Consider the following 57671-nt stretch of genomic DNA (forward strand, 5'->3'; position numbering starts at 1 on the left):
GAAACCGCCGGATCCTCGGGGAGAAGATCAAGAGGTTCTTCCGCCGCGGGACTTTCGGGAGCAGGATCGACTTGGGCGGCGGCGTCGGGCCCGGCCATCCAGATCATCAACACCAAGGCGGTCAAGGCCACGGCCAACGCCGACCCCTGTCGAAACCGGCGCAACCGATTTTGCGCCCCCTGCCGGTAGTCGCGCATTTGGACCCGCCCGCGCATCGAGCGCGAGCCGAGGTTCCCCCGCCGCTGTCGCGGCCGCGCGGGCTCGGATCCCCTTCGATTTCCCAAGTGAGCCGGTCGCTTCCGTCGATTGTAGGTCATCGCAGGGGCCGGCCTCCTTCCTGATCAAGACACACCTGCAACATCCGCACAGGCAGGAATGCCCGTGCCACATTGTGAAACAGACATTTCTGTCTGTCTCACTGTCGCGAGCCTTTACCGCGAGGCGTCTTCGACGGCTTCGCCGGCGCTTTGGATGTCGCGGCCCGCCCCCTCGGTGGTTTCACAAGCGGTCATCAATACGGCGAACATGATGCCGGGAACGATCAGACGGAGACGAAGAAGTATCTTTTTCATAATATAATCCTTGGTTTTGTTCTAGTTTCTTTCGACGACGGATGTCGTCACGTTTGTTTCAGTATAACCGGAAGAACCAACGAACGCCACGAACGGAATTAAAATGGGGGTCTCCCCCAGGACCATGCCATCGGGCCCAGCTGAAGCAGAATGCGGGTGAGGCGTCCCGCCTCAGCGCGTCGGCAAAGCCCAGCCTTGCGGAGCGTTACGGAACCCGAGCAACCGCACGGAGCCGGGACGGCCCCGCCACTTTGGCTTATACGCCAACGGCGTTTCGCCCTCCAGCCCAGGGTTGACGCGCGGAGCGGGGCTACCCTGGGTCTTGATCCCATAGATCGATCTACCCTGAAAAGGGTTGTGCCCGGGACTACGCGCGATGGTAGAATGAATGCGGGCGGAACCGCGTTGCGGTTCGTGGCATCGGGTATCGGTCCCCAGGGTAGGCCTCGTTTCACTCGGCACAACCCTGGGCTGGAGGGCGAAAGCCCGTTGGGCTATGGCACCTCCGGACCCGGCGTGAGCCGCCCAAAGGCGGGCGAGGCGTCCCGCCTCAGCGCGTCGGCAAAGCCCAGCCTTGCGGAACCCGAGCAAACGCACGGAGCCGGAATGGGCCCGCCACTTTATTAGAAAAGAGACTGGCGCCGGACGGGGGCGGTCCTATGATGGCGCGATTGATGATGACTGCCACCCGAACCACCGGCCTTCTCAGTGTGGAGGATGACTCGAACGACGTCTTTCTTCTGCGCGCGGCGTTGAAGTCGGCCGGTTTCCCGGGGCCGACGTCGTTCGCGTGCGACGGTCAAGAGGCGATCGAGCTGCTCGAACAAGACGACCAGCCCATTCCCGACCTGGTTTTGCTCGATCTGAAAATGCCGCGCCGGGATGGTTTCGAATGCCTCCGGTGGTTGCGCCAACAAGACCGACTGCAATCGTTGCCGGTCGTGGTTTTCACCACCTCAAGCCATAGTAACGACATTTCCAAGGCCTACTCTCTCGGCGCGGACCTCTACCTGGTGAAGCCTCTCACCTTCGACGCTTTGCTCGACCTGATGCGCATCCTTTCCGAAATCGTCAACGAGGGCGAATCGGATTTCTCTCGTCTGATGCTCCGTCCTGAATACCGTCCGCGCCCATGAAACTTTTGGCTCCAACGGGATTTCTCTCCTGTCCGGTCGCCCGGCGCAGGGCGAGATAGAAGGTCGCCCCTTCCCCCGGCACCCCTTCTCCCCAAACCCGTCCACCGTGTCGCTGAATGATCCGCTGCACGTTGGCGAGCCCGATCCCGGTTCCCGGAAAATCAGGTCCTTTGTGCAGGCGTTGAAACACCCGGAAGAGTTTATCGGAAAACTCCATGTCGAAACCGACCCCGTTGTCGCGCACGAAAACGATCGCCTCGTCGCCTTCCTCCCGCCAACCGATTTCGATTTCCGCCGGTTTGCTGTAAATCGTGTATTTGATGGCGTTCGCCAGGATATTTTCGAAAACGCGCCGCAACATCCCGGGGTCTCCGACCACCGTCGGCAATGGATTCCGCGTCCAAACGATGTCGCGGTTCGCCGTTTCCGACTCAAGTCCGGCGAGCACTTCGACCAACAGACGGTCGAGATCGACCGCCGTCGTCGACATCGCTTCCCGGCTGACTTTGGAAAATCCGATCAGATCATCCAGGAGAGTATTCATCCGTTCCGTCGACTGGGCGATCCGGCCGAGAAAAGGGACGAGATCGTCGCCCGACTTCAGTTCAGATTCTTCCTGCAGAAGATTCACGAAACCGGTGATGTGACGAAGGGGAGCCCGAAGGTCATGAGATGCTGAATACGCGAACGCCTCCAACTCCTGGTTGGCTCCTTCAAGTTCCTCCGCCCGAAGGCGAAGGCGCTCAGCCGCTTCCGCCAGTTCTTCTTCCGCCATGCGACGGCGCTCGACCTCTTCCTCCAATTTCCGGCGGGCGTTGGCCAGGCTCAGAAAGACCCCGACCTTGGCTTGCAGCACTTCGGGAACGAACGGTTTGGTGATGTAGTCGACGCCGCCCGCGGCATAACCTTCGAAGACCATCTGCTCGTCGTCCACCGCGGCGGTAAGGAAAATGATCGGAATGGTTCGGGTCCGTTTCCGTTCGCGGATCAACCGCGCGGTTTCAAACCCATCCATCACCGGCATCCGCACATCAAGCAGAACCAGCGCCACATCCCGTTCCAGAAGATGCCGGAGAGCCTCTCGGCCGGAGGAAGCCCGCAAAAAGGTATGATCTTCTCCTGTCAGAATCGCCTCCAAGGCGACGAGGTTTTCGGGCTGGTCGTCCACCAGAAGAATCACGGGTTTGTTTTCCAGCGCCCCTTCCGGCTCCGGCGGTTCGATCCGAACGTCGGTCAATGGATCGGTTGTATCTTGTTCCGTCACAGTGATGTTCATTGTTGGGGGGTTCGTCATCAGCGTTTGTAGAGCCACACCCGGAGGAGCGACCGGAGGTGTTCGATATCGACCGGTTTGGTGATGTAGTCGCTGGCTCCGGCCGCCAAACATTTCTCCCGGTCGCCTTTCATCGCTTTCGCGGTAAGCGCGATGATCGGAAGCCCCTGGAAGCGGCGTTGCGACCGGATGTGCCGGATACACTCGAATCCGTCCATCACCGGCATCATGATGTCGGTGAGAACGACGTCGACATCCGGCGATTCGGCGAGGACCTTGAGGGCCTCGCGACCGCTTTCGGCGTAGATCACTTCCATCTCCCAACCTTCCAGGGCGCTGGCCATGGCGAAGATGTTCCGGACATCGTCGTCGATCACCAACACCTTCCGTCCGGCGAGCGAACAGGCCTTCCGGCGCATCCTTTCGATGATCGACCGTTTCTCCTCGGGAAAGTTTTCATGGGTGCGGTGGAGGAACATCGCCGTTTCATCGAGGAGGCGTTCCGGGGAACACACTCCTTTGATGATGACAGCTTCGCTCAGCCGGGAAAGCTCTCCTTTCTCTTCAGCGGTCAGCTCCCGGCCGGTGTAGACAATCATCGGCAACCAGGCGTGAGGCGACATTTTCCGGATCCGATGAATGAACTCGAAGCCGCTCATTCCGGGTAGTTGCAAATCCACTACCAAACATTCAATCTGCTCCGATTCCAACAATTCAAGCGCCTTCTCGGCGCTATCCACGGAGAGAATGCGAAGATCGCCTCCGCCGAGCAACTCTTCGATGGCGTTCCGCTCGCGATCGTCATCCTCGACCAGCAACAAGGTCTTAACCGGGCGCTCGATGAAACGTTTCGCCTGGCTGATCGCTGTATCGATCTCGACCCGCGAGACCGGTTTCCGCAACGATCCGAGGGCCCCCATGTGCAGCGCCCGTTCCGCTCCTTCCTCCGAGGAAATGACTTGAATCGGAATGTGGCGGGTTTCGGGGGATCCCTTCCAGCGGTCGATCAAGACCCATCCGTTGGCGTCGGGCAGGAAGAGTTCGGTGGTGACCGCCGACGGTTGGTGAACCGCCATCAACTGGATCGCCTGCTGAGCAGTGCGGGCCACGAGACATTTGAAACCGTGGTCCCTTCCGCTTTCCATCAACAAGCGTGCGAAGGTTTCGTCGTCTTCGACAATCAAGAGGACCGCGTCCCCCGGGCGGATTTCATCCACATCATCTTCGACCGCGGAATCCGAATCGATCGGATTTTCTTCGACGAACAATGCGGCCGGCTCCTCGGTCTCCGCGAAGGTGCCGGAATGGTAGGCCGGAGTCGATTCCTCCGCCGAGGCATAGCGGAAGGCGGTGGCCGTTCCGACCGGCGAGGGACGGAACGGATTTGGACGAAGGTCCGGAGGCGGAAGAGCACCGGCGAACGGAGCCGGTTGGGGGGCGGAACGAGCGCCCCGTTTTCCGGTCGATCCGTCGGGACGGGGACGGAAAGTCGCGGGGAGATAGAGGGTGAAACGGCTCCCCTCGCCCGGCTTGCTCTTAACCCGGATCGTTCCTCCGAGCATGGTGGCGATCTCGCGGCTGATGGAGAGACCGAGACCGGTTCCTCCATGTTTGCGGGAAGCTCCGGCGTCGGCCTGTTGGAACGCTTCGAAAATAATCTTTTGTTTGTCGGGCGCGATCCCGGCCCCGGTGTCGGTCACCTCGAAGGCGACCACCGGACCGGCCAGCTTCAACGACGGATCGATGTCGCCGAGACGGTTGGCCGGACGCATCTTCAAATCGACCCGCCCGAAGTCGGTAAACTTGAAGGCGTTCGACAGGAGATTCTTCAGGATCTGCTGCACGCGTTTTCCGTCGGTGCGCAGAATCGGCGGCAAGTTCGAATCGAGTTCGATGTGGAACTCCAAATGTTTCGATTCGGCGATCGGATGGAAGGTCCGTTCACAGAACTCGGCGAGCTCCGGACAGGAGACGTCGGCGATGTCGACGCTCATCGTGCCGGACTCGATCTTGGACAAGTCGAGGATCTCGTTGATCAGATCGAGCAAGTCGGACCCGGAGGCGTGGATCGTCCGGGAATACTCGACCTGTTTCGGCGTGAGATTCTTCTCGGGATTGTCGGTCAGGATCTTGGAAAGAATCAAGAGACTGTTGAGCGGCGTGCGCAACTCGTGGGACATATTGGCAAGGAATTCGCTCTTGTATTTGGAAGTCAACTTCAACTCCTCTGCCTGCGACTGAAGGGCCAACCGGGCGTTTTCGACCTCCCCGTTCTTGCGTTCGACCTCGGCCTTCTGTTCGGCGAGGAGCGAAGCTTTTTCCTTCAGTTCCTCGTTGGTCTGCTGCAGTTCCCCTTGTTGCTTCTTGAGGAGTTCCTCGGAAGCCTGGAGGGAGCGGGCCTGTTCTTCGAGTCGCTCGTTTTTCTCAGTCAGTTCGAGCTGCTGGCTCTGCAGTTCCTCGGTGAGCGATTGCGATTGTTTGAGCAACTCCTCCGTCCGCATGTTGGTTTGGATGGTGTTGATGACAATCGCCAGCGACTCCATCAGTTGGTCAAGGAAGACCAGGTGAATGTCGCTCAGTTTCTGGAAACTCGCCAACTCGATCGTCGCCTTGACCTTCCCTTCAAAAATGACCGGCAAAATCACCAGACTGCTCGGAGCCGCTTCGCCGAGACCGGAACCGATCCGGACGTAGTCCGGGGGAACGTCGTTGATCAGGATGCGCTGCTTTTCGAGCAGGACCTGTCCGATCAAGCCCTCGCCCGGACGGTAGACGTTGGAAATGCTCTTCCGCTCGCGGAACGCGTAGGAAGCGAGCAACATCAGTTGCGCCTCTTGGTCGTCGTCGTATTCATTAATATAGAACACGCCGTGTTGGGCGTCGACCAGCGGGGCGAGCTCGCTGAGGGTCATTTGGCAAACCGTCTGGAGATCGCGTTGGCCCTGGAGTTTGCGGGTGAACGTGGCGAGGTTGGTTTTGAGCCAATCCTGTTCGGTGTTCTTCCGGGTGGTCTCCTTGAGGTTCCGAATCATCTCGTTGACGTTGTCTTTGAGCAACGCCACTTCCCCGGCGGCCTCGACCATGATGCTTCGGCTGAGGTCGCCCTTGGTAACGGCAGTGGAGACCTCGGCGATCGCGCGCACCTGGGTGGTTAGGTTGGCGGCGAGACCGTTTACGTTGTCGGTAAGGTCCTTCCAGGTGCCGGCCGCGCCGGGGACGTTGGCCTGACCGCCGAGACGGCCCTCGACCCCCACCTCGCGGGCCACAGTGGTAACCTGATCGGCGAAGGTGGCGAGAGTCCCGATCATGTTGTTGATGGTCTCGGCCAGTTCGGCGATTTCTCCTTTGGCCTCCACGGTGAGAGTGAGGCGGAGATTACCATTCGCCACCGCTGTAACCACTCGGGCGATACCACGAACCTGGTCGGTGAGGTTGGCGGCCATCAAATTCACGTTGTCGGTGAGATCCTTCCAGGTGCCGGCCACGCCGCGCACCTCGGCCTGACCGCCGAGTTTACCTTCGGTGCCGACCTCGCGGGCGACACGGGTTACTTCCGAGGCGAAGGAGTTGAGCTGGTCGACCATGGTGTTGATGGTGTTTTTCAACTCCTGAATTTCGCCCTGGGCGTCGACCGTGATCTTGCGGGTAAGGTCGCCTCGGGCGACGGCGGTGGTCACGTCGGCGATGTTACGGACCTGGTTGGTGAGGTTGGCCGCCATGCCGTTCACGTTGTCGGTGAGGTCCTTCCAGGTGCCGGCCCCGCCGGAGACGCGGGCCTGGCCGCCGAGTTTACCGTCCGTTCCCACCTCGCGGGCCACACGGGTTACCTCGGAGGCGAAGGAGTTGAGCTGGTCGACCATGGTGTTGATGGTGTTTTTCAGCTCGAGAATCTCGCCCTTGGCGTCGACGGTGATCTTTCGGGTGAGGTCCCCCCGGGCGACGGCGGTGGTCACGTCGGCGATGTTACGGACCTGACTGGTGAGGTTGGCCGCCATGCCGTTCACCGATTCGGTGAGGTCCTTCCAGGTGCCGGCCACCCCGCGCACCTCGGCTTGACCGCCCAGTTCCCCTTCGGTGCCGACCTCCTTCGCCACGCGAGTCACCTCAGCGGCGAATGAGTTGAGGCGCTCCACCATGGTGTTGATGGTGTTTTTCAGCTCCTGGATCTCGCCCTTGGCGTCGACGGTGATCTCCTTGGAAAGGTCTCCGTTGGCGACGGCGGTGGTGACGTCGGCGATGTTACGGACCTGGTTGGTGAGGTTGGCCGCCATGCCGTTCACGTTGTCGGTAAGGTCCTTCCAGGTGCCGCCGACGCCCGGGACGATCGCCTGGCCGCCGAGTTTTCCGTCGGTTCCCACCTCGCGGGCCACACGGGTCACTTCTGAGGCGAAGGAGCTGAGCTGGTCGACCATGCTGTTGATGGTCTCTTTGATCTGTAAGATTTCCCCGGATACGCTGACGGTGATCTTCTGGCTGAGGTCGCCGTTGGCGATGGCGGTGGCGACTTTGGAAACGTCGCGGAGCTGGACAGTGAGGTTATTTCCGAGAAGGTTCACGTTATCGGTGAGGTCCTTCCAGGTGCCGGCGACGCCGGGGACGGTCGCTTGTTTACCGAGTTTTCCGTCGGTGCCGACCTCGCGGGCGACACGGGTGACTTCCGAGGCGAAGGAGTTGAGCTGGTCGACCATGGTGTTGATGGTGTTTTTCAGCTCCTGAATCTCGCCCTTGGCGTCGACGGTGATCTTGCGGGTGAGGTCGCCTCGGGCGACGGCGGTGGTCACGTCGGCGATGTTACGGACCTGGTTGGTGAGGTTGGCCGCCATGCCGTTCACGTTGTCGGTGAGATCCTTCCAGGTGCCGGCCACTCCGCGAACCTCGGCCTGACCGCCGAGTTTACCGTCGGTTCCCACCTCGCGGGCCACCCGGGTCACTTCGGAGGCGAAGGAGTTGAGCTGATCGACCATGATGTTGACGGTATTTTTCAGCTCGAGAATTTCGCCCTTGGCGTCGACGGTGATCTTCTTGGAAAGGTCGCCGTTCGCGACGGCGGTGGTGACCTGGGCGATGTTTCGCACCTGGTTTGTGAGGTTGGTCGCCATGCCGTTCACGTTTTCGGTGAGGTCGCGCCAGGTGCCGGCCACCCCGCGGACCTCCGCCTGACCGCCCAGTTTCCCCTCGGTGCCGACCTCGCGGGCCACCCGGGTCACTTCGGAGGCGAACGAGTTGAGCTGGTCGACCATGGTGTTGACCGTCTCCTTGAGCTGGAGGAACTCCCCGCGGACGTCGACGGTGATCTTCTTGGACAAGTCCCCGCTCGCGACCGCGGTCGTGACGTCGGCGATGTTACGGACCTGGGCGGTGAGGTTGGAGGCCATGGAGTTGACGCTCACGGTGAGGTCCTTCCAGGTGCCGGAGAGGCTCTTGACGCGGGCCTGGCCACCGAGTTTACCATCGGTGCCGACCTCGCGGGCGACACGGGTCACCTCCGAGGTGAAGGCGCCGAGCTGGGTGACCATGGTATTGACGGTCTTGGCGGCGCGCAGGAACTCGCCCTCGAGCGGGCGACCCTCGATTTCGAGGGAAACGTTTTGCGTGAGGTCTCCCTTGGCGACCGCGCCGATGACCCGGGACATCTCGCGGGTCGGGGTGGTGACGTCGGAGACGAGGGTGTTGATATTGTCGGCTTGTTCGCCCCAGGCACCTTCGACCCGACCGAGGTTTAGGCGGTGGGCGATCTTACCCTCCTTGCCGACCAACCGGGTCACTCGTTTGGTTTCCTCGGCCATCTTCTGGTTCAAACTCATGATCTCGTTGAACGTGTCGGCGATCTTTCCCGACATTCCCGTCCATTCCACCGGCAGGCGGGCGGAGAAATCTCCGTGGAGGACGTTGGTGAGAACCTGGAGCAACAACGTCTGATCGAGCGGGTCGCCCATGGTCTCGGTGCGGGCCGGTTGGGAGGCGGTAGGGGACGTGGCCGCCCGGGGGCGGGAATTGGTCGCGGAACGAGCGGGTTTCTTGGTGGTCGGCATAAGATAGAATGGAAAAGTTAAAAAAGAAAGAGAAGCTACGGTAAAAGGCCGGGCGCCGCTATCGGGTAAAACCTGATTCGCGGGGTGGGAAACCCTCTTTTTCCTATCTTCCCCCTTGCCACTCCCGGCGGTGCCTGAAAGGTTCGACCACTCATGGGCACTCCCCTCGAACTACCGCCCCCCGGCCAAGCGACCGGGCCGGACGCGCTCCTCGACCGGTTTCTCTCCTACGTCGGTGAAACCGGGTTGGAGCTGTATCCGGCGCAGGAAGAGGCGATTCTCGCCGTTTTTGACGATCAGAACGTCATCCTCAACACCCCGACCGGATCCGGAAAGTCGCTGGTGGCCATGGCGATGCACTTCAAATCCGCCGCCCGGGGCCGCCGCTCGATCTACACCTGTCCGATCAAAGCCCTCGTAAACGAGAAATTTCTCGCCCTCTGCCGCGACTTCGGTCCGGACCAGGTCGGGATGATGACCGGCGACGCCACCGTCAACCGGAAGGCCCCGATCCTCTGCTGCACCGCCGAAATCCTCGCCAACCTCGCCTGCGCCGAGGGACCGAACGCCGCGATCCACGACGTCATCCTCGACGAATTCCATTATTACTCCGACCGGGAACGCGGAGTCGCCTGGCAACTCCCGCTCCTGACGTTGCCCCAGGCGAAGTTTCTCCTGATGTCGGCCACCATGGGCAACCTCCAAACCTTCGCCGACCGCCTGACGGGCCTGACCGGTTCGCCCACCTCGATTGTTTCCTCCAGCGAGCGTCCGGTTCCCCTGGAGTTTTCCTACGCCGAAACTCCCCTCACCCAGACCATCGAAGAGCTGGTCGCGGGAGGCAAAGCCCCGGTCTACGTGGTCCATTTCACCCAACGCGAGGCGGCCGACAACGCCCAAAGTTTCACCAGCCTCGCCGTCTGCGGCAAAGAAGAGCGGGAGCGCATCTCCCGCGCCCTCGACGAGGTCCGTTTCAGCAGTCCCTACGGTCAGGAAATGAAACGCCTCCTTCGCCAGGGAATCGGGCTCCACCACGCCGGGTTGCTGCCCAAGTACCGGATCCTCGTGGAAAAACTGGCCCAACAAGGTCTGTTGAAACTGATCTGCGGGACCGACACCCTCGGCGTCGGGGTCAACGTCCCGATCCGCACCGTCCTCCTGACCCAACTCAGCAAATACGACGGCGAAAAAAGCCGCGTCCTCAGCGTCCGCGATTTCCAACAAATCTGCGGGCGGGCCGGACGCAAAGGATATGACGACCGCGGTTGGGTGGTCGCCCAGGCTCCGGCCCATGTGATTGAAAACCGGATACTGGAGGAGAAGGCGGCGGCGAACCCGGCCAAGCGCCGCAAAATGGTCAAACGGAATCCACCGAAGGGATTCGTCGGCTGGGACGCCAACACCTACCGCCGCCTGATCGATTCGACGCCGGAGCCGCTCACTTCCAGCTTCCAGATCACTCACGGGCTCCTCCTCCAGGTCTTGGGCCGTCCCGGGGACGGTTGCGCCGCGATGCGGTCGTTGATCCAGGATTCCCACGAACCGCCGATCGCCCAACGGGCCCACTTTCGGCGGGCCTGGCAACTTTTCCGCTCGTTGCTCGAACGCGGAATCATCGAGATCCTTCCCCGGCAAACGGGAGAGGATCGGAGTCGCCTTCGAGTTAACGTCGAGTTGCAAAACGACTTTTCCCTGCACCAAACCCTTTCGCTCTGGCTGATCGATACCCTCAACCTGCTCGATCCGGACGGTCCGGACCACGCCCTCGACGTCCTGACCCTGGTGGAATCGATCGTCGAAAACCCCGACGTGATTCTCCGCCGCCAACTCGCCCGGGCCAAAACGGAGAAGATCAACGAATTGAAGGCCGAAGGCGTCGAGTACGACAAACGAATGGAAATTTTGGATACGGTCGAGTATCCGAAACCGCGCCGCGAATTCATCTACGAGACTTTCAACACCTTCGCCGCGAAACATCCGTGGGTCGGCGAGGAAAACATTCAACCGAAATCGATCGCCCGGGAAATGTTCGAACGTTGGATGTCGTTCGCCGACTACGTCCGCGACTACGACCTGCAACGCTCCGAAGGGATCCTGCTCCGGCATTTGACCGGGGTCTACAAAACTCTTTCCCAAACCGTCCCGGACTCCGCCAAAACCGATGCGATTCTCGAAATGGAGACCTACCTCGCCGACATGATCGTCGGGATCGACTCCAGTCTCCTCGAAGAATGGGAACGGCTCCGCGACCCAAACTACCGGCCCCCCGAACCCGGTTCGGCCGAAGGTACCGCCCGGCTCCGCTCCTCGGGGCCGCGCGACATCACCGCCGACCGCCGAAGTTTTCTTCCGCTCGTTCGCACCGCCGTTTTCAACCGCCTCCGGGCCTTCGCCGCCCGCGACTGGGAGGCGATTCTGGCCGACCTCCACTCGCCCGACGACATCGACGGCGACCCGTGGACCGCCGACCGTCTCGCCCAACTCGCGGAATCATTCGCCGCCGAACACGAACGCGTTCGCCTCGATCCGGAGGCCCGCAACACCAAGCACACTTACATCAAGGAAGAGCCTCGCCGCTGGCTGGTCCAACAGGTGCTCGTCGACAGCCAGGACCTCAACGATTGGGCTCTCCTGTTCGCCATCGACCTCCCCGAAACCCGGGCTCGAGGCGAAGTCACCGTGCAACTCCTGGCGATCGGACCGGTTCCCGAAACGATGGCGTGAGGCGTGACTCTCAATCCGCGCGAAAGCGGGAGGCCTCCGCCACTTTGGCCGACGGCCTGCCCGAACGATCACCTTTCAAGTAGTCGGTCTTCGTCTTCGTCAACACCCCGGCGAGGGCCAAAAGGGCGATCAAATTCGGAATCGCCATCATCCCGTTCAAGGTATCGGCGACCGCCCAAACCAAGGTCAATCCGCCGACCGATCCGATAAAAAGAAATCCGAGGAAGACCATCCGATACGGCAGGATCACGCTTTTCCCAAACAGATATTCCCAGCTCTTTTCCCCGTAAAAGTTCCAGGTCAACATCGTGGTGTAGGAAAAGAGTATCAGGGCGACCAATACAAGCAGACCGCCCTGCCCCGGAAGGCCCCGGGTAAACGCCTCGCTCGCCAGATCGGCGCTGGTCGAACCGGTGGCGAGGGCACCGGTGACGATGATCACCAAACCGGTCATCGTGCCGACGATGATGGTGTCGATGAAAACTTCCCACATCCCCCACATTCCCTGACGCACCGGATGGTTGGTCGCCTGGGCGTGAACGATGGAGGAGGCGCCCAAACCGGCTTCGTTGGAAAAGATCCCCCGGGCGATTCCGTAACGAATCGACAAAGCCACCGCCGAGCCCGCGAAGCCACCGGCCGCTGGAGCCGGATTGAAAGCATAATAGAAGATCTGGCCGAAAGCTCCCGGAATCTCGGTCGCGTAAATCCCGAGAATCAGCAGCGCGCCCGCCACGTAGATGACCACCATCGCCGGCACGATTCGCTCCGCGATGCGACCGATTCGCTTGATCCCCCCAAGGGTAACGATCCCGACCAGAATCACCACCACCACGCCGGTCGCGGTTTCCGGCACCGCGAAACCGGTGCGCAGCGCCTGGGCCATGGTGTTCGCCTGGACCATGTTCCCGATCCCGAGAGCGGCGATCCCGGCCAAAAACGCGTAAAGGGCGGCGAGCCATTTCCACTTCGGCCCCAGGCCTTTTTCGATGTAAAACATCACCCCGCCCGAGATCCGTCCGTCCGGTCCGACTTCCCGGTATTTGACCGCCAAAGTCGCTTCGCCGAATTTCGTGGCCATTCCGACCAATGCGATCATCCACATCCAAAACAGCGCTCCCGGTCCTCCCAGGGCGATCGCGGTGCTGACTCCCGCGATATTTCCCACCCCGATCGTCCCGGCCATCGCCGACGCCACCGCCTGGAACGAACTTACCGCCCCAGCCTCTTCTTCCCGGGTCTTGCGGAAGAGCCGCCCGAAACTCTGATTCCAAGCGAACCCGAGATGGGTGAATTGGAAAAACCCGAGCCGAATCGTCAGAAACAGCCCGGTTCCCGCCAGCAGAATCATCAATGGAGGTCCCCAGACAATGTCGCCAAGCCAGCCGTTGAGGCGTTCCACAGTTTCGATCCAGGCGTTGAGTAGAGAGGTCGATTCTTCGGGTGTGTCCATAAGCAAAAGCGAGAGGCAATAGATTCTTCCCTAATGGGTTAGGCCCCCGGTCCGTCCACGTCAAGCCACCAAATCTTCCTTCGAGGCGGCCTCATGACGTCGTCGGATGCCTTTACCTCACGCCACCCTTAACCAACCGCTCCCTTCTGACGAAACGTGAAATCTTGCAACCAACTTGAGCGCGAAGCGCTTTGGAGTGCGGTGCGTCCCCGCACCGCTTTCGAATGGCCGGCGATGGCCGCAAGCCCGACACTCATTCGACGACCGAAGCTCTTCCGCGCGCTCGAAAGCTCCGCGGGGACGCGGAGCACTCCAAAGAGGCTCCGCCTCGGAAACCACGTTTTCATTCCATGTTGTTCCCCGGGTGCGGCCCGGATGTTGCCATGAATTAACTCCTCATTTTTGAGTATCTTGCCCCTTTCCGCGGCTATCCATTAATTCCCCTTCACTCCTTCACCTCCGCCTCGGTTGCCGGAAGCATCCGCGATGGTGCCAGGCGTTGGGCACGGCTGGGCAGGAACGAGATTCCCGTCCTCAACAGATCCTCCCATTCCTCCTTCGCCGTCAGCCAAATCATCGGCAGATAAATCGCGCCGGCCAGCAGCGCCGTCACCAGGATGCGGGCCATCTCCCGTCCCGCCATCTCCGGCACCATCGCCGCCACCGCCACCCCGGTGCCGCACGCGAGGAGTCCGGAGAAAATCGCCGCGGCGTAAACGCCCCACACCTGTCTCCATCCAAACCCGGCGGTCCGAATGCTGAGATACATCATGGTCGGCGAATAAACCATCATCGCCGCGGCGGCGGCCACCCCAACCGCCACCACCCCGCCATGCCGCGCGGCCAACGTGATCAATGCCATGAAGAACGCCGCCCGAAAGGCCGACACTCCGAGGTGAAATCGATACCGCCCCTGCGCTTTTAAGAAGCTCAACGTGACGATCGTCGTGATCGTGAACGCCGTCCCGACCCCCAGGGCCTGCACCACCGGTATCGCCGGGATCCACCGGGGGTCGAAGACCAATCGCACCCCCGGATCGGCCAACGCCGCCACCAGGAGCGACGCCGGGGCGCCGATGATCATCAGGAGTTTGTTTGCCCGCAGGAAAGCGGCGTGCTGCCGCACCGGATCCTCCTGCAACTTACTGAACGACGGCAGCAACACCTGCGACAGATTCAGCGAGAGGAGCGTCTGCACCTGCTGCGCCAGATGATAGGCGAAAAAGAAAATGCCGACCACCGCCGCGCTGTGGTAGATCCCCAAAACAATGTTTGCCCCTTGCGCGTTGATCCCGATGAAGAACGCCGCCGCGATCAGCAATCCGCTCGACCCGGCCAACGACGGCCAATGTTCGAATCCCGGATTCCACGCCAACGGGGGGCGGGCCAACCACCAGAGAATCGCCACCTTGATCGCGGCGATGATCGGCAACGGCAGAATGAAACTATACGCCCCGAAACCGAGCGCCGCCAGCACGACGCTGAGACCGATCTGCCCGATTCCCTGGAAAATCCCCAGCGCCGAAATCGCCCGGAACCGCATCTCGTTTTGCAACTGGGCGATCGGGATGTTCTCCAGGTTCCCGATGAAGGTGAAGACCGCCAGAACCAACAACAGCCCAACCAACTCAGGTTCCTGGTACAATCGCGCCGCCAGCGGAGCCGATGCCACAATCAGCAGCGAAACGCCTCCGCCGATCACCAGCGACATCCAAAACGCCGGGGCGGCCAAAGTCCGGTATTCCCGTTCCCGCTGGATCAGAATTTCCCGCAAACCCGACGCCTGGAAAATCGAAACCACCGTCATCACGGAATAGGAGAGCGCCACCAAACCGAAGTGTTTCGGCGCAAGCAACCAGGCCAACACGATTTGACCGGCCACCGTGGCGACTTTTACGCTCAACGTCTGAAACAACAGCCACGCGAATCCCGCGGCCGTTTTTTCTCCGAGACGGTCGAGTTTGGACGATGAATTTGCCATAAAAGGTCACGAGATGCCGGGACCGTCCTTCCAATATATCCCAAACCAGCTTCGGCCGCTATCGAGGTTTTCCCCACCCGGCCACGTGGGACAGGCATTCCTGCCTGTGTTTTCTTTCAAGAATCCCTAATAAATCCCCCTCCCCATCCGTTATTCTCGTGTTGAGCAGCCACTTCATTTGTCCATTGATGGTTTCATCCTTCGTCGATTCTTCCTCATGAAACGTCCTTCGATCTTCCTCACCTTCATCTCCGCCGCCGCCGTCGCCGCGTTCGCCCTCTCCTCGATCCTCGCCAACGATCCCGTGGCCGACGCGATCGAACGGGGTCTCCCCCGCACCGCCATCCGCGCCCTTGAGCCGATCATCGAACGGGCGCTCGCCGAAGGATCTTATCCCGAAGCGGCCGCCGCCATCGCGCAAAAAATCGTCCTCGAAGGCGCCATCCAAGGCCATCACGCCGACGAACGGATCCGACGGATGCAGGAGGTGCTCGAAACCGTGCCGCCGGAGGTCCGGCCCATTCTCCACACCTTGCAGGCCCATTGGTATTGGACCTATTTCCAGCAAAACCGGTGGCGCTTCATGCAACGCACCACCACCGGCGAACCGCCGGGCGACGACTTCACCACTTGGGACCTGGCCCGGCTTTACGCTGAAATCGACCGCCAGTTTTCCCTCGCCCTGGAAGCCCGGGACTTCCTCCGCGCCACTCCGGTGACCGATTGGGAACCGTTGCTGACTACCGGAACGGTCCCGGATCGCTACCGCCCGACGCTCTACGACTTCATCGTCCACGAGGCTTTGGAATTTTACACCTCCGGCGAACAGGCGGGGGCGAAACCGCAAGACGATTTCGAGATCTCCGCGGAAGACCCGGTATTCGCCCCGGTCGACGAATTCCTCGCTTGGGAACTCCCCGAAGAAGCCGCCGATTCTCCCAAAGCGAAGGCGGTCCGCCTCTACCAGGAACTCCTGCACTTCCATCGCGACCAGCCCGAACCGTTCGCCGACGCCGACCTCGGCCGCCTGGTTTTCGCCAAAAACACCGCCATCGGCCCGGCCGTCGAGGAGCGTTTTATCTCGGCGATGCGGAGCTTCATCGACGAATGGTCTGAAAACGAGGTCGCCGCAATGGCTCTTTTCCAACTGGCCCGCGCATTGCAGGGTCAGGACGAACTCGCCGAAGCCCACGCCATCGCCCGCCGGGCGGTCACCGCTTTCCCCAAATCACCGGGAGCCCGCATGGCCCAAAACGTGATTCGCGAGATCGAAAGCAAATCCGCCCGGATCGAGACCGAAGGAGTTTGGAACGATCCGCCGCCGACCATCGACGTCACCTACCGGAACGTCGACCACGTTTACTTCCGGGCGGTCCGCTACGATTGGGACCAACTGCTGGACGCCGAACGGGAGGTGCGCCATCTCTCGCGCACCAAACAAGCCGAGTTCCTCCGATTGCGCCCGGCCGCCGTTTGGGACCACCGGCTCCCGCCCACCTCCGATTTCCAGGAACGGACCGAATCCCTTCCCGTTCCGGTCGTCGACCAACTCAAACCCGGCTTCTATATCATCCTCGCCAGCCACGACCGCCGCTTCCAACAAAAGGATAACCAGATCGCCCTCGCCCCGGTCTGGGTAAGCAATCTTTCCCTGGTGGTCTGGCCCCGGGCCGATCGATTGGATGGAGTCGTGGTCGACGCCCGCTCCGGCGAACCGATCGACGGCGCCAAAGTCGCGATCCGCGAGATCACCCACCCCGGACGCCCGACGGTTTCCCCCGTAACCGTCTCGACCGGGTCCGACGGATTTTTCTCCCGAAAATGGGAGACCAATCACACTCGCTTCGTCGTGAAGGCCAGCCACGACGGCGACTCGGTGGCGACTTTGCCGGACAGCTTTTTCTCTCGAAGCCACCGAACCTCCACCCGCGAACAGACCGTTCTCTTCACCGACCGCTCAATCTACCGCCCCGGGCAAACCATCCAATACAAGGGGATCCTTCTCCGGACCGATCCGGAGGAAAACAATTACGAGGTGATCGACCGGCGCCGGGTCACCGTTCTTTTCTACGACGCCAACGGCCAGGTGATCGAACGACAACAACACCAGAGCAACGCCTACGGCTCGTTCTCCGGCAGTTTCACCGCCCCGCACGACCGCCTGACCGGACAAATGCGGATCGCGGTGAACCGCCCCAATGGCTCGGCGTTCGTCCGGGTCGAGGAATACAAACGGCCGCGGTTTTCCGTGACCCTGGACGCCCCCTCCGAAGCGCCTCGGCTCGACGAGGAGATCACGGTTTCCGGGAAGGCCGCCGCCTACACCGGAGCTCCGGTCGACGGCGCGACCGTCGCCTACCGGGTCGTCCGGGAAACCCGCGGTCCGTGGTGGTGGTGGGGAGGCCGCGGCGGTTTTCCCTTCCATGGCACGACCCAGGAGATCGCCCAAGGGACCGCCGTCTCTGCCGTCGACGGTTCCTTCTCGATCACCTTTTCCGCCCGCCCCGACCGTTCCGTGCCCGAGGCGGACGAACCCATTTTCGTTTTCCGGATCTATGCCGACGTCACCGACACCGCCGGGGAAACCCGCTCCACCCAGCGAACGGTCAGCGCCGGTTACACCGCCCTCCAGGCGATCCTCGAACTCGATCCCTGGCAAACCCCCGACCGTCCGGTGAACCTCCAAGTGAAAACCCGTTCGCTCGACGACGAACCGGAGCGCGCGGCCGGTTCCCTCGCGATCTACCGTTTGCAGGAGCCCGACCGAATCCACCGGAAACGGCCCGAATCCGATCCCGGCGACTGGCGACGCCCGGGCCCGCCTCCCGAGGACGATCTTTCGGACCCCGCCAATTGGCCGAACGGCGAGCGGCTCACCGAACGTCCTTTCACCACCGGACCGGAGGGCGAGGCTTCCGCCAATTTCAAACTCCCCGCCGGTTTCTACCGCGCAGTCATTGAAACCACCGACCGGTTTGGAAAACCGGTCACCGGCGAACAGCTGATCCACGTGATCGCGCCGGACGAAGAACGCTTCGAAACACCGGTTCCCCATTTCTTCCAACCGGAAAAGGAAACGGTCGAGCCGGGGGAGACCTTCCGAGCGTTGTGGGGAACTGGATACGATCGGGGCCGGGCCCTGGTCGAAATCGAACACCGCCAGCAGATTATCCGTCGCTTCTGGACCGATCCCGACCACACCCAGTCCTTGATCGAAATCGACGTCACCGAAGAGATGCGGGGCGGCTTCAACCTCTCCCTGACGTTCGTCCGAGAAAACCGAATACACACCGAAGTGTTGCCGGTCAAGGTCCCCTGGTCCAACCAACGGCTCGACATCCGCTGGGAGCGGTTCACGTCACGCCTGGAACCGAACATCCGGGAAACGTGGACAGCCGTCATTCAAGGATCCGACGCCGGGCCGGCCGCCGCCGAGATGGTCGCCACGCTCTACGACGCCTCGCTCGACGCCTTCCAGCCCCACCGGTGGGCGGAGTGGCAGCCCCTCTTCTTCCACCATCCGGCGCCTGGACAGCCCCGCCACGTCAACTACCGGCGATCGTTCGGAATCGTCCACCATGGCTGGCAGGTGGAGTATGCACACCCCCAATTACTCTATCGCTCCTTCGCAACAAATTTCCTGCCCCGGGGCGCCGTTTTTCTACGGGAAAGCCCCCGCCGGGCGAGGGCGGCGTCGGGGATGGCGCTCGATGCCACGGTTCAGATGGAATCGCTCGCTATGGCGGACAAAGCAGCACCCGCCGAATCGGAGGCGGCCGGGGAGCCCGCTCCCAATTTAACCACGGTCGCCCCGCGGCGGAACCTGCAGGAGACGGCCTTCTTTTTCCCGCACCTCGAAACCGATGAGGCTGGCACGGTGCGGTTGACGTTCACCATGCCGGAGACCTTGACCGAGTGGCGTTTCCTCGGGTTTGCCCACGACCGGAACTTGCGCTGGGGGATGCTCGAAGGTGAAGCGGTTTCCGCGAAAGACCTGATGGTTCAACCCAACCCGCCCCGCTTCGTCCGCGAAGGGGACGAAATCGAATTCTCGGTCACGGTCACCAACGGCAGCGACCGGCCACAGGAAGGGACCGTTCGCCTCGGCTTCACCGATGCGCTGACGGAGCTTCCGGCTGACGAACGGCTCGGTCTCCATTCCCCGGACCAAACTTTCTCAATTCCCGCGAACGAATCCCGCAGCTTCCACTGGCGGTTGACGGTTCCCGACAGCTTGCCGGTCCTGATCTACCGGGCGGTCGCCGTCGCCGGACAGCTCTCCGACGGAGAGGAAGGATACCTCCCGGTACTTTCCCGCCGGATGCTGGTCCGTGAAGCGTTGCCCCTTCCGATCCGAGGTCCCGGAGAACGGGAGTTCGAATTCGAGAAGCTTATCCGTAGCGGAGAGTCGGATACGCTTCACCACCAGAGTCTGACCATCCAGATGGTTTCGAATCCCGCCTGGTACGCGGTGTTGGCTTTGCCCTACCTGATGGAATCGTCGCACGGATCGACCGAACAAACCTTCAACCGCCTCTACGCGAACGCTCTCGGCCGCCACATCGCGAATTCCAATCCGAAAATCCGCGGGACGTTCGATTTGTGGAAGAACATCCCGGCATTGGAAAGCCCGCTGGAGAAAAACGAAGAACTGAAAAACGTCCTTCTTCAGGAAACACCCTGGGTGCGGCAGGCCCAATCGGAAAGCCAGGCCCGGCGGAATATCGGAATCCTTTTCGATGAAAACCGGCTCAACTCGGAGATCGCACGGACCGTCCGGCGGCTCGGCGAAGAGCAGTTTCCCGACGGCGGCTGGCCGTGGTTCGCCGGGGGACCCGCCAACGAATTCATGACGCTCTACATCACCACCGGATTCGGCCGCGTTCGTCATCTGGGGGTCGACGTTCCCATGGAACCCGCGCTCCGTTCGATCGATTATCTTGATCGCTGGATTGATCGACTGTATCGAGAGTTCAAGGACGGGGAGAAGGAGAACTTCCATCTCTCCCCCTCGATCGCCCTTTATCTTTACGGCCGAAGCTTCTTTCTGGAGGATCATCCCATCGCGCGCGAACACCGGACGGCGGTCGACTATTTCCTTCGTCGGGGAAAAGAAAATTGGCCCCGCCTGCGCCATCGGCAATCGCAAGCCCACCTCGCGTTGGCGCTGCACCGGTTCGGCGACGCCGAAACGCCGGCCGCGATCCTCGACTCGATCCGGGAACACGCGGTCCACGACGAGGAGATGGGAATGTTTTGGCGCGACCTCGAACGCTCCTGGTGGTGGTATCGCGCTCCCATCGAAACGCAGGCACTGATGATTGAAGCATTCGCGGAAATCGCCGCGGATTGGGAAAGCGTGGAGGAGTGCAAGGTCTGGCTGCTCAAACAAAAACAGACCCAAGACTGGAAAACCACCAAGGCCACCGCCGACGCGGTTTACGCGTTGATCCTGCGGGGAACCGATCTGCTCGCCTCCCGCGAACTGGTCCACGTCTCCCTCGGACAGGGCCAATCGAGCCGGGAGATCACTCCCGCGGTCGGCTCCGGCGAGACCGAACCCGGAACCGGATTCTACGAGGTCAGGATCGTCGGTCCCGAAGTCGATCCGGAGCATGGATACATCACCGTCCGCAAGGCGGATGAGGGCGTGGCGTGGGGCGGCGCGCATTGGCAATACCTGGAGGATCTCGAAAAGATCACGCCCCACCAGGCGACACCGTTGCAGTTAAAGAAGCAGGTGTTCCGGAAGGTCCCCTCCTCCCGGGGTCCGGTGTTGGAAACAGTGGAAGGGGCGTTGAATGTCGGTGACGAATTGGTGGTTCGGATCGAACTGCGGAGCGACCGCGACATGGAATATCTCCATCTGAAGGATTCGCGCGGTGCCGGCCTCGAGCCGTTAAACGTATTGTCCGGTTACCGGTACCAGGACGGGCTCGCTTATTACGAATCGACCCGCGACACCGCCAGCCACTTCTTCATCGATTATCTTCCGAGGGGAACCTACGTCTTCGAGTATTCCACCCGAGTCTTTCACCGGGGCGTCTACGGAACCGGCATCGCCGAGATCCAATCGATGTATGCGCCGGAATTTTCGAGCCATTCGGAAAGCATTTCGCTCCAGGTAAAATAATTGGAGTTCCGCCTTCAAGCCGGTCTGCTCACGAAGCAGGGACCGCATGAATGCGGAACTCCAGCAAGGCGAACGGTTTTTTGCGTAGCCGCACGCCCGGCAGTCATCCGACGGCCGGAGCTCTTCCGCACGCTCGAAAGCATCGGGAGGGCGTGAGTGGAAGTGGTGGGAAAACCAGACAACCATCTGTCATTGGACCGCATGAATGCGGAACTCCAACAAGGCGAACGGGTTTTTGCGCGAAGCGCTTTGGAGTGCGGTGCGTCCCCGCACCGCTTTCGACCGGTCAGCGACAGCCGCACGCCCGGCAGTCACCCGACGGCCGGAGCTCTTCCGCACGCTCGAAAGCATCGGGAGGGCGTGAGTGGAAGTGGTGGGAAAACCAGACAACCATCTGTCATTGGACCGCATGAATGCGGAACTCCAACAAGGCGAACGGGTTTTTGCGCGAAGCGCTTTGGAGTGCGGTGCGTCCCCGCACCGCTTTCGAACGGTCAGCGGTAGCCGCACGCCCGGCAGTCATCCGACGGCCGGAGCTCTTCCGCACGTTCGAAAGCATCGGGAGGGCGTGAGTGGACGTGGTGGGAAAAACAGACAACCGTCTGTCATTGGACCGCATGAATGCGGAACTCCAGCAAGGCGAACGGTTTTTTGCGCGAAGCGCTTTGGAGTGCGGTGCGTCCCCGCGTCCCCGCACCGCTTTCGAACGGTCAGCGACAGCCGCACGCCCGGCAGTCATCCGACGGCCGGAGCTCTTCCGCACGCTCGAAAGCATCGGGAGGGCGTGAGTGGACGTGGTGGGAAAAACAGACAACCGTCTGTCATTGGACCGCATGAATGCGGAACTCCAACAAGGCGAACGGGGTTTTGCGCGAAGCGCTTTGGAGTGCGGTGCGTCCCCGCACCGCTTTCGAACGGTCAGCGACAGCCACCCGCCCGGCAGTCGTCCAACAGCCGAAGCTCTTCCGCACGCTCGAAAGCATCGGGAGGGCGTGAGTGGAAGTGGTGGGAAAAACAGGCAACCGTCTGTCATTGCGAGGACGGAGGAACGACTGACGCGGCAATCCACGTTCCGGGAAAGAGGCGCGGGTCGCTCTTTCGTGGATTGCATCGTCGGCGGAGCCTCCTCGCAATGACACGACGGTGATCCCACCACTTCTGATTCCACTCGCATCGGGATTGAGGAAAAAATAGATGTTGTTTCGATCCGCAAAAATCGTCATGATCGGCTTAATCTTGCCCGTATTGGCAGGAGAAAGCATGGCAGGATCAAAGATGATACTTTACGCCGAAGACGATCCGGATGAGGCGTTTTTATTCGAAATGGCCTTGAAACGCGCCAAAATCGGGACGCGGATCGAGATCGTCGACGACGGTCAGGTCGCCATCGATTGGCTGGCAGGCGAAGGGTCGTTCAGCGACCGGACCAAACATCCGTTGCCCTCCGCCTTGGTTCTGGATTTGAAGATGCCGAGGAAAAACGGCTTCCAGGTTCTGGAATGGGTCCGCTCCCGGGAAGATTTTCGGGACCTGCCGGTGATCGTTCTAAGTTCGTCGGCCGAAGCCCGCGATGTGTCGCGCGCCATGGAGCTCGGAGCAAACCGTTACATCGAAAAATCGGTTTCTTCCAACGAGATCATCGAATGCCTGAAGAGGCTCTCCGATTGAGCGATCGGCTCAATCCGGTCGACGCAACTCGATCCAGAAATCGCTTCCTTTTCCCTCGACCGAATCGACTCCGGCCCGGCCTCCCATTCGTTCGACCACCTTGCGCACGATCGCCAAGCCGACACCCGTCCCCGGATAACACTCGGCTTTGTGGAGCCGGGCAAACACCGTGAAGATTTCTTCCTGATGATCCGCGGCGATGCCGATGCCGTTGTCCCTCACCCAAAACCGGACGCATCCCTCCCGCTCCTCGGCTTCCAGCCTGATCCGCGGGGGGCGGCCGGGATGGGTAAATTTCAAGGCGTTGGAGAGGAGATTGGTGATCACGGTTTTCAGTGAAGCCCCGTGACCCAAGACTTCGAAATCGAGGTTTCCAAGGGAAAGGATCGTATCGGTCAGATCGAACGCCATTTCCTCCCGGATCTCCGCCACCAGTTTCCGCAGCGAGAGCGGGGCCAGGACGATCTCGCCCCGGGTCAGACGGGCGTAAGTCAACAGATCGCGGACGAGACCGTCCAGGCGGCCCGCGGCCGCGATGATCCGTTCTGCGTAATTCCGCCCGGTCGAATCGAGGCAATCCCCGTATTCGTGGAGCAATGCGGTGGCGAATCCGTGCTGAGCCCGCAAGGGTGCCCGCAAGTCGTGCGCGATCGTGTAGCAAAACGCCTCCAATTGCTCGTTGGTTTCCAACAAGGAGCGGGTCCGTTCCTCGACCTGTTGCTCGAGTTGGGCAAGAATTCGCTCCCGTTCTTCATGCAGGGCGCGCACTTGATACTGGCGCCGCCGGGAACCGAGGCAGACGTGGGTCGCGTTCAACAGGGTGGCCGCGGGAAACGGGCGGTGAAGAACCGTCACGTTCCCCACCCCGCTGGAGGCGATCAATCGACGCAAGGCATTGGCGGAATGCTGACCGCCGCTGGTGATCACACACAGGGGAATTTCCGACCAATGCGGCTGGCGCGCGATCTGCTCGATGAGGGCATCCATCGTCTCGCGCCCCAAGGCTTCCTCGGCGAGAATGATAACGGCGCACCCCTCCTCCATTTTCCGGGTGAGCTCGTCGGTGGAATCGCATCCTTCCGCCGCAATCCCGTCGGCTTGAAGAAAACGGCACGCCAATTCGGCGTCGCGCCCGGTGGGAGCGAAAACCAAAACCCGCTCATCCAGGGAGACGGGCAGCGGAGCGATTTGAGAGGGAGGGATCAATCAATGTCCTCGTCGAATGTATCGCCCAACGTAGGCACGCCGGTCAAAATCCCCTGGAAGGCCCGGAGCGGTTCGCCCACCACGAGCCCTTCCTTTTCAACCTTCAATTCCCGGATCGAGCGTTCGTGGCTCCCGCTTCGTTTCTTAATCACCGACACTGCTTGCTTCAGTTCACCTCTCGCTTCGAAAAAGCGATGAAGGACAACGCAATCGGCCAGATAAGTCAGATCGACGGCGCTCCGGATCGAACCGATCAATCCTTGCTGGGCATATATCAGGATCGAAATCACTCCTTGCTGGTTCAAGAAGGCGAGCAGTTCGTGTAGCTGCAAATTGAGATACCGCTCGTCGGGCATCGCGTTGAGATAACCGTTGATACTGTCGACGATGACCATCCGGGTCGAATGCTCCTCGACCGCGATCCGAATCAAATCAGTCAACTCTCCCGGCGAAATCTCGGCCGGATCGATCTGCCTCACTTGGATCAGGCCCGCCTCGATGTGGGGCCCGATATCCATGCCCAACGCTTTGCTCCGGTCAACCAGACTCCGCAGGGTTTCGTCGAATATGAAATACGAAACACCCTCGCCCTTTTCGGCGGCGGTGCAGGCATATCGCAAGGCGAGCGTCGATTTCCCGGTCCCTGGCGGCCCCATGAACATGCTGCTGGTGCCGCGGTGCAACCCACCGCCCAACAAGGAATCGATGGCCGCGTTCCCGCTCGGGAAGATCTCGGTCGGAAAGTCCCGAAGATGCTCGGCGGCCACCAGGCGAGGGAAAATGACCACCCCTCCTTTGCGGATCGAAAAATCGTGATAGCCTTCGCGAAAATGAACCCCGCGGACCTTTTCCACGTTTAAACTCCGTCGGGAAATCCCATAGGCCGGGGAAGATTTCAGGAGAGTAATCACCCCGTGCGACAGGCTCCGTACCTGCAAATCCTTCACATCGGCGGTCAAATCGTCGAGAAACAAGGCGGTGCAGGCCCGGCCGGAAAAGAACTGTTTCAATCCCAGCATTTGTCGCCGATACCGCAAGGGCGTTTCGGCCAGCAAACGAAGTTCGGACAGCGAATCGAAGACCACCCGCTCGGGATGCCGCCGCTCCACCTCCGCCATCACCACCTGGGCGGTCTTGGTCAACTCGACTTCCGAGGGGTGGAAAAAGGTATTTTCGTTTTCCGCCCTCAGTTTTTCTTCGACCGCGGAAAGCTCGAAAATGTCCACCTTCGACAGATCCCAGCCATGGGAATCCGCCACCGCGAGCAACTCGTCCCGACTCTCGGAAAGCGTGATATAGAGGACCCGTTCTCCCCTCCGAACTCCTTCGAGAAGAAACTGAATGCCGAGGGTGGTTTTCCCAACCCCGGGGTCTCCTTCGACCAGATAAATCCGGTTTCGCGGCAATCCGCCGGGTATTACGTGGTCAAGACCGGGAACGCCGGTAGGGGCGAGCAAAGTTGATGAAGATTCGGTGTCTGAATGATCCGCCATAAGGATGAGTTGCGCAAAGATATAGCAACCTTCCCGCGCGAAGACAAGCGCAGCTGACGGATCATTTTACAAATCGTTGGGGCTATTTCATCTGGCCGATTTGTTGGAGTTCCACCTTCAGGCGGTCCCCACCTCGATCTGAAAACCGGCTGAAGCCGAAACTCCAACAGGGCAGACGCTCCACCGCAGGAAGTTCATCGGCCAGATGAAACCTGCGATCGTCACTGAGGCGGGACGCCTCACCCACTTTTAATCACTGACGGGCGTATTTCACCGAGCAACCGTAGGCGCGGGTGACCGGGTTGGCCACTTCGCGGCCGGCCCAGGAATCCTCGAGGGCGGTCAGGAAATAATATTCAGCCGTGCCGGCATCGGCGGGACGGGTCGACCGATTGGCGTCGATGGCTCCGTTATAGATCAGCTGTCCCTCCGGGCTGATCACATACATGTGGGGGGTGGTGCGGGCGCCATAGGCGCGACCGACGGTGCCTTCGGGATCGAGGAGAACGGCGGTCGGTTTAGCCTCTTTCTTTTCAGTTCGGGCGGTCGCTTCCTCAGGAGTCGAATATCCCTGGGTCCCGGGAGCGGAGGAAATAATCGACAACCAGACGACGTCTTTTTCCGCCAGTTCATTCTGCAACCGCTGCATTTCCCCGGTGCTGTAAAATTTGATCACGGCCGGGCAGTCGTGGTTCAACCACTCCAACACGACATATTTACCTTCGAATTGGGATAGCGAATAGGTTTCCCCATCGGCGGCCGGGAGTTCGAAAGCCGGAGCTTTTTCCCCGACGGTGGCTCCCACCAGGGCGGAAGCGGCGATAAGAAACGATGCGAATACGGTCGATATTGTTTTCATAGGCAAGAAAACAGAACCCCGGAAACCATCGTTAGTTGCAAAAAGAAGGCCCGAGTGACCCCATTCCTGTCTGCGAAAAAAACAGGCAGCGATGTCTGTTTCCATCCGTGATTATGCCCGGCCCCCGTTCACGAAGGGCCGGGCGTTCACAACCACCAGCAAAAAACCGTGATCAGTATTCCATCCGGTCGCCGTCCTGGCCGATTTCCCGGTCATCCTGCCGGTCATCGTCGAGGTCGCCTTCCGCCTGGTCCGCGTCTTCGTCGGCGCGATCGGCGGGAGCCCCGTATTGGATTCCGTCTTGTTCACCGGCGCGGTCGCCGGCCAGGTCGTCTTCCTGCCGGAGCCCGTCTTGGTCCTCCGTGCGGAGATCGTCCTCTTCCTCGGTGCGGAAATCTCGTTCTTCGGTCCTCACATCCTCTTCTTCGGTCCGGACTTCGTGCTCTTCGCTCCGGACGCCATATTCCTCGGTGCGGGTTTCGTGCTGTTCGGTGCGAGCTTCGGCCGCCCCGAATTGACGATCCTCGGTTTCTCCGACGCCGACTTCTCCGACCGCCCCGGCTTCACCGGTTTCGCCGACCGCGCCGGTCGCTTGATCATCCTGCCGGTCGCCCGCGGCCCCGTATTGCACGTCGGTGGAAACACGGATGTGGTTCACCACCTCCTCAGCGCCGTGACTCTTCGCCAGTTCTTCGGCCCGCTCCCGCTCTTCTTCCGACTCGACGGTGCCGGTGAGCCAGGCGACTCCGTAAACGGTGCGCGCATTGATCGAATGCTGGGCCAAAGTTTCGTCCGACTCGATGGAAGAAACAATTCGTTGGTTGATGGCTTCATCGCGGGCCTCGCCATCGTCGGTGGCGGTCACATCGATGTCGACGTCTCCTTGATGCTGATGCTGCGGCGCGCCGAACCATACTCCTTCATCGGTTCCCTCCGTATCGGCGGCGCGACGGTCCGCGGTATTGCAGCCGGTCAGCAGGAGAGCGATGGCCCCCGCCGCGACTATTGGTTTCACATGAAGTGCCAGGTTTTTCATAGTTTATTTTCGTTTTGTGTTTTTGATGCCGTTGCCCCGGTCAGAAGAGACGGAGCAGCGCTAATTCATCGATTAGGCTGCCACTATTGTAGAAATTGGGCTGGCTTTCCTCCATCAGGGAAGGCCTGTCACGATTTTCCGGCCTCGCATCAACGCAGGTCGTCAGAAACGGCAGGGGGGAATGAGGTTTGATTCGACCCTTGGAGTGGGGCGAACTCCTGCATCCACTCAGGGTCAACCGGCATCGCCGGACGCCCTTTTGCCCCCCAAACGGGTGATGGCGGCAATGATCTGCTCGGAATCTCCGGCCTTCGACAGGAACTCCGCCGCCCCCGCGTCGATCATCGATTTGGCGGTGGTTTCGTCGCTCTGCACCGAAAGACCAATGACAATGATCGCGGGCCAATGGCGGCGGATTTCGCGGATCGCCTCGATGCCATTCATCCGGGGCATGTTCAAATCCATCAACACCACGTCCGGCATCCGCTCACGGATCGCTTCGAGGGCCTCGATCCCGTCACCCGCCGCCCCAACGACCAACAGACGCGGATCCTCGTCGAGGACGTTGGCGATCCCTTCCCGCACCATCGCATGGTCGTCGACCACCAGCACCCGGATCCGGTCGTCGGTGGTGGCCAGTCCCCCGCCGGTCTTCCCGCTCCGGTTGGTGCGAAACGAAACCAGCGAAGTCCGCTCGACCTCCTCGGCCGTCTCCGGCAGCGGAACCGCGATCTCAATCCGGGTCCCCCGCCCCGGCTCCGATTCGATGGTCATGTCCCCCTCCAAGGCCGCCAATCGCTCGCGGATACTGAACAGACCGAATCCTTCGCTTTGCCGCCGCGAGGCGACCAGTTCGATGTCAAACCCCCGGCCTTCATCGGAGACGAGCACGCGGAGACAATTTTCGACCTGCCAAACCTTGACCTCGGCCCGGTCGACCAAGGCATATTTGGCGACGTTGAACAGTAATTCACGGATACACTCGAACACGAGCGCCTTGACGTCGTCGTTCAACGGACTTTCGAGATCTTCGTTTAAAATGGTCACGTCGATCCCGTGCCGCTCCTTCATTTCGGAAGCAAGCCAATGGAGGGCGGGCAGCAATCCGCCCTCGTACAGCGCGGGAGGCCGGAGTTGGCGAGTGAGATCCCGCGCCGCCTCGGCCGCTTCGCGGATCCAGCGCCCGGCCCGGTCGGCCGCCTGTCTTCCTGTATCATCGGAAACATGACGGGCGATCAAATCCATCTGCATATTGGCGGCGACGAGAAACTGCTGGAGCTCGTCGTGCAACAGGGCGGCCAGACGTTTCCGTTCCCGTTGCTCGGCTGAGGCGAGTTCCGCCGCGAGATTGCGCAAACGGTCGGTTTGTTCCTGCAACTCGACGGTTCGGTCGGCGACCCTGGCTTCGAGGCTCTCGCTCAATTGCCGCAATTCCCGTTCGCTTTTCTTGATTTTCAATTGCGCCCGGACATGGGAGGAAACATCGATGAAATAACAGACCACTCCGAAACGTCCGGCGGGCAATGCAACCCGATGGATTTCCCATTCGTAATACTCGATCTCCTTCCCGCCGCTAAGATTGCCCCGATATGTCGGGGCCATGTGAGACTCCCCCGTCTCCAGGGTGTCGCGGAACTTCCTGACGATATCGGCGATTTCCTCCTGCGGCAGAATCCGTTGAAAGAGTTCGTCGATCTTCATCCCGATCGGTTGCGCGACCGCCGAAAACAAGACCTTCGCCTTTTCGTTGAATTCCTTGATCCGCAAGTCGGGGTCGAGCAAATACATTCCGATCGGGGCGTGGGCGATCAACGCCGAGCGTTGAGCTTCGGTGCGGAGAAGCCGCTCTTCCGCCCGCCCCCGCCGGATCGCGTTCCAGGTCCGATTCGCCGCCTCCTGGATCAAATTGACCTCGGCGTCGGTCCACGTCCGCGGCGCGGTCTGGTGGACAAAAAGGACCCCGGCGAGCCGCCCTTTGGACATGATCGGCAAATTCACCGCGGACCGGATTCCATACTGCTCCTTCCCGTCAGCGAAGCCATCCCCCCGTTTCTCCAGGTAAACCCGGAGGTCGTCGATCCGGGTGGTCTCGCCATTCAGCAATTTCTCGACGATCGTTTCCCCGAAATCCTCCAGTCGGTGCTCCCCTGCCATCGACGGCAATTCCGGGACGCGCCACTCGCCATCGATCACCCATCTGCTTCCGTCGGAGTTCATCTCCGCATACCCGACTCGGTCCGCCTTCAACTCCTCCCCCAACATCCGGGTGACGACGGCCATGATCTCCAGCGGTTCGGAGCGTTTCCGCAAGGTGTCGCTCAAGGAAAGAAGAAACGATTGCCGCCGATCCGCCAAAACCTGTTCGGTGGTCTCGTTGACAATGTTCAAGACGCCGACGACGCGGTTGCTTTCGTCGCGCACCGGACTGAACGAGACGTCGACCCAAATTTCTTCCGGATATCCGTAGCGGGTGACCGTGAACGACCGATTTCGGAACCGCGCCGCCTTCCCCGCCATCACCTCTTCGACGGCCGACTCCAGGAAGTCGGTTGCCTCCGGCCACATCTCCACGGGCGACAGCCCCAACGATTCCGGTTTCTCCCCGAGCAACTCATGGTAAGCGTCGTTATAAATCGCACTCTGGTCCTTCCCCCAAAAGAGAACGCACGGAAATCCGACCTCCAACACCATTCCAACCGTGGTCCGCAACAAAGGCGACCAGTCTTCCAGCGGACCAAGGGAAGTTTGAGACCAGTCCTTGCAACGGATGCGATCCCCCATTTCGCCGCCCCCCGTCAAAAACGCATGACTCTCTTCCGTCCCCATTTAATCGTGTCAAACCTAGTAAAAAACGCCCTTCCCGGAGCACCCCTCCGTGAAGTCGCGTAACCGAAGATAAACGCCCCAAGGGCGATACGTCAATTCCGCACGCTGAGGGCTTTTTCGACACAAGCGATCTGCGTCGCCAGATCCTCCGCAAGGGATTACCGCAGATGGGCGCAGACGACCGCAGATAGCGCCACGATCAGCTGAGCCGTCCCGGCTCCATGCCGAGCCCCAGCCCAGGCAACCACGCCAAAGTACAAATCGCAGATGAGCGCGGATTTCCGCCGCAGAAGATAACCGGATGATTTAACGCGAACCCAAAACGCTCAAAGATCAACTCCAAAATAGGTTGGAATAATGCCTAGCGGCCTCACCCGTAACAATCTCATAGATATTCCATTCGCAATATGCTAACTTAAAAAAATGCAAATTCCTTTTAGATTCCGAAATCTCAACCGGACCAGCCAAAACATCCAGCTTATCTGGAACAACATCATGCACATAACTGTGTGACAATAATGCAATGACGGGAATCCCTTGCTCCAATGCCTCATATCCGGTCCCACTTGAATATGTAACCACGACATCGCAATAATCGAAATATGTCCGACTTGGTTCCTCCACAAATCGACAATTTAATTCTTCACAATCCTTCCTCAAGCCCACCAACATTTCTTTGGAATTACGAATCTTCCAATTATCTTCCATACTCGGCCAAAAATAATGAGGATGAGGGACCACTATAATTTCGCAATCTGGGCGAAACTCACGAATCATTTTCAAATCATCACGACACCGAGCCATTTGATCTATTCCGTTCAACGCAAGATCACCATGAATTTGCAAGACATATAAGATTGATCGGGACATTGTATCCTCTCTCATCGGCATCAAGGCTCGCCCTGTTTTTTCCAAAAGCTCAAAATACCTATCTCCGGACATTTTATCAGGAAACACAAAATTTCCCCAATTAAACCTTGCCGCGCAGTTTAAGGCTATTCTGTAATACTTATCCTTATCGTAAACATGCGAAGGAAACTTAAATATCGATCGAGTAATCAGCGGAGTTTCAAATGAAAATCTAACAACGTTTTCATTCCCATTCGGGGAAAAATCCCCTCCCCACAAACATTCAATCCGAAATTCATCCCTTAACAACAGGGGGAACTTATTTACAAAGAAAGAAAACAATACACCAAACCTATCTACCTTCATTTTACCCATAAATTTTAAAACATTCCTCTCGACCACAATCACCAAATATTGGTGACGACCGGACCTCTACAATCATGCCATCAAATTTTTCGAAAAAAATAATTTTTATGTGCATCCTCCAATCCATAGGTAAACTCCGGCACATCATAAAAATCCCAATCCTCGTCCGCGCCGCATCCACGGCGAAAAGTCCCTTGTATCTATCGGGACCTGACGAGCGAGCAACGCGGCAAGAGCTTCATCGCGATTTCGGCCTATCGACAGAAAAGACTTCCCTATCGCAATCACCGGCTTTCCAATCAACCCAGCCTCAAGCAAAACTGTCGAATTAATGCCGTAGACAAGGTTGGCCCCGCAAATAAGATCCTTCAAATCACCATCTCCTTCATCATCTATCCCCAAATCAGCATAGGATTTGGGATCCTTCGGATGTCTCCGGAAAATCACACGCATCTCCGAACCACTGAATTGCTCTTGAGTAAATCTAATAAACTGCCCCATCCATTTAAATGGAGACCATTCCATCTGAGTATCCGCAGACAGCTGCAAAGGCACCAAAACATACCCACCTAAATAAAGAGACCGTCCTTCCCGATATTTCACACGGGCCTTCGCCAATCGATCAAAATCGGATGACTCAAGCCAAAAAAGTGGATCACTATGAAGCGAACAATTCCCATTTGTTCCCTGGCTATCGAAATAGAGAAATTGGCTCTGAGGAAACCAAGCAACCTCAACTCGAACAATTCGAATGCGATTCTTTCTCAAACATTCCATCAACCCACTTACTTCTGCATACTCGCCATTCCACACATACGCAATATTCAAATCCTTGAGATGTCTTTCCACCTCACCAGTATGAAAGCTACAGAAATCAACGTCGTCGCCTCGACTCTGATGAAACGCCTTCAGATTAGCTAGCATTCGACGGACCGTATGATGTCCTTCCCAAGTAAAAAATCGAACCTTCTTCTTCACTACATAGTCTTCTCTATCTACCCTATTCGATCAACATCCACCTTAACACGATTCCGTCCAGATATCGGAGGTAGGATCATTTGATTGATTCCCTTAAGAACTCTAATCCTCGCCCCTTCCCCATCCACGGAGAAAATTCATTCGTGTCGATCGGCACCTGACGAGCCAGCAATGCCGCAAGAGCCTCGTCACGATTTCGACCAATCGACAGAAAGGACTTCCCGATGGCTATCACCGGCTTTCCAATCAATGCCGCCTCAAGCAATACAGTCGAATTGATGCCATAAACAAAATCCGCACCGCAAATCAAAGCCTTAATATCTCCGCTCCCTTCATCACCCACGCCTAAGTCAGTATAGCTATTGCGATCCCTCGGATGGGGGCGGAAAACCAACCGTTTCCCTGAATCCTTAAACCGTCGTCGCGTAGATTTAATAAATTTACTCATCACCTTGAATGGCGACCATTGCATTTGAGTATCCCCCGATAGCTGCAAGGGAATTAATACATATCCACCCGAATGGAGTGAATGCCCCCCACGATACTCCACACGCGCCTTCGCCAATCGATCAAAATCGGACGACTCAAGCCAAAGAAGGGGATCACTATGAAGCGAACAGTTTCCGTTCGTTCCTTGTCCATCGAAATATAAATACTGACTCTGGGGAAACCAGCCATGTTCAACCCGTACAATTCTAGCACCAACTGTTTTTAATGCCTTGATCAAACTTTGGATAAGTGGCTGTTCGCCATTCCATACGTAAGCGATGTCCAAATCATTCAAATCCTGACTGACGGAAATCTTTCGAAAATCCGGCCAGTCAAAATCATCACCACGCTCAGTATGAAACTGTTTAATATTCGCAAGCCTTTCCCGAGCGTCATTATGTGTTTGCAATGAAAAAAGCCGAACCTTCATAATATCATCGTGTTATTGAGCGCATTTATCATCAAAGGACCGAACACCTTCGCCAAATTTATCCTTATATTCATCAAAGATCTGTAGTGCCTCCTCCGCACTGATCGCACTAATCTCGACGACTTCCCGATCCTTCATTTCAACCATGTCAAACGTAATCCTGTCGTGCCAAAGAACCGGAACTGCACCCGGGATTCCGTGACACTCATCACAAAGCATTTGCGCGATCCGCGAAACTCCCTCTCGTAAAGCTCGGGGGTCGTCAACCGACATAAACAACTGCCGCAATCCATTGTCTTGCCCAGTCACCGAATCACGCCAATGGCCGTTGTGCCACCCCATTTCCCGAAGTTCCTCCAGTACGTCCCGCGCGGCTTTCAAGACCACAACGATTGCCTTCGACTCTTCATCGCCAACAGAACAGTGAATACCCCTAGGCACTTGTTTGAGAGCCTCGTCAACCGTTCCAGCCTCAATCTCAATTACCTTTCCACGAACGAGAGCTCGAATCATGCCAAAAGATACATCAGGATGCCATATCGTACAAATCGCCGTTGGAACCATTGAGACAACCTCCCACTGAATTCTGTGAATCCAATCCTTTAGCCGTCTCGCCAATGTCTGTTCCGAGGTCTTATCCTTGAAGATATTGGCCAATTCTATATCAATTCCTGTCCTAGCATCGAGCCGATGTCCCCCGTGAAACCCCATGCTTCTCAAACCATCCATAACCGCCCGAGGGCCTCGCAACAGGATCACTGGTTCCGTGCCCTGCGGTGCCCGCCAGAATTTAGCCGGATTAACTCCACCTGAAATGTCACTCCTGCCCTCTGACTGACCGACCAAAAAGGGATCCGGCGCATATGTGTTAAATTTCCCCATGCATGGCCCCATAATCCAATCGCAATGAACGTTGGCGCTTGCCCATGCTAAGTAAAGAGCCTTCATCACTGCCACACCACGAAGGACATAGCAATGGGTTCGGTGTATTCCCCCGCCATTCCCCGGACGTACCACCCCTTCAGCGACAGGCATTGGCTGGGAATTGACGTGCTGCCCTCCCAACATAAGGCACTGCCAGTCATTCGGAACTTTCTCCAGAAACCTACCCAGGTCATTTCTGAATGTTGGAGAAAACACGGCATCATCCTCCAGTACCATAACGGTCTCGCTTTGATTCACAAGGGCGGACTCCAAAATGTTCATGTGAGACCTCAAGCATCCATAGCTTCCCGCTCCCGTCTGCCAGAATTTTGGAATACCGACTCTCTCCCCGTCAATCGCTTGAAATACCCGAGGACGGGCAAACGGCCAATCAGTCTTCTCAATCTCATCCCAGAACCTTCTCAAGCGATCCGGTCGCCGTTTAAGATTAATCACCCAAACCTCTTCAATTTGTGTCACATCAATTCCCTTTCATATCGAATTCCTACTGCGTCCTTCGGCCTGCCTTCTTATCTTCCAGATCCGTATCGTAAAGCCCATCGGTCCGCTCCGTTCTGACATCGACAAAATCGAACTCTTCAAGCACTCGCTTGATTGCCTCCTCATAGGGAACGTAACCGAATACTTTTAATTTACTATGTGGATTACAATTATAAACCTGGAAATCCTCGTGTTCAAAGTGGGGAAGTAATAGCCGAAATCGATCCTCAAGCTGCCGATAACTGGCGTTATTTCCATCCATTGATTTCTGTGATCTATCCTGGCCGAAATGATACTTAGAAACCGCATTCATGCGAAAATCCACTCCAAGTAGATAAATCCTACGAAAACCCAGCAAAAAAAGAATCCGTAGAGCAGCCAACATCACCGAACGCCCGCCACCATGTTTTTTGTGATTTCCCCAGTTAATGCAATCTTCCCACAGAAACTGTTCGGCCCTAAAATGTTCGTTCCTCTTGTAATAGACAACGTTAGGACAATCCCCCACTCGAATGTCCATAAACTTCCATGAGTCGCTATTAAATATAAACTTGCTCGCATGACAGATCGGCACAAATTTCGAAACTGTCGAATCAAGCCAGATGGACCTAAGGAAACGCTCCGGAGAATCGACTGAGACCCAAAGATTCGGTCTAAACGTTTTTACGGAATTGTTCAGGCCCATGGTCATAATTCCTGGCTGGCGAAGCAGAGAGGTATCCAACGAGCCGAACGACGGACCTCCTGCGATCAAAAAGACTGAGCGTCCGCGGTACATGTCGCCAAGCCATAAAGGATGATGATCTTGAGTAAAAAACATCGGGGGAGGTTGAACGAACCGATGTTTAAACTTTCGATATCCTTCATGACAGGAACGGCCCCACCGGGCGATCTTTTCATCTGCTCCACTCTTGGTCTCTGCTACGGGAGCTTCGTTCATGCGATTTCTTGGGCTCACAAACTAAAACTGGAGGTAAAATTAAGTTCTTATTCCATGCCAAAATGGGCAAAGCAAATTCTCATCAACTTCCGAATGATTTCCGATTTCAACTTTGCTGCCAAGGAGATTTCCCTTCGGCCGCGAAAAATCGCCCTTCAATGAACTGACCCAGCGGAAGAACTCCATCTACACAGCGCCGATGTACTCGTCTCATATTACGCCGTCGATTTTTCGGAGTCATATGAATTAACGGAACCCTCGATTTCATCGATCGATACGCTCTGAAGTACCAAAAGGGAAATATCCGAAAGGACAGATTCTCCCAACCATTCGTCTCCGAATCCCTTGGCTTCTCTTTGTCCCGTGACATTTCAACAATTCCTCTCAGCAGAACTTCAGCCACCTTGCCTTCCGAAGGTATTGCAATCGCGCAGAGGTAGCCCTTTTCTCCAAGCGCTCCCCAAGCCGCAGAAAGGTGCATCCAACGAGGTATCGGTCGCAACCACAAAATGTTCGGATCAAATAAGAATCCTCCAAATTTAGCGAGCACCCCTACTTGGAGAAGGGTATTCTTCACTCGTGCGTTGGCCGATTCATTATAAACACGCTGTAATTCCGGGCCTAATTCCATCACCGGATCCTGGTGAATCCTGACGCTAACGTCCGGATTCAACTCCGCAAATTCCTCAACATTTCTCCGTTGGTAATCAGAAAGGCCTTCCCTTCCGCAAATGAAATGAGCAACGGGCGGAATGGCCGCATTGGGAACCGCCGCCCAAGACTTCAACCACTCAACCATTTTCAAGCGGCTCCTCCTTGCGATTTTCTTGGGTATCTGCCTTCGAAGTAACTGCTCCAAGAACCAGTCTCGATACCGTTGGGAGTAGTCGGAGTACACGTCAAGGGGTGGTAATTCACGGTCCTCCAGGGAAATTTTAGCAACAAGATTCGAATGATTGCTAAACCAAGAATTACCGTATGCCCAAACAGGCCGGTCATAAATCAAACGAGCTTGATACAGAACGGTACTATTGATGGAAACAACCCCTATCGAACACCGAATTAATGTGTTCAGATCACCGTCTGAGGTCACCACGGTATTCGGCAACGAAATGACTACCGTCTCCAGACGCCTGACTGCGAACTCATCTCTCGCTCGCCGGGAAGATTTGGGGTGTGGGCGAACGACAATTTGAACCCCGCGCTCGACAATAGATCGCAAGTGGGCGACGTGTCTCTCATATCCACTGAGTTCGAGCCCAAACGCATTCACCTGATCGGTCAATAACTGCGCAGCGAAAATAATGTAAGGAGGGGTGATGCCAGGAGGTAGAATATCTTTTTTAAATTCAGACAAGCAAGACACTCGACATTTCTCCGCCAATGGAAACCGACGAGATCCGAAATCCAGATACGGGGTCCGGCACAACAAGGATTCGGCGCAGAATCCCATGGGATCCCCCCCAAATGTCCTGTAATGGGGAAACCAACCATTCTCACCGTAAAGAACGGGCACGGAATTCGCCGTCGCCCACTCATTGACTTCATACCTAAAAGGACAATACCCCCAGACAATGGCAATATCCGGAAGTCTGTTCAACTTAAGAAAATCCTGAAAATGCTCTCGCAGAGAAACCACTGTGTTCAGGATCGGCTCCATCCCACAACTGCGACAGGCTCGGAGCAAGCTTGTCTCAAAAGGACCCACCGGTAGGTATGTCGAGCACTTTTGTGCCGTCCTATCATTAGAATTTCCCATAAAAATCCTCTTAATTTGAATTCGATTTCACTGGGGCCTTAATAGCGTTCTTTATGTCATTTTTCGCCAAACCTAACAATTGAGGTTGCCGAAAGAAACTTGATCCTTTAACGTTTTGTTCACTCACCTATATCCTTGGACTTAATCCGGTCATTTGCATCCCAATTCGCGAGGGTTAAATCTGTAACTCCTTTCCCATTATATTGCCGATACCTTGAACGAAATCGCCATTGCTTCCCGTTTGCTGCACGCCCCCCGGCCAAACGTTCTTTAAATTCTTCGATACTCTTGGTTGCATAATGATTAATTCTCAGAAAGTCATTTGTAGCCTGTTCCTGATTTGGCCTTTGAATACATGGCTCACCCCTTTCATTAACCAAACAATAACCAGGAGGTGGATGAGTATAATGAGGATTTCCAATTCGCCTCATATAATCAGGTCGAAGGATCATCTTCGTCCATCGCGAAGGAAACGGAAATGTAGCAGTAAACCTTTTTGTCACAGGCATATCCACAAACTTCCTCTGTCCGTTTGAACCGAATAATTGCCAATGCACGATTACTCCAGCAAGTTTCTCATTTCCACAATACCTCCTCACAATTCGCTCAATCTGTTCCGGTAATAGTCTTCCGACTGGCGAGAACAGGAATTCGTCTGCATCCAGGAAAGCCACCCAATCAGCCGTATTCGTGCCCCGTAGCTCCTCCAACAAGTGGCGATAAATCGCCCGTTGCTGCCCCATTCCCGGCCACCATCTAAGCGTAACCAATCCTGCATCGACGAAAGACTTAAGCGAATTCTCGGTACTATCGTCACTGTGGTTGTCATATAAATAAAAATGCTCAACTCCCACCGATTGGTGAAACCGAATCCATTCCCCAAGGTAACGCGCTTCGTTCTTGATACAGGCACCGATAACGAGTCGATATTTCGCCGAGCACTTAACACCCATTTTCATTGCCTAAATTAAATCCCAAACAAAACGGCCCCGACAATATCGTGCAATTCGCAACACAGGCAAGTCTCGCATGCAATGCATCACCTCGTTCGAATTCTCCTGCGGAACAAGTTCGGATGGACAACATCCAAGGGCATCCCTCGACCTTCCGGCCATGTCGATTCGATCAACCTACCCACCGCCAAATCTTGCTTCACAAATAAAAACGTATTCTGCCGATACCAAACCGGGATTCTGCGATCCGACCAGATTTTTGGGCGAATGCAATCAATCGTCAAAAACCGAAACCTCTCAAACATTTGACACCAGTAGCTTTGCCAGCGTTCGTTCACATGGTGCCTCCCGCCTTGCCCCGGTATAGCACCAGAGAAAACGATGAAGTCTGCAAGCCGTACCAACTCCTCAACAAGTCGATCCGATCGAGGTGGAGAGAGATGTTCGACGACCTCCAGGCATATCGCCAAATCAAAGGTCCCAACGGGAAGGGAACTGATCTCGAAATTCATTCGAATTATCTGCTCTGCTGGAATGACCAATAAATCATTGTCCACCCATACCCCCTCGACACCAGTCACCTTCTCCAAGCCTCGGCGCCGCAATTCGTCTAACCAAACCCCGGTTCCACAACCAATATCCACCGCGGAATGAATTTCTGGAAGTCTGGATAGAACAATTTCCAGGATCCGATTCGCTGCATACTCCGTCCGCGACAAGCGGCGACTATAATTATTCCGACTATACACAATGACGGTCAGTGGTGCATTCCAATTCGACACCCGGTTCAATCACCGCAGACGCAAGTCAGACCTATCGAGAGGAAGTGATTTCTCCCACAAGCAACCATAATTTAAAATGCTGCAAGGGGTGTCGCGAGCACATTTTCGCCTACGATTCAGCTTACCTGTATTTTACCTTCGATTTGGCATCGAATAAAAGTGAATCATCTCCTAAAAGATTTCCGAAGGAAGTATCCTCTCAAAACCACGGCGCACCGTGCTTTTCGTAGATTCGAATCAGGGATCTTTCTCAGCTTGCTCCTCCATGTGCTTAGGATCATCCACTTCCTCGTCCTCAATCGATCTTCCTACATAATACTGAGCAAGGTCCATTCGATTTTTATAATCGAGAGCAATCGTATCATCCCACACAATTATACCATCGAGAACGACGATATACCCTACCGTACCTGAATCTTTTTCCTCCTCTTCAAAATGCACATAAAAAAGTTGAGAACCAAGGCGCATGTGCTCACTTACATCAACTTTAAAGTATGCGGATTGAGACTTCACGGCAGAATCCAAGTGACTCTGTAGATCCGCCATAGTGGAAACTCCATCGATTCGTAAACTCCCAGCTTCCAATCTCTCAGCATACCACGCGAAAAGGATCTCATTCGATTCGTGAATAAACGACAACTCTCTCTCTATAGAAGTCAAAGCAAACAATTTCTGATGCTCTGCTAAGCCGGGATAATTACGATAAAACTCCTTGTCGGCATTCGCCAAACTAACAGCGAGTAATGACAAAAAAAGACCAATTATTCCATATTTATTATTCATATTTAACAACATTCCAAGCCACACGCACGTCGCAAGATTGCCGCCCTCGCTGACTGGCATTTTTCTTCGTTCTTCTCAACAACTCTGATCTGATTACCCAAAAAGGCGAAGGACATCTCAAGGCGGAAAGTCCAGCAGACTTCGCAGTTACCATGATTTGGCCTGATCTTAACCTCAAGTTTCTGTTGTAGGCCCACGAGTGCAGCTAATCCTTTTGCGAGTTCATCCACAACAAGCTCTGCCGCCGAACTAGCAATGTCCTCGACAAAATCAAAAAGTGGCCTGCCCGTCAAATCGGTAAAAGCTTGGGAACCTCGGCTTTTCAACAATTTGTCAGCAGCACTCCGAGCCGTTTGGTTAGTTCTCAAAAAGTGGCTGACCTTACCACTCGCGAAGGCGCCGGCCACCATTTGGGGTAACTTCTCCAAGAAACGGCGCTCCCCGCTCTTTCCTTGCCCGTGCAACCTGATTTTCATCCACTCATCTGGAGATGTCATACAGTATTGCTTTACGTAGGTTGCGAGAATAATGCGATTTAAACGTTCCGAAACATATCCCAATGCAGCATGTTTGGCGGCTTCAACAGCAGCACTTTTGATTAAGCTCTTGGCCACGAAGGGTAACAGTGGAGTCAAACCTTTTAAGTCGAAATACAGAAAGGGATTATTATTAACGAACCGATACGAGTTCAAGCCGCCCTTTTCACCGACTGGATCCCTGCTGATCCACCTCCCTAGATTGGGATGGTAGAAGCGATAGCGCACCTGGTATAGCCCGGTCTCGAGGTCGTAGCGATAGGCGTGGAAAAGAGTCTCCCAGGCGAAGCTGGAACTGGTCCGGTTTCCAAAGGAAGCGTCCATGTAGCTGGGGGCGCCGAAGCCGTCGTAGGCGTAGCGCTCCTGCACCGTGCCCGAGGTGTTCACCACTGACGTTACACTCCCCATCGCATCACTCAGGGAATATAGCCGCTCAGAGGAGACTCCCGGACGGTCGCGTAGCACCAGGTCGTCAATGGCGCGGGTTCCCCAGACATAGTGGCGATCCGCGGTGGTCGCCTGATCCAACCGCTCTTCGAGCACCTGCCATTGATCCGAGTAGTAATAATGGCGGGTCTGTCCCCCAGCCTCTTTGCTCACCCGGCGGTATTCGCCGTCGTAGCGGTAGGTCGCGACTACAGCGCCGCCGAGACCGGGGGCGTTTCTGACTTCCACCAGGCGATTCCAGCCGTCCCATTTCAGGTCGTAACCGTCGCTCAAGGAAAGCGGCGGCGGGATGCTGATCATGTTCCCCGCTGCGTCATGCGCGGGCGTCGGCCACGGAGTCCCGGAGTTGGCGGTAATGTCGGTAATCTCGTTGGCGACGCTATGGGTCCGGTTCTGATCAAGAACCGTGCTTCCGTTTTCTTTACGAAGGTAGGCGGTTTGCGTCCCCCGCCAGTTGCCGGCCGGATCGTAGTTCCAGACTTCCTCTTGTTCTGGAGTTCCGCTGATGCCGGTTTTGTTCGCGTTGAGGGTCCCCCGGTTCCGGTTCTTGACCTGATTCAGTCCGTCGTAGTCGTAATGTTCGTCATGGTCGCCCGCGGCCACCGTGTTCTCACGCCACAGACGGGAAGAGCCACGATCATAGCCGTATTGGAAGCGATCGACATCCGTGTCATCAACGGTTCGCCTCCAGCGCTGGTCGGTCACCCGGCCGAAGCGGTCGAGCCCGGTGTATGGGTCGCCGGCCTCCCCCGTGGCGCCGTTGGCGAAGTAGGTCAGTTCCACTTGCGGCTGATCCGGATAACCGGCTATCACCGGTTGGCCGCGACCGAGATAAGCGTAACGGGCGAGCACCACGCTTGACTGACGAAGCTCATTCATCAAAGCTGGTTAATCTGTTGGTCAAATACCGACGTCAGTTAGACTGGTAAAGCCGACGAGAGAGAATCGCGATCCCGTGATCTCCCGCTGGATTCAGCTTACCTGTGTTTTACCTTCGATTTGACATAGGCCAGAAGTGACTCATCCAAAGTCTCTTTCCATATTGTCAACTGAGGATAACCGTCCTTTTGAAAAACCACGGTCGTTTGGGTTTCGACGTATTCCGAAAAATCCTTCCACTTAATGTGCAAATCCATGTTTACAGCACTTATATAAAAACCCTCGCCCGAAATCCGAAGTTTAAACCGAGGGTGAGCGAGCATCTTAAAATTCGCGCTAGCTCGGTTCATCAGATCGAAGTATGATTTCACCCAAGGACTAATAAAAATCAACCAAAACGCAAGAAACATAATCGCGCTATCGATGCCAAACAGCGGAGACATAAGCACAATCGATAGAACAATTCCACTAAAAATCGCAATAGGAGTCTTCCTTCTCCCGAATATCACCTTCCAAAAGTACTCTCGAGCAGCTCGACGAGCCATCTCCTCGGTAAGATCATATTCGATTTCCTGTTCCACCTTATCCTCCATTCCCATACTGAAATAATTCATTTCATCCTGAAACAAATCAAATGACTTTGACAAAACTGAGAGCGTTCGCCTATTCGATCTAACTTTTTAGTTGCTTGCAGAAACAGCATGAACTAAGATTCCGCCGATCACCACGGCTAGCGCAGGTCCAGCAGCTAGAGATGCCGCATAGGCCGCGGCTACAACAACCACAGCAGCAGCAGTAGCCGTCCCTATCACATTTACTTCACCATTGTAGTCACAAGTCAATCGCACCTGAATGGTACTGCACTTGCAGCAACTATTATTGTTTCCATACACAAACCTATGGGCGGAAGCTCGTCCCTTCAGATCAAAATTCGCCTTTAACCCTTGGTTAAATCGGGATCTTGCATAGGCCGATAATCGATAATTGATATCAACACTCGCTTGCTTGTTTCGAGCTCCAAGTTTTATTTGGAACGATGAAGGACGAGAGCTAAATGGGTTTATATTTATATCTGATATTGGTTTGAAATACCCATCCCAATTCCCCCATTCGTTCTTGCATGAATTAGCAGCTTTGTCTGACCATGAAAGACTTCCTTCAATATCGCAGTCTATCCTTGCTCGAACAAATGCCCCGACCCCATATCGTGTAGGAAGGTCGGCACTAAAAGGCCACTTTATATCAATTTTTTTATCACAGGTTAACGATCCCACCAGCCTAGGAATTGAGAAGAGCCCCATTGGGTCGTAGAGGCTAATCGGGTCGTTCTCGGCAAATTCATACAGACTAACATCCTGCTCCTCAATTGGATCCCTGCTGATCCACCTTCCAAGGTTAGGATGCAGGTAACGATAGCGCACCTGGTATAGCCCGGTCTCGAGGTCGTAGCGATAGGCGTGGAAAAGAGTCTCCCAGGCGAAGCTGGAACTGGTCCGGTTTCCAAAGGAAGCGTCCATGTAGCTGGGGGCGCCAAACCCGTCGTAGGCGTAGCGCTCCTGCACCGTGCCCGAGGTGTTCACCACTGACGTCACGCTCCCCATCGCATCACTCAGGGAATATAGCCGCTCAGAGGAGACTCCCGGACGGTCGCGTAGCACCAGGTCGTCAATGGCGCGCGTTCCCCAGACATAGCGCCGATCCGCAGTCGTCGCCTGATCCACCCGCTCTTCGAGCACCTGCCATTGATCCGAGTAGTAATAATGGCGGGTCTGTCCCCCAGCATCTTTGCTCACCCGGCGAGATTCGCCGTCGTAGTGGTAGGTGGCCACCACCGCGCCCCCGAGACCCGGGGCGTTTCTGACTTCCACCAAGCGGTTCCAAGCGTCCCATTTTAGGTCATAACCGTCGCTCAAGGAAAGCGGCGGCGGAATGCTGATCATGTTCCCCGCTGCGTCATGCGCGGGCGTCGGCCACGGAGTCCCGGAATTGGCGATAATATCGGTGATTTCGTTCGCGACGCTGTGGGTCCGGTTTTGGTTCAGAACGGTGGTGCCGTTTTCTTTGCGCAGGTAGGCGGTTTGTGTCCCGCGCCAGTTGCCGGCGGGGTCGTAGTTCCAGACTTCCTCTTGTTTCAGGGTTCCGCTGATGCCGGTTTTGCTGACGTTAAGCGTGCCCAAATCCCGGTTCTTGACTTGGTTAAGGCCGTCGTAGTTGTAATGTTCGTCATGGTCGCTCGCGGCGACCGTGTTCTCACGCCACAGGCGGGAGGAGCCACGGTCGTAGCCGTATTGGAAGCGATCGACATCCGTGTCATCACCGGTTCGCCTCCAGCGCTGGTCGATCACCCGGCCGAACCGGTCAAGCCCGGTGTATGGGTCGCCGGCCTCCCCGGTGGCCCCGTTGGTGAAGTAGGTCAGCTCCACTTGCGGCTGATCCGGGTAACCGGCTATCACCGGTTGACCGCGACCGAGGTAAGCATAGCGGGCGAGCACCACGCTCGACTGACGAAGTTCGTGGATCCGGTTGAGCACATCATCAGCGCCGCCAGCACTGCCGTAATCATAATCAAGAATGGTTCCATCGGGATACTCCACCGCGATGGGCCGGATATGGTTGGCGCTACCGTCACTGTAGTTGTAACTAACCCCCGGCGTAGTCGAAATGTTAACCGGGCCGTCGTGCGACTGGTACTCCGCGCTCAACTGACCGAAGGCATTATAAGATTTTTGCACTTCGTTAACGACGATGCCCCTGCCGGGGGTCGGGTGGCTGTGACTGGTCACCTTTTCCATCATCCCGCGCACGTCATAGGTAAATGTCATTGACCGAACGGTGTCGTCCACCGTTGAGGGAAGAACGGCAACTCCGGAATAAACCGGACGACCGAGCTTATCGTATATGAGTGTGCGAGTCACGCCTCGCTGGTCTTTGATCCCCACGTTCTCACCGAGCCGGTTGTAGGTGTATTCCACCCGGTCCTCCGGCGCGGATTTGTCCGGATATTCTTTCGCGCGGAGAAGGTCGCTTCGCGCCACCCCGGAATCGTCCAACGTGGTGCCGTAGACCCAAGTTGTGACTTGATCGCCCGTTACGTTGTTGCGTACGACCAAGGTCTGCATCAGTCCGTCGGCGGTATAACTCTGTTCCGTGGTCTTATTCTCATCCGGGGCGGTCCCGTTTTCCACGTAGTTTTCGATTGTCTTGATACGCCGCCCGGCGTCGTCGAACTCGACCCGATTCTCCGTTCCCTTTGGATCGATTGTTCGCCAAACCTGACCCGCTCCGTCGCGATCCTGACTTGCCACAAGAACGGTGTCCGAACGAGCAGGAATCGTCGAAGGACGGCTGAGGGTCGAGCCGCCGTTTGTACCATAGGCAACCTGCGCCTGAATCCGGCCAATCGTATCGGGATAGCTCGTCGAGTAGGAGACGCGGGCCTTAGGCTGGGAACCGCTTGGAGTGCTCAATTCGCCGGTTCCGGTGGCGTCGTGAAAACGTTCCCGAATTGTTGTCCGGATGACGTTACCGGCGGCATCGTACAGACTCTCCGTTTGTTCGATGACCGTATTATTCGTTACGCTTCCGGCCGCAGCGTAATTGGTGTCGGCCTCCGAAAGGTTGAAGCAAAGAAACTGCTTCATCGGGCGGTTCAAACCGTCATAGAAGGTCTTTTCGAACTCCCGACTTCCCATCTGCACCTGTTTGATCACATTGCCTGTCGCATCATACCAGGTTTTTTCCTTCAAGGAGTTCCCGATTTGTCCACCGCTCACCCCGTATTGAAGCCGAAGGTAAACCCGGCCGCGCAGATCGTATTTGGTCTCGACTCGACTGATCAACGCGCCCGAAGCCTCCCCGGCACGCCGGTCAACACAGATCACCCGGTCCTGATTGTCGTAGGTAGTCTCCTCGTAGAGATCGAGTTCTCCGTCGAGCACTGTTCGGCGGTTGCGGAAATCGTACTCGTAATTGGTCTCCCGGTAATCGATTTGACTGGCATAGCGGCGTTCCTGGGTCAGATTTCCGTCGCCTCCCGCCTGGCCATGATCATACTGGTTGGCCGTTACTAATACCATGTTGTTCGAGCCACCGCTTCCGGCTGGATTGCTATTCGTCGCGCCAAAGTCATTCGTGCCCACCCAGATTTCCGCGACCTCTCCAGGAATGGTGTAAACCTTCCGCTCAATCGTGCCGCCCGGTGTCTGACTCCGGACGAGCCGTCGGCGCGAATCATATCCAAAGTCCGTTTGATTATAATTGACTCCGGAAATGCCCTCACCCGACGATGGAATCACGTGGTAAACTCGCTCGAAGACATGATAACCGTCGAGATTATATCCACTCTTACTCCAACGAACCCAATCCGACTGTGCGAACTGATCTGACGCTGAAAGCTTTCCCGAACCGCTGGTACGCTTGGAAGCGATCACATCGATCACCCGCCCCGCGAAATCGTATCGGGTGATTCGCACCGGCTCGATCAATTCAAACGTCTCAAACGCAGGACCCGTAGCATACCCGTCTGCCTCGCGGCGGTCCCGCATCCAGTCGCGATAAACTGTCCATCGCGCCCTCCGGACGTCCATGGCAACGCCTCCGACATCGATCTGGTGGACAGGTCCCAATTCTTGAGTGATTCTTCCTTGGTTGTCGTGTTCAAAATCGAAAACCAGGTGCAACCCTCCCCCAGGAGGAGTAATCCAAGCGGGTTTGCCAGGATCATTGACCTGACTCATATCCACGTCATCGATCCGCCTGTTTAAAGCACCTGTTGCCAGATCATACTCATACTTCGTGATGTATCCACGCTCATTCTGTTCCCACGTCAGGTTCCCGTAGCTATCGAACTTCTCCTTACGGCTATCCGTTGTTTCCGATCCGTGCTCCGTGTCCGGGACCTCCGGAAGAATGATCGTCCTTTCATCTATTTGAAAGGTGTCACCCAGCCAACTATACTGATAGGCCGTGCAGGCAATCTGCAAGAGCTGATCACTATCACTCGGATAGCATGTCTCCTTTTGGACAAGGTAGATCACTCCCTCTTCCTCGACCTCCCGTTCCGTATACAGCCATTCCTTGAGTTTTATTTCCGTTCCCTGTGTGCCCTCCTGAATCTTCTGGCACTTCAGATAACCCGGAGCCCCCTCGCTGCCGTCGTCCGGATAAAATTCGCTCAAATTGATCAAGCCTTCATGGTCATGCAGGTATTTGTAATTTCCCTGTGATCCGTTATACTCAACCAAGTCGGCTGCTCCCTCATTGTAATATTCGCCCGCGACCTGTCGAAACGCAGAGGATTCCGCCTCCAAAACCGTTCGGGCCTTGCCATCGTACCGGCGATAGGTGCACCATTTGGACAGTCCGTCTTCGGATTCCAGAGCCCTTAAAATGACCTGGCCCACGCGGTTGGTGAAAATGATGTTCCGGTTGCCATCAGGCAAAGTCTCCACCGTCTTTATTACCCATTGGTTATAATTGTCATGGGATGGAGGTGGACGCGAACTCTTGGATCGATCGAAAGTATAACGGCGGGCTCCGCCCATGACCTCCTCCACGATAACCCGTCGGTGGTGGTCGTATTCAAAGTAATGATCGGCGTATTGGGCGACCTGCCAATCCCATGCGGTCTCCGGGTCCAGGGCAACTGTCACCATCTGGTGATACGCTTCCGGACCTACGATGAATTTCACGCCATGAGGAACGCCGGGATGTTCCCAGTCCGTGTAATAACGGAAATAATACGTCTCAATAACACGCAGGTTAGGCGGGCGAACGGGGACCAACACCTGTATAGACTTCAAATCCCCGGGGTTGCCATAAACCGGGTGTTCCGAGCTGGATGATGAAGAACTCGACGAACACCAAGGAGACAACGAGGAATCCTTCTTCGGACAGGGCGGATTCTCGTAATAAGAAAACTGATTGCTTCGCACCGTAACGCCATCCACGCTCGCCACCACGCGTTCGAGTTTACCTTCATTTTCCGAAGCGTTGATATAATGATACTCATAACGAAGGGTCTGCTCCCCAGACGAGATCTCCACCGCCAATAAACGGTGTGTGGCATCACAGTAAACCACCGATCCGGTATGACCCGCCGGATCTTCAAGTCCCTTCAACCTCCCCCGACGCTCGGGCACCCCTGAAAAATCGAAATATCGCGTCCTGTAGCCATTGGCATCGGTGTGGATGAACTCATTTCCCTTCTTCTCCAATCGATCATGACTGAAGAACCTAACTTTATAGTCATTGTTCTCGTCACGATCAAACCACAATACCGAATAGAACCCGCGGACCAAAGCTATCGATGCCCCATTCTGCTTCGAAACAAGGTAGGACAACTCCTCCACCGCCCAATTGTTCCCGTTTAACCCCGTGCTCAACGACTCCTGACGATTGCTATACGTCAGTGTATGACCCCAGCCGCGCCCAAACCCGTGAGACGACAGATCATTCACTTTGTAGCGAATGTGTCCATTGGCATACTTCACCGGCTCGTCGCTCACACCGTCACCGCCACCGCATTCGGGCGGCTCCTCACTCGATTCGCTCGAACTCTCTTCTTCGCTCGAACTGCTGGTGACTCCTCCGCCTCCGTGGCTTGAATGCTCGATTCACTCGAGCTACTCGAGTCGCTCGAGTCGCTTGAGTCGCTTGATTCGCTGGAGTCGCTGGAGTCGCTGGAGTCGCTTGATTCGCTGGAGTCGCTTGATTCGCTTGATTCGCTGGATTCGCTGGATTCGCTTGAATCGCTGGAGTCGCTCGAATCGCTTGAATCGCTTGAATCGCTGGAGTCGCTGGATTCACTGGATTCGCTTGATTCGCTGGATTCGCTGGATTCGCTTGAATCGCTGGATTCACTGGATTCGCTTGAATCGCTGGATTCACTGGATTCGCTTGAATCGCTGGATTCACTTGAATCGCTTGAATCGCTGGATTCGCTGGATTCGCTTGAATCACTGGAGAAGCTATTTCCGGCCTCTTGAAGTGCCGTCAAGTAAGCTTCGAAGTCCTTTGATGCAGCTTGGTTTTTTTTGTCAGGAGGGAAATTGCGGGTAGCCATACCAAATCAATATTTCAAATCAATTTTTATTAGTATCAACCTAATATAGCACCGCGCCAACGACCCAAAGGAATCACAATTCATTACGAAGCAGCCACATCAAGGTCTTATCTCCATATCTGTTTAACGAGTTTCGTTCCAGGTTGTCAAACTCATTTTTCATCGAAAAATGGGATCTCATGGGATCTCCAACACAAGCGAGGCTGAAACCGCCGCAACGGAACTCAACGCGACTCCTGAAAAATCACCTTCACCCCGGCCGAGCTCTCCTGATTGGTGGTGCGGTTCGAGTCGGCTGAAGGAGCAACCGGATTGAACTCAGTTCCGCTCCGAAACCAGTTCGGGCAGATCGAACAACGCGTTCACATAAGTGCGGGCCTGCTCCAGATTCTGGACAACCAGCCCGGGATCCCGCCTGACCTTTGCGATCAGTAACGATCCCTGCCACAAACTGTTTAACATCCATGCGACCTGGGCCGGTTCGAATTCGATCCGGACCGGATGCACCCGCTTGGCTGCGACCAAAAAAGCGGTCACGAAGGCGGTCCAACCGGCGAAGGCATGGCCACACGTTTCCCGAATCTCTCCATGCGAGTCCGAAAGTTCCTGGGACATCATCCCGAGCAGACACGCCAGGACTCCCCCCGGGGGGTTCCGGACACTGGCGATCAGCCCGTCGAAGAAGTGGTTCAACTGGACCAGTGGATCGCCCGCAACCCCACCGATCGCCTCCTGGTAACTCACCACGCGACCCCGGCACCACCAGTCGAGCGCCGCCAAACCAATATCCTCCTTGGTTTTGAAATGGTGGAAAAACGCCCCTTTCGTCACCCCGGCCTCGTCGCAAATATGATCAACCGTGGTCGCAGTGAATCCCTGGCGCCGGATCAAATCACTCGCGGCCTCGACCAACTTCAACTTGGTCGCCGCCGGATCCCGCGCTCTCGTTTTCCCACCAGACATACTGCCCGGTATGTAAGTCAGGGAGCCCCCATTCGTCAACCGCATTCAAACGTTTTACCCAACTCCCCGCCCCTGACCGGCGCCCATCCGGGAAATCCGCGGTTCCGCTCATTCGCGTTTCCACTTCCTTCACCATGTATCCGGAATTTCATTATTCCGGCTGGCCGCTTCGTAGGTCGATTTGGTCAAAAGCGATCGGCTCACTTCCGATTCGCTCTCCCATCCCGAATGGGTTTCCGGCGAACCGCCCGGATCCGGCGCCGGCAACGCCCGATCGACTACCGAGGCCAGCCGTCCCGTCGTGCCCGGGAAAAGCCGACTGAAAACCACCGCGGCGCGGGCAGGCGCTCCGAGAATCAAACTCGGCGCCCCCGCGCGGCAGGCGTCCAATATCTTCCGCGCCGCCCGGTCCGCATTCATCGAAAGCAACGGCAAGGAGTCGGCCACCGCAAACCAGGCATACTCGGCTTGCCGTCGTCCCTTGAACATGGCGTTCGGCGGCGACCCCGTCCGCATCAACCCCGGACAAACCGTCGTCACCCGAATGTTATCCTTCCGCAACTCCGCCCCAAAGCCGTCGGACAACCCGGTCAGGGCGAATTTGCTGGCCGAATACGGAACCAAATGCGGCGCGGCGATCTGTCCCCCGATGGAACTGATGTTGACGATACGACCTTCCCCCGCCCGGCGCATGTGCGGCAAGACCGCCAACATCAGGTAGAGCGGGCCGTAGAAATGAACGCCCATCGCCTCTTCGAAATCCTTGACCCGCTGATTGGCGAGCGGCCCGACTTGAATGATTCCCGCGTTGTTGATCAATACATCGATTTTTCCGAAACGTCCAACGATCTCGTCCACCGCCTCGTTCACCTCTTCTTGCTTGGAAACATCGCATGGCACCGTCATCACCGAAACCCCGGTTTGATGAAGCTCCTCTTCAGCCCGCAAGAGCTCCGCCCGTTTCCGCGCCAACAGCACCAGGTTCGCCCCTTCCGCCGCCAGCCTCCTGGCCATCAACAATCCGAGCCCCCGCGAACCGCCGGTGATCACGACGGTCCGGCCGTGGAATCCATATCGCCTCCTCGGTCGCCAAACGCCGAAGGCGACACCCGCGGCCACCCCGACCGCCACTCCGCCCAAAACCCCGAGCACGGGCCATTCCGCCACCCGACTCTTTCCTTTTCCCCCTCTCCCCATCGTCTCCTCCTTGACGCGGAACCTACCGGCGAATCCATCCATTTTCAAGCCGCCCAGCCTTGACGCCAAATTGGAGTGCCCGCATTCATGCGCTCTTCCCGTCGAGAACCTTTTAACCGGGGGACCGCCAGAGGAAATAACCCTGTCCGGGCTTCGTGAAATCAAATCGAAGGTCTCCTCTTTCAGCAAAGAAGGTCAATCGAGCACCAAATTCCGCCCGCCGAGGAAAAGCACCCAGATCAACACGGTCAGCCAGTGAATGATGGTCGGCACCCACAACGACCGCGAATAGATGTAACTCAACCCGCAACTGATCCCCAATAGGAAAACGATCGCCAAAAAGGCCGGGTTCAAAAAGAACTCCCGCGCCTCCGGATTGATCGTCAAAGCGTTCAACGGATGCCAAAGCACAAAGACCGCCGTGCTGAGAAGGGTGTAGAAAACGACCGCCCCGGTGCCCTTCTCCCGGGTGTTCCGGGGAATCAACACTCCACGGAAAAACGCCTCCTCCAGCAACGACGGAAACACGAAAAGCCCGAGCGGCAGCAAAAAGAAATACCGCGCCTCGACCAACCCCGGCTCGAACAATCCCGACAACCACCCGATCAAAACCGCCGGCACCGCATACGCCACCGCCAACAGCGCAGACAACCTCCACCGCTCCAAAGGTCCGGTCTTGATCCCCGCCCAGAGGTTTTCCCTCAAATACCAAACAATACGCGTCATGAACAATTGGATACTCTCCGTCCGATGCGAACTCCAACGACAACCACCAAACCGGCCAACGCCAGCCCGAGTCCGTAATAACGGGGTTCCGGAATCACTCCAAAAAGCTCGTCCCGATAAGCCGAGAGATCGGCGAAGTAAGTCAGGTTTCCAGCCAACACCAGACTCCCTTGTTTGGCGACCATCGACGTATCCGCCGGCTGGTTTTGAAAACCTGCAACCGCCATGAACATCCCCGCCAACTCCCAATTGCCGGTCAGATTGTTGAAGATGAACAAACCGCCCCCGGAATCACCGAGCGATCCCGCCGATTGATTCAACCCGCTGTTGAGAAATTCGACTTGAAACGCCTGTGTCCCCAACACCGGGCCTGCCGTCAAACTCTGCACCGTCCCGGTCCCCCATCGCCCGACATTGGGAGTGGTCCATTTATATCCTTCGTAATACATCGCGTTCGGATTGGGCGGCGGTTGACTGATCTCTTCGAAGGCGGAGTTCCAATAAAACACTTCCTCCTGACGTTGTCGTCCGAATCCCATCATCCGCACCTCCGTTCCGGGAAGAGGGCTGAGATTGGCGATCGGAATGGGAGCCAACGCCGGAGAGGTGGTCAATCGAATCAACCGCAGATCAGTCGAGCCGATCCGCATCGACCCGGTGCCATTGAATGTCGTGTCCCGGGTATACGAAATCCCCCCGAAACTATATTGCGCCCGCAACGAAGTGTGTGCGGCGGTCAGCACGAACCCATCCCCGAGATAGACGGCCGACCCATTCGCCCCGACCGCGTCACCGACGTAATCGAACCACGAATCGGCGGGGGAAGGTTTGGTGGTTTGATTACCACCGATTCCGCCGGGGCCCCCGACGATCACCGCGTGGGCGAAGGATAAACCACCGATCAAAAACAAAACGGTGCAGCCGCTTCGCGCCAGCCACGCCCGCGGAACAAAAGGAACCAAAGATCGAAGCATAGACGGGCATTATGAGAACCGACTCCCCCTCCGCAAATCAATTTCCGAGCCACCGCGGAGCTTCGCGCTCCAGCCGAAGTCCGCCGCTCCTTCATCCGGCGAAAGCCGGATGCTACCCCGCAGCATCGAGTTTGCACTCGATGAAACAGAGCATAAGCTGGAACTTCGCGCTTCAGCCGAAGTCCGTCGGACAAGTCCGCCGCTCCTTCATCCGGCGAAAGCCGGATGCTACCCCGCAGCATCGAGTTTTCACTCGATGAAACAGAGCATAAGCTGGAACTTCGCGCTTCAGCCGAAGTCCCGTCGCTCCTTCATCCGGCGAAAGCCGGATGCTACCCCGTAGATAACATGAGGGCGACAAGTGGGAAAGAATTCTCCAACATGTCGCCCGATATGAATAACCAATCGAAAAATAACTTCTCCAAATTGATTAACGGAATCGTCTCGTCCAATGGGCAGGAGGTCAAGCTCGGGATCGATCTTCATGCCCGCGATGGCGTGGCTTGCCTACAGGTGGACGGCAGCTTGCCGCAACGCCCGTTGCGCTTGAAGCACGAGGAACTGGTTCGCCTCGTTGGCAAGTTAGTGGCCGCCGACCTGAAGGTTTATGCCTGTTATGAGGCTGGTCCTTGCGGCTATGGATTATACCGCCAGCTCACCGAATTGGGAGCCACCGTTTTCGTGGTTGCCCCGGTGAGCCTGGCGGGCGGACGCAACCAAAAGACGGATAACCTTGATGCGCGGGGGCTGGTCGACCAACTCGACCGCTATTTGCGAGGCAACAAGAAGGCCTTCACGGTCATTCGTGTGCCAAGCCAGGAGGAAGAACAGGCGCGGGCGAGATCACGTCTGCGCGATCAGATCAAGAAGAGCCGGAGTGGATGGGAGGCACGTGGTCGAAGCGCGTTGCTGGCGCAGGGATTCCACGTGAAAGGCCGTTGGTGGGGGCCGCGCAAATGGAAGGATCTCTGTCTCGAATTACCCGAGTATCTGGTCCAGCAACTTGAGGTAATGCGTGAGATTCTGCTGAAGCTCGACGAGAAGGAAAGGGCCATCAAAAAGGAACTGGTCGAGGAGGTTAAACAGCCTCTGCCGGTCGGAATCGGAGCCCTGACCTGGGTGATGCTCCTGCGGGAGATCTGCGACTGGGGACGGTTTAAGAACCGGCGTCAAGTGGCCGGCTTCGTCGGATTATGTGCCGGGGTTCACCAAAGCGGAGGATCCTCCCGGGATCTGAGTATAAACAAGCACGGCAATCCGCGAATACGCGCCCTGTTAATCGAAGCGGTCTGGCGCATGGTGCGATGGCAACCCGATTACCCGCCCGTGCGCGAGTTGGTCGAGAAGCTTGTCAGCGGCCGGTCTCGGCGCAAGATCGCGGTCGCGGCCGCCCGCAAGCTCGCCATCGATCTGTGGCGGTTGGCCACCGGTCAAACCACGCCTGAGAAGCTCGGCCTGAGGATGCCCGAGGTTGCAGTCGGCTGAGGGCAACCAACTTCCCTTTTTGTTCTTTGATCTTTTTGCCTGAAGCGAACCCGATTTCGGAGTGGAGCGCGCACGTTTCGATGCTTGGACTTTCATCCGTTCCTGTAGATTGTGCCGCTTGCTCCGTCCCTCTTTTCCTCCGGCCTCGCCGGGGGTCGCATAAATTATAATGCGCTGCCTCTAAGGCACGCGCGGATAGCAGTTTGTCCCCCCGGCCAGTTCGAGGGGACCGGGGACGAGAGACATTCCTTTCCGGGGGCAACTCCAAAGGCCAAAAGATTGGGGCTCATTGCCGCCCCCAAACCCCCGCTAGGGGAACTAAGGTAAGAAAGCAGATCTTAAGAATGTCCTAAGAAAAATAAATCAAACAACGGTTTCATTTTCCGCTTGTCACGAAACCCTCATAGCAGCATCGAGTTTTCACTCGATGAAACAGAGCATAAGCCGGAATGTCGCGCTTCGGCCGAAGACGGTCGGCCACGGCGAAATCGCGCCTCTCCTTCATCCGGCGAAAGCCGGATGCTACCCGTAGATAACATGAGGGCGACAAGTGGGAAAGAATTCTCCAACATGTCGCCCGATATGAATAACCAATCGAAAAATAACTTCTCCAAATTGATTAACGGAATCGTCTCGTCCAATGGGCAGGAGGTCAAGCTCGGGATCGATCTTCATGCCCGCGATGGCGTGGCTTGCCTACAGGTGGACGGCAGCTTGCCGCAACGCCCGTTGCGCTTGAAGCACGAGGAACTGGTTCGCCTCGTTGGCAAGTTAGTGGCCGCCGACCTGAAGGTTTATGCCTGTTATGAGGCTGGTCCTTGCGGCTATGGATTATACCGCCAGCTCACCGAATTGGGAGCCACCGTTTTCGTGGTTGCCCCGGTGAGCCTGGCGGGCGGACGCAACCAAAAGACGGATAACCTTGATGCGCGGGGGCTGGTCGACCAACTCGACCGCTATTTGCGAGGCAACAAGAAGGCCTTCACGGTCATTCGTGTGCCAAGCCAGGAGGAAGAACAGGCGCGGGCGAGATCACGTCTGCGCGATCAGATCAAGAAGAGCCGGAGTGGATGGGAGGCACGTGGTCGAAGCGCGTTGCTGGCGCAGGGATTCCACGTGAAAGGCCGTTGGTGGGGGCCGCGCAAATGGAAGGATCTCTGTCTCGAATTACCCGAGTATCTGGTCCAGCAACTTGAGGTAATGCGTGAGATTCTGCTGAAGCTCGACGAGAAGGAAAGGGCCATCAAAAAGGAACTGGTCGAGGAGGTTAAACAGCCTCTGCCGGTCGGAATCGGAGCCCTGACCTGGGTGATGCTCCTGCGGGAGATCTGCGACTGGGGACGGTTTAAGAACCGGCGTCAAGTGGCCGGCTTCGTCGGATTATGTGCCGGGGTTCACCAAAGCGGAGGATCCTCCCGGGATCTGAGTATAAACAAGCACGGCAATCCGCGAATACGCGCCCTGTTAATCGAAGCGGTCTGGCGCATGGTGCGATGGCAACCCGATTACCCGCCCGTGCGCGAGTTGGTCGAGAAGCTTGTCAGCGGCCGGTCTCGGCGCAAGATCGCGGTCGCGGCCGCCCGCAAGCTCGCCATCGATCTGTGGCGGTTGGCCACCGGTCAAACCACGCCTGAGAAGCTCGGCCTGAGGATGCCCGAGGTTGCAGTCGGCTGAGGGCAACCAACTTCCCTTTTTGTTCTTTGATCTTTTTGCCTGAAGCGAACCCGATTTCGGAGTGGAGCGCGCACGTTTCGATGCTTGGACTTTCATCCGTTCCTGTAGATTGTGCCGCTTGCTCCGTCCCTCTTTTCCTCCGGCCTCGCCGGGGGTCGCATAAATTATAATGCGCTGCCTCTAAGGCACGCGCGGATAGCAGTTTGTCCCCCCGGCCAGTTCGAGGGGACCGGGGACGAGAGACATTCCTTTCCGGGGGCAACTCCAAAGGCCAAAAGATTGGGGCTCATTGCCGCCCCCAAACCCCCGCTAGGGGAACTAAGGTAAGAAAGCAGATCTTAAGAATGTCCTAAGAAAAATAAATCAAACAACGGTTTCATTTTCCGCTTGTCACGAAACCCTCATAGCAGCATCGAGTTTTCACTCGATGAAACAGAGCATAAGCCGGAATGTCGCGCTTCGGCCGAAGACGGTCGGCCACGGCGAAATCGCGCCTCTCCTTCATCCGGCGAAAGCCGGATGCTACCCGTAGCATCGAGTTTTCACTCGATGAAACAAAGCAAAAGCCGGAACTTCGTGCTTCAGCCGAAGTCCGCCGATCACGTCCGCTACTCCTTCATCCGGCGAAAGCCGGATGCTACCCCGTAGCATCGAGTTTTCACTCGATGAAACAGAGCATAAGCCGGGAATCTCGCGCCTCAGCCGAAGACGGTCGGCCACCGCACCCACGGCGACTGAAGCGCGCCGCTTTCAATGACTACCCCGAAAACTCCGGCTCGTTACCCTTCCGTCGACCGCGGGGAGCGAGGTTCGCGGCGTTCCCGCTGTTCCGGTTGACGGGGGGCGGGACGGGACGCCGCAGGTGGCGGAGAGGATGGCTCGGCGGAGGTTGCGGCCGGTTCCTGCTTCGGTGTTTTCAACACTTGGGTCAGACCGTTGATGTCGCCGCCGTCAATTCCCAGTTCCTTCATGAGCGAGTCGATCAGGGGAGATTGCGCCCGGTAACGCAGAGCGGCGTTGGTCACCGAGTCGGCGAGATTGTCCCCCCCGGCGGAGGCGACCGTTCCGTTGGCGTGACCATTGCCGTTGCCTCCCGATTGTCCGGCCGGACCGAACAACCCTTGGGCTTGGAGGATCTTGATGCTGTCGATCCGTTCCATCGGCTTGACCGATTCCTTGATGATGTTGGCGAGTTCGCCGACGATGATTTCGCGGTATTGGAATTCGAGGATGTGTTGGCCGAGAAGGTTCTTGGCCTGGTTGATCGCCTCGGTTCCCGCCGCTTCCACGCTGTAACGTTTTTCGTCCGCTTCGGCCCGGATCTTGACTTCGTCGGCGTTGGCCTGGGCGACGGTGCGGATCGATTCCGCCCGGTCGATCGCAGCCTTCTTCTCGGCGTCGGCGGCGACGAGGATGTCGATCGCTTCCTTCTCCGCCGATTCGCGGGCCTTCACCAAGGCGATTTCCTTGTTCCGGTTGGCAACCGCGGTTTCCCGGACGGTGACCACCGCTTCCTCCTCGCGGACCATGCAGGCGCGGGCCTTGGCGGCTTCGGCTTCCGCCTGGGATTTTTCCTCGGAC

General features: G+C 57.0%; 36 protein-coding genes (2 of these 36 running past the window's edge). 7 read left to right on the forward strand and 29 right to left on the reverse strand.

The genetic code is table 11. The features are described 5' to 3' along the window. On the reverse strand, positions 1-215 hold the 5' portion of the coding sequence (locus ACWUI2_RS03520) for a mechanosensitive ion channel family protein (RefSeq protein WP_486981483.1). 928 nt of this gene lie to the left of the window's left edge; only the first 215 of its 1143 coding nucleotides appear in the window; its start codon is at positions 213-215; its stop codon lies beyond the left edge, outside the window. A 216-nt stretch (positions 216-431) separates the two neighbouring features. Beyond that, a complete protein-coding gene (locus tag ACWUI2_RS03525; RefSeq protein ID WP_486981484.1) occupies positions 432-572 on the reverse strand; it encodes an entericidin A/B family lipoprotein in 141 nt (46 codons plus the stop codon). Positions 573-1246: 674 nt separating this feature from the next. Here ACWUI2_RS03525 and ACWUI2_RS03530 point away from each other — a divergent pair. Then, on the forward strand, positions 1247-1708 hold the full coding sequence (locus tag ACWUI2_RS03530) for a response regulator (RefSeq protein ID WP_486981485.1): 462 nt from the start codon (positions 1247-1249) through the stop codon (positions 1706-1708). Here ACWUI2_RS03530 and ACWUI2_RS03535 read toward each other — a convergent pair. Together ACWUI2_RS03535 and ACWUI2_RS03540 are read right to left on the reverse strand one after the other, a co-directional pair. Next, entirely contained in the window at positions 1644-2984 is a 1341-nt protein-coding gene (locus ACWUI2_RS03535) for a sensor histidine kinase (protein WP_486981486.1), read from the reverse strand. The genes ACWUI2_RS03530 and ACWUI2_RS03535 overlap by 65 nt on opposite strands. Before the next feature lie 17 nt (positions 2985-3001). Then, a complete protein-coding gene (locus tag ACWUI2_RS03540) occupies positions 3002-8917 on the reverse strand; it encodes a HAMP domain-containing protein (protein ID WP_486985036.1) in 5916 nt (1971 codons plus the stop codon). Positions 8918-9166: 249 nt separating this feature from the next. Here ACWUI2_RS03540 and ACWUI2_RS03545 point away from each other — a divergent pair, with 249 nt between their 5' ends. After that, entirely contained in the window at positions 9167-11737 is a 2571-nt protein-coding gene (locus ACWUI2_RS03545; RefSeq protein ID WP_486981487.1) for a DEAD/DEAH box helicase, read from the forward strand. A gap of 10 nt (positions 11738-11747) precedes the next feature. Here ACWUI2_RS03545 and ACWUI2_RS03550 read toward each other — a convergent pair whose 3' ends face one another. After that, positions 11748-13190 carry an alanine/glycine:cation symporter family protein gene (locus tag ACWUI2_RS03550; RefSeq protein ID WP_486981488.1) on the reverse strand — a complete coding sequence of 481 codons (1443 nt, stop codon included), beginning with the start codon at positions 13188-13190 and terminating at the stop codon, positions 11748-11750. A 445-nt stretch (positions 13191-13635) separates the two neighbouring features. Beyond that, positions 13636-15171: an oligosaccharide flippase family protein gene (locus ACWUI2_RS03555; protein WP_486981489.1), complete on the reverse strand. Its 1536-nt coding sequence runs from the start codon at positions 15169-15171 to the stop codon at positions 13636-13638. 217 nt (positions 15172-15388) lie between these two features. Here ACWUI2_RS03555 and ACWUI2_RS03560 point away from each other — a divergent pair, with 217 nt between their 5' ends. Further along, positions 15389-21304, forward strand: a complete 5916-nt coding sequence (locus ACWUI2_RS03560) for an alpha-2-macroglobulin family protein (protein WP_486981490.1) — start codon at positions 15389-15391, stop codon at positions 21302-21304. 821 nt (positions 21305-22125) lie between these two features. Here ACWUI2_RS03560 and ACWUI2_RS03565 read toward each other — a convergent pair. Further along, on the reverse strand, positions 22126-22566 hold the full coding sequence (locus ACWUI2_RS03565) for a hypothetical protein (protein ID WP_486981491.1): 441 nt from the start codon (positions 22564-22566) through the stop codon (positions 22126-22128). Between ACWUI2_RS03565 and ACWUI2_RS03570 the strand changes: the two genes are divergently transcribed. Further along, positions 22565-22972 (forward strand): response regulator, encoded by a 408-nt coding sequence (locus ACWUI2_RS03570; RefSeq protein ID WP_486981492.1) that lies wholly within the window; start codon positions 22565-22567, stop codon positions 22970-22972. The two genes, ACWUI2_RS03565 and ACWUI2_RS03570, sit on opposite strands and share 2 nt — an antisense overlap. 9 nt (positions 22973-22981) lie before the next feature. On the opposite strand, the gene ACWUI2_RS03575 is transcribed toward ACWUI2_RS03570, so the two are convergent. The 17 genes from ACWUI2_RS03575 to ACWUI2_RS03655 form a co-directional block, all read right to left on the reverse strand. After that, positions 22982-24178, reverse strand: coding sequence for a sensor histidine kinase (locus tag ACWUI2_RS03575; protein ID WP_486981493.1), 1197 nt, complete (start codon positions 24176-24178; stop codon positions 22982-22984). Continuing rightward, a complete protein-coding gene (locus ACWUI2_RS03580) occupies positions 24175-25671 on the reverse strand; it encodes an ATPase domain-containing protein (RefSeq protein ID WP_486981494.1) in 1497 nt (498 codons plus the stop codon). The genes ACWUI2_RS03575 and ACWUI2_RS03580 overlap by 4 nt, the downstream gene beginning before the upstream one ends. A 253-nt stretch (positions 25672-25924) precedes the next feature. Then, complete coding sequence (locus tag ACWUI2_RS03585; RefSeq protein ID WP_486981495.1) at positions 25925-26530, reverse strand: thioredoxin family protein; 606 nt, start codon at positions 26528-26530, stop codon at positions 25925-25927. A 172-nt stretch (positions 26531-26702) separates the two neighbouring features. Then, positions 26703-27566: a BON domain-containing protein gene (locus ACWUI2_RS03590; protein ID WP_486981496.1), complete on the reverse strand. Its 864-nt coding sequence runs from the start codon at positions 27564-27566 to the stop codon at positions 26703-26705. Between the two features lie 234 nt (positions 27567-27800). Next, positions 27801-30392, reverse strand: a complete 2592-nt coding sequence (locus tag ACWUI2_RS03595) for a response regulator (RefSeq protein ID WP_486981497.1) — start codon at positions 30390-30392, stop codon at positions 27801-27803. A 333-nt stretch (positions 30393-30725) separates the two neighbouring features. Next, on the reverse strand, positions 30726-31616 hold the full coding sequence (locus ACWUI2_RS03600; RefSeq protein WP_486981498.1) for a capsular polysaccharide export protein, LipB/KpsS family: 891 nt from the start codon (positions 31614-31616) through the stop codon (positions 30726-30728). 135 nt (positions 31617-31751) lie between these two features. Continuing rightward, positions 31752-32585 (reverse strand): hypothetical protein, encoded by an 834-nt coding sequence (locus ACWUI2_RS03605; protein ID WP_486981499.1) that lies wholly within the window; start codon positions 32583-32585, stop codon positions 31752-31754. Between the two features lie 76 nt (positions 32586-32661). Further along, positions 32662-33504: a hypothetical protein gene (locus tag ACWUI2_RS03610; RefSeq protein ID WP_486981500.1), complete on the reverse strand. Its 843-nt coding sequence runs from the start codon at positions 33502-33504 to the stop codon at positions 32662-32664. Between the two features lie 12 nt (positions 33505-33516). Next, positions 33517-34908: a glycosyltransferase family 25 protein gene (locus tag ACWUI2_RS03615; RefSeq protein ID WP_486981501.1), complete on the reverse strand. Its 1392-nt coding sequence runs from the start codon at positions 34906-34908 to the stop codon at positions 33517-33519. 25 nt (positions 34909-34933) lie between these two features. Then, positions 34934-35869, reverse strand: a complete 936-nt coding sequence (locus ACWUI2_RS03620) for a hypothetical protein (protein WP_486981502.1) — start codon at positions 35867-35869, stop codon at positions 34934-34936. Positions 35870-35975: 106 nt separating this feature from the next. Further along, positions 35976-37529 carry a capsular polysaccharide export protein, LipB/KpsS family gene (locus tag ACWUI2_RS03625; protein WP_486981503.1) on the reverse strand — a complete coding sequence of 518 codons (1554 nt, stop codon included), beginning with the start codon at positions 37527-37529 and terminating at the stop codon, positions 35976-35978. A 218-nt stretch (positions 37530-37747) separates the two neighbouring features. After that, positions 37748-38587 (reverse strand): glycosyltransferase family 2 protein, encoded by an 840-nt coding sequence (locus ACWUI2_RS03630; protein ID WP_486981504.1) that lies wholly within the window; start codon positions 38585-38587, stop codon positions 37748-37750. Positions 38588-38667: 80 nt separating this feature from the next. Continuing rightward, entirely contained in the window at positions 38668-39363 is a 696-nt protein-coding gene (locus ACWUI2_RS03635) for a class I SAM-dependent methyltransferase (protein WP_486981505.1), read from the reverse strand. Between the two features lie 237 nt (positions 39364-39600). Continuing rightward, positions 39601-40146 (reverse strand): hypothetical protein, encoded by a 546-nt coding sequence (locus tag ACWUI2_RS03640; protein ID WP_486981506.1) that lies wholly within the window; start codon positions 40144-40146, stop codon positions 39601-39603. Between the two features lie 2 nt (positions 40147-40148). Further along, positions 40149-42008, reverse strand: a complete 1860-nt coding sequence (locus ACWUI2_RS03645) for an RHS repeat domain-containing protein (protein WP_486981507.1) — start codon at positions 42006-42008, stop codon at positions 40149-40151. 98 nt (positions 42009-42106) lie between these two features. Beyond that, positions 42107-42622: a hypothetical protein gene (locus ACWUI2_RS03650; RefSeq protein WP_486981508.1), complete on the reverse strand. Its 516-nt coding sequence runs from the start codon at positions 42620-42622 to the stop codon at positions 42107-42109. Positions 42623-42688: 66 nt separating this feature from the next. Further along, positions 42689-48514: an RHS repeat domain-containing protein gene (locus ACWUI2_RS03655; RefSeq protein WP_486981509.1), complete on the reverse strand. Its 5826-nt coding sequence runs from the start codon at positions 48512-48514 to the stop codon at positions 42689-42691. 99 nt (positions 48515-48613) lie between these two features. Between ACWUI2_RS03655 and ACWUI2_RS03660 the strand changes: the two genes are divergently transcribed. Next, on the forward strand, positions 48614-48994 hold the full coding sequence (locus tag ACWUI2_RS03660; RefSeq protein WP_486981510.1) for a hypothetical protein: 381 nt from the start codon (positions 48614-48616) through the stop codon (positions 48992-48994). A 395-nt stretch (positions 48995-49389) separates the two neighbouring features. On the opposite strand, the gene ACWUI2_RS03665 is transcribed toward ACWUI2_RS03660, so the two are convergent. From ACWUI2_RS03665 to ACWUI2_RS03680, 4 genes are all read right to left on the reverse strand, one after another. Beyond that, positions 49390-50034: a TetR/AcrR family transcriptional regulator gene (locus tag ACWUI2_RS03665; RefSeq protein WP_486981511.1), complete on the reverse strand. Its 645-nt coding sequence runs from the start codon at positions 50032-50034 to the stop codon at positions 49390-49392. Between the two features lie 129 nt (positions 50035-50163). After that, positions 50164-51273, reverse strand: coding sequence for an SDR family NAD(P)-dependent oxidoreductase (locus ACWUI2_RS03670; protein ID WP_486981512.1), 1110 nt, complete (start codon positions 51271-51273; stop codon positions 50164-50166). A 153-nt stretch (positions 51274-51426) separates the two neighbouring features. Next, entirely contained in the window at positions 51427-51957 is a 531-nt protein-coding gene (locus ACWUI2_RS03675) for a CPBP family glutamic-type intramembrane protease (RefSeq protein ID WP_486981513.1), read from the reverse strand. Beyond that, complete coding sequence (locus ACWUI2_RS03680; protein WP_486981514.1) at positions 51954-52919, reverse strand: hypothetical protein; 966 nt, start codon at positions 52917-52919, stop codon at positions 51954-51956. Before ACWUI2_RS03680 ends, ACWUI2_RS03675 begins: the two co-directional genes overlap by 4 nt. A gap of 360 nt (positions 52920-53279) precedes the next feature. On the opposite strand from ACWUI2_RS03680, the gene ACWUI2_RS03685 reads away from it, so the two are divergent. Further along, the gene (locus tag ACWUI2_RS03685) at positions 53280-54416 is read left to right on the forward strand and encodes an IS110 family RNA-guided transposase (protein ID WP_486981276.1); all 1137 of its coding nucleotides are present in this window, start codon (positions 53280-53282) and stop codon (positions 54414-54416) included. Between the two features lie 537 nt (positions 54417-54953). Next, positions 54954-56090: an IS110 family RNA-guided transposase gene (locus ACWUI2_RS03690; RefSeq protein ID WP_486981276.1), complete on the forward strand. Its 1137-nt coding sequence runs from the start codon at positions 54954-54956 to the stop codon at positions 56088-56090. A gap of 779 nt (positions 56091-56869) precedes the next feature. Here the strand turns inward: ACWUI2_RS03690 and ACWUI2_RS03695 are convergent. Further along, positions 56870-57671, reverse strand: partial view of a flotillin family protein gene (locus ACWUI2_RS03695; RefSeq protein ID WP_486981515.1) — the 3' portion only. It continues 971 nt past the right edge of the window; 802 of the gene's 1773 nt are visible here — the last part of the coding sequence; its start codon lies beyond the right edge, outside the window; its stop codon occupies positions 56870-56872.

The organism is Verruconatronum alginivorum, assembly GCF_056590205.1.

Bases quoted from the DNA above. Each gene is read 5' to 3' on its own strand.
- ACWUI2_RS03560 (WP_486981490.1), top strand. From the start codon at position 15,389: ATGAAACGTCCTTCGATCTTCCTCACCTTCATCTCCGCCGCCGCCGTC.
- ACWUI2_RS03650 (WP_486981508.1), bottom strand. From the start codon at position 42,622: ATGAATTATTTCAGTATGGGAATGGAGGATAAGGTGGAACAGGAAATC.
- ACWUI2_RS03525 (WP_486981484.1), bottom strand. From the start codon at position 572: ATGAAAAAGATACTTCTTCGTCTCCGTCTGATCGTTCCCGGCATCATG.
- ACWUI2_RS03535 (WP_486981486.1), bottom strand. From the start codon at position 2,984: ATGAACATCACTGTGACGGAACAAGATACAACCGATCCATTGACCGAC.
- ACWUI2_RS03530 (WP_486981485.1), top strand. From the start codon at position 1,247: ATGATGACTGCCACCCGAACCACCGGCCTTCTCAGTGTGGAGGATGAC.
- ACWUI2_RS03675 (WP_486981513.1), bottom strand. From the start codon at position 51,957: ATGACGCGTATTGTTTGGTATTTGAGGGAAAACCTCTGGGCGGGGATC.
- ACWUI2_RS03685 (WP_486981276.1), top strand. From the start codon at position 53,280: ATGAGGGCGACAAGTGGGAAAGAATTCTCCAACATGTCGCCCGATATG.
- ACWUI2_RS03625 (WP_486981503.1), bottom strand. From the start codon at position 37,529: ATGGAGCCGATCCTGAACACAGTGGTTTCTCTGCGAGAGCATTTTCAG.
- ACWUI2_RS03555 (WP_486981489.1), bottom strand. From the start codon at position 15,171: ATGGCAAATTCATCGTCCAAACTCGACCGTCTCGGAGAAAAAACGGCC.
- ACWUI2_RS03630 (WP_486981504.1), bottom strand. From the start codon at position 38,587: ATGAAAATGGGTGTTAAGTGCTCGGCGAAATATCGACTCGTTATCGGT.
- ACWUI2_RS03540 (WP_486985036.1), bottom strand. From the start codon at position 8,917: ATGGGCGACCCGCTCGATCAGACGTTGTTGCTCCAGGTTCTCACCAAC.
- ACWUI2_RS03665 (WP_486981511.1), bottom strand. From the start codon at position 50,034: ATGTCTGGTGGGAAAACGAGAGCGCGGGATCCGGCGGCGACCAAGTTG.
- ACWUI2_RS03600 (WP_486981498.1), bottom strand. From the start codon at position 31,616: ATGGGTAAAATGAAGGTAGATAGGTTTGGTGTATTGTTTTCTTTCTTT.
- ACWUI2_RS03670 (WP_486981512.1), bottom strand. From the start codon at position 51,273: ATGGATGGATTCGCCGGTAGGTTCCGCGTCAAGGAGGAGACGATGGGG.
- ACWUI2_RS03580 (WP_486981494.1), bottom strand. From the start codon at position 25,671: ATGGCGGATCATTCAGACACCGAATCTTCATCAACTTTGCTCGCCCCT.
- ACWUI2_RS03550 (WP_486981488.1), bottom strand. From the start codon at position 13,190: ATGGACACACCCGAAGAATCGACCTCTCTACTCAACGCCTGGATCGAA.
- ACWUI2_RS03640 (WP_486981506.1), bottom strand. From the start codon at position 40,146: ATGAATAATAAATATGGAATAATTGGTCTTTTTTTGTCATTACTCGCT.
- ACWUI2_RS03570 (WP_486981492.1), top strand. From the start codon at position 22,565: ATGGCAGGATCAAAGATGATACTTTACGCCGAAGACGATCCGGATGAG.
- ACWUI2_RS03645 (WP_486981507.1), bottom strand. From the start codon at position 42,008: ATGAATGAGCTTCGTCAGTCAAGCGTGGTGCTCGCCCGTTACGCTTAT.
- ACWUI2_RS03595 (WP_486981497.1), bottom strand. From the start codon at position 30,392: ATGGGGACGGAAGAGAGTCATGCGTTTTTGACGGGGGGCGGCGAAATG.
- ACWUI2_RS03610 (WP_486981500.1), bottom strand. From the start codon at position 33,504: ATGAAGGTTCGGCTTTTTTCATTGCAAACACATAATGACGCTCGGGAA.
- ACWUI2_RS03590 (WP_486981496.1), bottom strand. From the start codon at position 27,566: ATGAAAAACCTGGCACTTCATGTGAAACCAATAGTCGCGGCGGGGGCC.
- ACWUI2_RS03585 (WP_486981495.1), bottom strand. From the start codon at position 26,530: ATGAAAACAATATCGACCGTATTCGCATCGTTTCTTATCGCCGCTTCC.
- ACWUI2_RS03620 (WP_486981502.1), bottom strand. From the start codon at position 35,869: ATGAACGAAGCTCCCGTAGCAGAGACCAAGAGTGGAGCAGATGAAAAG.
- ACWUI2_RS03690 (WP_486981276.1), top strand. From the start codon at position 54,954: ATGAGGGCGACAAGTGGGAAAGAATTCTCCAACATGTCGCCCGATATG.
- ACWUI2_RS03565 (WP_486981491.1), bottom strand. From the start codon at position 22,566: ATGCTTTCTCCTGCCAATACGGGCAAGATTAAGCCGATCATGACGATT.
- ACWUI2_RS03545 (WP_486981487.1), top strand. From the start codon at position 9,167: ATGGGCACTCCCCTCGAACTACCGCCCCCCGGCCAAGCGACCGGGCCG.
- ACWUI2_RS03660 (WP_486981510.1), top strand. From the start codon at position 48,614: ATGCTCGATTCACTCGAGCTACTCGAGTCGCTCGAGTCGCTTGAGTCG.